The sequence below is a fragment of the Sphingomonas trueperi genome (assembly GCF_011927635.1).
Classification (GTDB): Bacteria; Pseudomonadota; Alphaproteobacteria; order Sphingomonadales; family Sphingomonadaceae; genus Sphingomonas; species Sphingomonas trueperi.
The window spans coordinates 56,557-111,462 of sequence record NZ_JAATJB010000004.1 but is presented as its reverse complement, the minus strand read 5'-3'; the positions used below and the strand labels follow the sequence as shown (position 1 = coordinate 111,462).

Here is a 54,906-nt window from a genome sequence, read left to right as displayed (position 1 = left end):
GATCGCCAGTTCCTGGTTGCGCATGGCGTAGCGGTCCAGCAGGCAGGGGGCGAGCGGCGGCTTGCAGGCGCGCATCTCCTGCAAGGCAGCGCGCTGGGCGGCAAGCTGGCTGGAGGGGCCGCTGCCGAGCGCACTTTCCTTGGCGATCCCGAACAGCTGCGCCATTTCGCGATCGAGCGCGCCGAGCTTCGGATCGGCGCAGATCGCCTTCTCCGTCGGCGTCGCGGCCGTCGCGCAGGCGAAGCTGGGGCCGGTCTGCGCCGGAACGGGAGCCGCCGCGAGCACGAGCGGGGCCAGGGCATACAGGATCACGATCTTCTCCGTTGGAGCGCAGGACGCCTGCGCCTCTAAACCGCTGCGTGCGGACATGCGAGGGATGACGCTGCGCCCGAACCCCGCTACAGCGCGCGCGTGACCGACATCCGCGAAACGGGCGCCACGCTCGACCCGAAATATGACGCCAACGGCCTGATCACCGCCGTTGCCACCCATGCCACCACCGGCGAGGTGCTGATGCTCGCGCATATGAATGCCGAGGCGCTGGCGGTGACGCTGGCGACCGGCAAGGCCACCTTCTGGTCGCGCAGCCGCGGCCGGCTCTGGACCAAGGGCGAGACGTCGGGGCATTTTCTCCACGTCGTCGAGGCGCGGATCGATTGCGACCAGGACGCGCTGTGGCTGCGCGTCGAGCCGCACGGCCCCGCCTGCCACACGGGGGCACCCAGTTGCTTCTATCGCCGGATCGAGAACGGAGCGCTGGTGCGCGACGCATGAAGCGGGCGGGGCTGGCGTTGCTGCTCGGGCTCGCCGCGTGCGGTGGGCCTGCCCCTGCGCCGTCTTCGGGCACCGCGGTCGATCTGGAGAATGCCGCGATCCAGCGCGGTCTCGTACGCGATCCCAAGGACGTGAGCATCGCCGGCGCCTATGCGCGCGGGCCCGATCGGCTCTGCATCGTGCCGGCCGGCACGGCGCACCGGATCGGCATCGTCATCGATTATGGCGAGGGCAATGGCTGCCGCGCGACCGGATCGATCCGCCGCGACGGGGAGGGGCTGGTGCTGGCCCTCGGACCTGACGGCGGCTGCCGCTTTACCGCGCGCTTTGACGGCGATCACCTCGCGTTACCGGGTGCGTTGCCCAAGGCGTGCGCGCAGTGGTGCACCGGGCGAGCGGCCCTTGCGGGTGCCCAGTTCGCGCGGCTGGGCGAATCGGCGCCCGAGGCGCAGGCGATGCGCGACACCGAAGGCCATGCGCTCTGCGGGGAGTAGACGCGGCGTTTGCATATGATACCCTCCCCAAGGGCTGCCGAGGCCGACCGGCAGCCATGGGAGAGAGCCGATGCGTGTTCTGGTCCTTGCGAGCGCCGCCTGCCTGGTAGCTGCCTTCCCTGCCTCCGCCCAGATCTGGGGCGGCCCGGTACCCTCCAGCGTCGGCGGCAGTTTCGCCGGACGCGGGATCCATGTCCCGGCGCAGGCGCGGTCGGCGCGCAGCGAGATCCGCGCCGGCGCGCGTAGCGGCCAGCTGACCCGTGGCGAAGCGCGTCGGCTCGGGCGCGCGGATGTCGTCAACGGCAACATCGCCGAGCGGCTCGCCCGTGGCGGGCTCACCCAGAGCGAGGTCGCCGAGCTCGAGACCCGCGCCATCCTGCTCCACGAGGACATCGTCCGCGCCCGCTTCGACGGCGATGCCAAGCCGCCCAACAACTAGCGCGCGCCGCTTGACGTTCACGTAAGGGTAAACTACAAAGGCGGCATGACCGCTGCTGCCGCTCCGATCGAGGCCCTGGCGCCGATCGAACCGCGTCCCGACCGCGACGCCTTTTCCATTTCCGACCTGTGCGCCGAGTTCGGGGTGACCCCCCGCGCGCTGCGCTTCTACGAGGACGAGGGGCTGATCGCGCCCGAGCGGCGCGGCACCCAGCGTATCTACACGCACCGCGACCGCGCCCGGCTCGCCTGGATCCTGCGCGGCAAGCGCGTCGGCTTCAGCCTGGGCGAGATCAAGGAGATGATCGATCTCTACGATCTCGGCGACGGCCGGCGGGTCCAGCGCCAGGTGACGCTGGAGCGGTGCATGGACCGCATCCGCCATCTCGAAGCGCAGAAGCGCGACATCGACGCGCATATCGCCGAGCTGGCGCAGTTCGTCGACCTGATCAGAAGCAAAGACAACGAACATTAAGAACAACGAGCACTGAGGAACCTGAAATGCCGCAGTTTACCCCGCCCGTGCGCGACACGCGCTTCGTCCTCGATCGGGTCATCGGGCTCGATCGCTACACCAACCTGCCGCACTTCCAGGCGGCGACCCCCGACGTGGTCGATGCGGTGCTGGAGGAAGGCGGCAAGTTCGTCGCCGAGGTGCTGTTCCCGATCAACCATAGCGGCGACCAGCAGGGCTGCACCCGCCACCCCGACGGGAGCGTGACCACGCCCGAAGGCTTCAAGGAAGCGTACCAGCAGTTCGTCGAGAGCGGCTGGGGCACGCTGAGCGCGCCGGCGGAGTTCGGTGGCCAGGCGATGCCGCATGTCGTCGCGACCGCGTTCGAGGAATATATGATCGCCTCGAACATGGCCTTCGCCATGTATCCCGGCCTCACCCATGGTGCGATCGCCGCGCTGCTGGTCAAGGGATCGGAGGAGCAGAAGGCCAAGTACGTCCCCAAGATGGTCTCGGGCGAATGGGGCGGCACGATGAACCTGACCGAGCCGCAGTGCGGCACCGATCTCGGTCTCATCAAGACCAAGGCCGAGCCCAACCCGGACGGCTCCTACAGCATCACCGGCACCAAGATCTTCATCTCGTCGGGCGAGCACGACCTGACCAGCAACATCATCCACCTGGTGCTGGCCAAGACGCCCGGCGCGCCGGACAGCACCAAAGGCATTTCGCTGTTCGTGGTGCCGAAGTTCCTGGTCAACGACGACGGGTCGCTGGGCGCGCGCAACGCGGTGACCTGCGGCTCGATCGAGCACAAGATGGGCATCCACGCCAACTCGACCTGCGTGATGAACTATGACGGCGCCACCGGCTGGCTGGTCGGCGAGGAGATGAAGGGTCTCGCCGCGATGTTCATCATGATGAACGCGGCGCGTCTGGGCGTGGGCCTGCAGGGCCTCGGCATCGCCGAAGTCGCGATGCAGAACGCGGTCCAGTACGCCGGCGACCGTCGCCAGGGCCGCGCGCTCACCGGTCCGAAGGAGCCGGCGGAAAAGGCCGACACGCTGTTCGTCCACCCCGACGTGCGCCGCATGCTGATGGAGGCCAAGGCGCAGATCGAGGGCCTGCGCGCGCTGTGCCTGTGGGGCGCGCTCCAGGTCGACATGGAGCATGCCGCCGCCACCGAGGAAGAGCGCCAGCTCGCCGGCGACCTGATCGGGCTGCTGACCCCGGTGATCAAGGGCGTCGGCACCGATATCGGCTACAAGGTCGCGACCGATTGCCAGCAGGTCTATGGCGGCCATGGCTATATCGCCGAATGGGGCATGGAGCAGTATGTCCGCGATGCCCGCATCGCGATGATCTACGAAGGCACCAACGGCGTGCAGGCGATGGACCTGGTCGGCCGCAAGCTGGCGCTGAACGGCGGCCGCGCCGTGCAGGCCTTCTTCCGCGTCGTCGGCGAGGAAGTCGCCGCGGCCAAGGGCGACGCGAAGCTCGCGGGCTTTGCCGAGGCGCTGGAGAAGGCGCTGGGCCATCTCCAAGGGGCGACGATGTGGCTGGCGCAGAACGGGTTCAAGAACCCGAACGAAGTCGGCGCGGGCGCCTATCCGTACATGCAGCTGACCGGCCTGGTCGCACTCGGCCTGATGTGGCTGCGCATGGCCAAGGCGGCGAGCGAGGCGCTGGCGCAGGGGGCCGAGGACGTCGCCTTCCTCGAAGCCAAGCTGGTCACCGCGCGCTTCTATGCCGAGCGCTTCCTCCCCGATGCGAGCGGCCTGCGCCGCAAGATCGAGGCGGGCAGCGAGAGCGTGATGGCGCTCGATCCGGAGATGTTCAAGGCAGCCTAATCGCTGCTGGGGACCGACGAGGCCGGCGTAGCGGGAGCCGCTGCGCCGGCCTTGTTCTGTGCGGGCGCGGCCTTGCGGCGGATGCCGTCGAGCGGCGCCGCATCGCCGGACGTCGAGACAGCCGTGGCGGTTGGGCTGGGTGTTGGCTGGGGCTGGGGCTTGAGTGGCAGCGGGCGCCGCATGCATTGCGTGCCGTCCCATTTGCGGAACTGGTCGCAATTCCACAGCGCTTTCACGTAACGCACCTTCTCGTCGCGCAGATAGCTGAAAGACATTGCCGCCGCCTGTTCGCCGCTGGGCGGCAGGCGCGGCGGCTTCTTTGTCGCATCCACCCAGCCCATGAACTTGCAATAGGGCCGGTCGCCGCAGGCGCGGAGCGCGACGGCGGGAAACAGGTCCGGCAGCAAGTCTTCGGGCAGGATCACGAGGAACACGTTGGGATCGCCCGGGGTCGGCGCGGGGATCGCGCTGGCGGGCAGCGACATTGCCGCCTTGCGCGGATCGAACAGTAGGCCGGTTGCACCGGGGTCACCGATCGGGCTGGCGGGATCGATCACGTCCGGGGCGATGAAACCCTGGTGGGCAGGCGAGAGCCGGCCGAGCAGTGCGATCTTGGGCTCGTCGGCAACATAGGCGCGGTTGAAGGCAGGCGGCGTGCCCCACCAGCCGGCCCAGCGGAAGAACAGATGCGTGTGCAGTTCGACGATCTTGTCGAGGCTCGCGCTCCAATAGGGCACCACCCAGTCGGTATGGTAATGGGTGGCATGGCCCACCGGGCGGAACACCGTGCCGTGGAGCGCCATCTTCGCGATCTCGCGGGCGCGGGCCCAGGCGGCGGGCGTCGGCGACCAGCGCAGCATCGCGCCGTCGCAGCTGAAGGTGAACTGGCAGCCGGTGCTGCGCTCCGATCCCTGGAACACCACGCCGCACACCGTCTTGGGGAAGGCGGGGTGGCGGACGCGGTTGAGGATCACCTGCGCCACCGCGCGCTCGCCCAGCGCATCGTCACCCGCTTCATAGACCTCGGCGGCGGCGAGGCAGTCGACCGCGCGCTCTTGGCTGTCGGCCGCGCCGACGAGGTGGAAGGGCCGCGCCGCGGGGTTGGGGCCGGTGGCAAAGGGAATGGATGCGTTGAACGCACGGGCATCCTCGGGGTCGAGATCGGCGATCGCGACCGGCTCGACCGGCGGCAGCTCTTCCTTCGGCACCACGCGATTGGGGAGTGCTACCGGCGGCGCGCGACGGGCGCCGTGCGACACCTTGGGCGCGTTGAGCACCAGCAGCGTCGGCACGACCAGCGCGGCAAGCGCGACGATGCCGAGGACGAGGCGCAGCCACAAGGGAGGAGAAGCAGTGGGAAGGGCAGGCGTCACAGGCGGGGGCGATGTTCCGAAATCAGGGAGGCCGCCTGTATCCGAATGCGCCTGAACTGGGAACAACACAGTTCCGATCGCCAGCGAAACGGAACCGATACGGCGGTGCAACCGTATTGGGTTGGGGCGCGCAACGACTTTGCGCAAGAAAGAAGGTATGTTCTCCCGATGCATCAACCCGCGCTCGTCATCGCGCTGATCGGTGCGCTCGGCATCGGTGCGCAGTGGATTGCCTGGCGCACCGGCTGGCCGGCGATCGCACTGATGCTGGTTGCCGGCGTACTCGCCGGGCCGGTGGCGGGCGCGATCGAGCCGCACGCAGTATTCGGCGAGCTGCTCGAACCGATCGTGTCGATCGCCGTCGCGCTGATCCTGTTCGAGGGCGGGCTGAGCCTCAATTTCCGCGAGCTGCGGCGCACCGACGGCGCGGTGACGCGACTGGTGCTGCTCGGCGTGCCGATCGGCTGGGGGCTGGGGGCGCTGGCGCTTTATTATGCCGCTGGGCTGGTATGGCCTGTGGCCACGCTGTTCGCCGGCATCCTCGTCGTAACCGGGCCTACGGTGGTGCTGCCGCTGCTCCGCCAGAGCAATGTCGCGCAGCGCCCGCGCGCGATCCTGAAATGGGAAGCGATCGTCAACGACCCGATCGGCGCGCTGTGCGGACTGGTGACCTATGAATATCTCCGCCGCGCCGGGGATGGCGGTACGCTGCTCAGCGTGTTGGGGTCGCTGCTCGCGGCGAGCCTGGTCGCGGGGCTGATCGGTTATGTCGTCGCCAAGGCGATCGGCTGGGCGTTCCAGCGCGGGCATGTGCCCGAATATCTCAAGGCGCCGGTGCTGCTCGTCGCCGTCATCGGCGTGTTCGTCGGCTCGAACCTGATCCAGCAGGAAACCGGGCTGATCACCGTCACGGTGATGGGCGTGGCGCTCGCCAACATGCGGCTGGACTCGCTGCGCGACATCCACCCGTTCAAGGAGAACGTCACCGTCCTCCTGATCTCGGGGGTGTTCGTGCTGCTCTCCGCCTCGCTCGATTTCGAGGTGCTGCGGCACTTCGAGTGGCGCTTCCTCGCCTTCCTCGCCGCGCTGCTGTTCCTGGTGCGGCCGATCACGGTGCTGCTGAGCCTCGCCTTCACCAAGGTGCCGTGGAACGAGCGGCTGCTGGTCGCCTGGATCGCACCGCGCGGTATCGTGGCGGTGGCGATCTCCGGGCTGTTCGCGCTGCGGCTGGACAAATTGGGGTACAGCGACGGATCGATCCTGGTGACGCTGTCCTTTGCCGTGGTGGTGGCGACGATCCTCGCGCACGGCTTCTCGATCGGCCCCGTCGCGCGGCTGCTCAAGGTGACCGGCGCCACCGAGCGCGGGCTGCTGATCGTCGGCGGCACGCCGTGGAGCCTGGCGCTCGCCGACCAGCTCCGCCAGCTCGAGGTGCCGGTGACGATCTGCGACACCAGCTGGCAGCGGCTGCGGCCTGCGCGCTCGGCGGGCATCGCCACCTATCATGGCGAGATCCTCGCCGAGGCGACCGAGGACCGGCTGGACATGTCGCAATTCCAGGTGCTCGCCGCGACGAGCGACAACGAGGCGTATAACGCGCTGGTCTGCAACGAATTCGCCCATGAGATGGGGCGCGACAATGTCTACCAGCTCGGCAGCGGCGGCGATGACGAGGATGCGCGGGCGTTGCCGGAGTCGCTGCGCGGCCGCGCGCTGTTCACCAGCGGGCACGGCGTCGACGAGATCGTCGAGCGCGAGCAGGGCGGCTGGACCTTCCGCAAGACCCGGCTGACCGAACAGTTCGACTTCGACGCCGCCAAGGCCGACCTGCCCGACGCGGCGGACATGCTGCTGCTGGTGCGCAAGGGCGGGCTGCTCCGCTTCTTCTCGCACGCCAGCCGGCCGACGCCGCAGCCCGGCGACACGATCATCTCGTACGTGCCCCCCGTGCCGGCGGCGCGACGACTGCAGGAGGAGGTTGCATGAGCAGATGGGCGATGCTGGCGCTCATGGTGGTACTGGCGGGCTGCAATGTGCGGGAGCCCGCGCGCGACAATGCGGCGGCTGAGAACCGGAGCATCCTCGCCGAGGACGACGGGCTCGCGAACAACAGTGCGGCCGAGGCTCCCAAGTCGATCCTGCGGCCGGAAGTGGTGCCGGACGAGCCGGAGAAGCCGGAGCTCAAGCCCGTAGATCTCGTGGTGCCGTTCGGCGCCTCTGGCCTCAAGCTGGACGATGCCGGCAGGAAGCTCCTCGACGAGATGCTCGCCAACGCGACCATGGCAGCCGGTGGAGCGATCACCATCAGCGGCCATACCGACACGCGCGGCAACGATCGCGACAACCTCGTCGCCTCGCGCAAGCGGGCCGAGGCTGTCCGTGACTATCTGCTGACGAAGGGCGTGCCGGCCGGCAGAATGACCGTGATCGCGTTCGGCGAGACCCGCGCGCTGGTACCGAATGCCAAGGCGGACGGCAGCGATGATCCCGAGGCGCGGGCCAAGAACCGGCGGGTCGAAGTCCATGTGGCGCTTCCCGCAGGTACGGAGCCGGCGGCAGCCGTTCCGGACAACGGAGCGGTCGAGGACTCGATCGTCGATTCCAAGTCGCAATAGAAAACAACGCGCTGTCATCCCGGCGAAAGCCGGGATCCATTGCCCTGAGCGTTACGGCTCTTGCTGCAACCGAGTGGCAAATGAATCCCGGCTTTCGCCGGGATGACGGGTGGAGGGGCCGCGCCCTCGACCTCCGATCAGCTCTCGGGCAGGAAGTCCGGCACGCTCAGATAGCGCTCGCCGGTGTCGTAGTTGAAGCCGAGGACGCGGACGCCGTCGGGCAGGTCGGGCAGCTTCTGCAGGATCGCCGCGAGCGTGCCGCCCGAGGAGATGCCGACCAGCATGCCCTCTTCGGCGGCAGAGCGGCGCGCCATGTCCTTGGCGAGGGCGGCATCGACCTTGATCACCCCGTCGATCGCGTCCGTGTGCAGGTTCTTCGGCACGAAGCCCGCGCCGATGCCCTGGATCGGGTGCGGACCCGGCTGGCCGCCCGAGATCACCGGCGACAGTTCCGGCTCCACCGCGAACACCTTCAGGTTCGGCCATTCCTTCTTCAGCGCTTCCGCCACGCCGGTGATATGGCCGCCGGTGCCGACGCCGGTGATGATCACGTCGATCGGCGTGTCGCGGAAGTCGTTCAGGATTTCCTGTGCGGTGGTACGCACATGTACGTCGATGTTCGCAGCGTTTTCGAACTGCTGCGGCATCCAGGCGCCGGGCGTGCTCTCGACGATCTCGAGCGCGCGCTCGATCGCGCCCTTCATGCCCTTCTCGCGCGGAGTAAGATCGAAGCTCGCGCCATAGGCGAGCATCAGCCGGCGCCGCTCGAGCGACATGCTCTCCGGCATCACCAGGATCAGCTTGTATCCCTTCACTGCCGCGACCATCGCCAGGCCGACGCCGGTGTTGCCGCTGGTCGGCTCGACGATCGTGCCGCCGGGCTGGAGGCTGCCGTCCTTCTCGGCCGCCTCGACCATCGCCAGCGCGATGCGGTCCTTGATCGAGCCGCCGGGGTTGGCGCGCTCGGACTTGATCCACACTTCGGCGCCGGGGAACAGCTTGTTGATACGGACGTGCGGCGTGTTGCCGATCGTCTCGAGGATCGTGTTGGCCTTCATGTCGTCATCTCCTTGGGAGGAACTTCGAGGGTGGCCGGAGGATCGAAGGTTCGAGCCCGCTTGAGCTCAGGGAATAGCTTCGACCACAGGACCGTGACAAGGATCGCGCCGACGCCGCCGCCGATCACCGCGGCGACCGGCCCGATCAGCGCGGCGAGGAAGCCGCTTTCGGCTTCGCCCAGCTCGTTCGAGCCGGAAATGAACAGCGTGGAGACTGCGCCGACCCGGCCGCGCATCTCGTCCGGCGTGTAGAGCTGGATCAGCGACTGGCGGACATACACCGAGACCATGTCGGCCGCGCCCAGCACGAACAGCGCCGCCAGCGAGATCAGCACCGCGGGCGAAAGGTCGGTGCCGACCGCCTTGGGACCGAGCACCGGAACCAGCAGCGGTGCGGCGGCGCCGAACACCACCGTCGCCAGGCCGAACAAGGCGACCGCGACCAGCATCTTCACGCCCACATTGGTCTTGAGCGGGCGCCACGAGAAGAACAGGGCCGTCACCACCGCACCCAACGCGGGGGCCGCGCGAAGGTGCCCGAGCCCCTCGGACCCGACCTGCAGGATATCGCGCGCATAGACCGGCAGCATCGCCGTCGCGCCGCCGAGCAGCACCGCGAACAGGTCGAGCGAGATGGCGCCGAGCACCAGCCGGTTGCGGCGGACATAATGGAGGCCGTCGACCATCTGCGACCAGGGGCTGCCGGTGAACTTGCGATTGGCGACCGGCACCGGTCCGATCAGGAACAGCATCAGCAGCGAGACGAGGAACAACCCGCCCGACACGGCATAGGCGAGCCAGGAGGCGGCGGCGTAAAGGTACCCGCCCATCGCCGGGCCGATCACGGTGCCGCTCTGCCAGGCGAGCGAGCTGAGCGCGATCGCGGTCGGCAGCACGGACTTGGGTACCAGGTTCGGGGCGAGCGCTCCCAGCGCCGGGCTTGCGAAAGCGCGGGCGACGCCGAGCAGCGCGGCAATGCTGAACAAGGCGGGCAGGGTGATCGTCTGCTGCCAGGTCAGCCAGGCGAGTGCCAGCGCGCAGAACGCCTCCAGCGCTACCGCCGCGCGCGCGATCCAGCGCCGGTCGATCCGGTCCGCCACCCACCCCGCGAACAGCGACAGGAACAGCAGCGGCAGGAACTGCGCGACGCCGATCATGCCGAGCTGGAAGGCGGCTTCCTTGATGCTCATCGTCCGGCGGGCGATGTCGTAGACCTGCCAGCCGATCACGATCACCATCGCCATCTGCCCCAGAGTGGCGGCGAGGCGGGCGACGAAATAGGCGCGGAAATTGCCGATGGCGAACGGATGCGGTGACATGGTCTCGCTCTTGGCGCGGTGCCCTGCCCTGCGCAATGCTTCCGTGGTTTGAGCGGCTAAAGCTTTACCCCATCTGCGCGGGCTGGGCCTGGTCCGCCTCGACCTTGGCCGGGTTGCGGACCGAGGGGCGCAGGCGGGCGAGGCTGCAGATCCCGGCAATCAGCGCCAGGCCCGCCGCGACCAGCGCAGGCGTCGTGCCGGCGCCAACGCCCATCGCCAGCAGGGCCGCGACCAGCGTCGCGCCGGTGGTCTGGCCGACCATCCGCGTCGTCGAGATCAGCCCGCCCGCCGCCGCCGCGCGCTCGACCGGGGCCGAGCCGATGATCAGCCGCGCATTGGGCGAAAGGAACATGCCGAACCCTGCACCGGTCAGCGACATCCTCCAGGCAATGTCGAAATAGCTCGGGTCGTGCGGCAGGAAGGCGAGGGCGACCAGCCCGGCGATGGCGATGCCCATGCCGATCCCGCCCAGCGCGCCGGCCGGATATTTGTCGGACAGCGTGCCGGCGAGCGGCGCGACGAACATGGTGGTCAGCGGCCAGGGTGCAATCGCCGCGCCGACCTCGGACGGGGCGAAGCCATAGCCGTGCTGGAGCCGGAAGGGGAGCGAGAGCAGCAGCGTCATCGTCGCGATGAAGGCGGTGAATGCGCCCATCGTCGAGAGCGCGAGAACCGGGCGGGCGAGCAGGTCCACCGGCAGGATCGGTTCGGCCTCGCCCTGCTCGCGGCGGACGAAGATCACGCCGATCGCGATGCCAGCCAGTACGACCGCAGCGGAGACGACCGGGCTGTCGCCATGGACGCCACTTTCCGCGCCGCCGATCACCAGCCCGAACATCGTCGCGCAGAGCACGGCGCCGAGCACGTCGAACGGCGCCTTGGAGCGCGGAATGTCGGGCAGCGAGCGACCGAGCAACAGGCTCGCAACCGCGAAGGGGACCGCGGACGCGAACACCCAGGGCCAGGGTCCGATCGCGAGCACGAGGCCGCCCAGCGTCGGCGCGATCGCCGCCGAGACCGAGACGACCACCGAGTTGACGCCCAGCCCGCGCCCGAGCTGCTTGGCGGGGTAGATCTGGCGCACCAGCGCCGAGGAGACGCTGAGCGCCGCCGCCGCACCCGCCGCCTGCGCGGCGCGGACGATCAGCAGGAAGGGCAGGCTCTTGGCGAAGAAGCAGAGGATGGTCGCGACCGTGAAGACGATCTGGCCCCATTGGTACAGCCGCTTGAGGCCCACCCGGTTGCCGAGTCCGGAAAAGGGCAGGAGCAGCATGACCAGCACCAGCTGATACACCGTCACGACGGCCACGGCGGACGAAGAGTCGACGTGCAGGTCCTGCGCGATGGTGGGGAGCGCCACGGTGGCGATGGCGCCGTCGATCACCACCAGCGCCGTGCCGAACGACACGGCGGCGATGGCGGTGAGGCGACGGGGCATGGGAAGGCCGTCGGTTTGCATCGCCAGCTTAGTGCACCAGCGCGCGCTCGGTTCCCACCCCGGAACAAGGGGCCAAACCATGGTTTAGTCGAACGCGAAACGACGCTTCCAGGAGATTGAAATGGGCAAGGGCATCCTATTGTGGCTGTTGGGGATTCCGCTTCCCATCATCATCCTGCTGCTGATCTTCTGGCATTGAGGACATAGGGTCCGGCGGCGATCGCCGGACCCAGCCCGCCGTCGCTCAGCGGCGGCTCGGCACCAGCGCGAGCCGCGCGGCCGGCCCCGGTAGATGCAGGTGCAGCCGGTCCTTCACCGCAAGCTTGTGCTTCTTGAGCTGCGCCAGGCGGAACGCGTCCGGCAGGTGGCGGCGCAATTCGCTGCGGATCTCGCGCTCGAGCATCCGGTGGGTGGCGATCAGGCGTTCAACAATCGTCATCGTCATGGCTCCAAATCGATGATTGCATCGATCGAGCGGCCCGATGGAGAGGGTGGTGCGAGGGAGTGGGAGAACACCGCCGATCCTGCACCGAGCACGCTCGATGCGGTCCGACATCACGGGGCTTCAGGTGAAGCCGCCGCCAGAGGGGCCCGGTCCCGCAGGTTCAACATAGGCATGGGTCGTCGAAGGACAAGGGGCTTCGCGACGGAAATGTGCGAAGCCCCGGAGCGCGCCTCAGCGGCAGCGCACGTCCTGGTTGTTCATCTGGTTGTTCCGATCGACCGAGTTGCCGATCGCGCCACCGGCGATCGCGCCCAGCAGCGTGCCAACGGTGCTGGAACCACGACCGGAAATGACGTTGCCGAACAGGCCGCCTGCCGCCGCGCCGACGATCAGGCCGGTGGTGCCGTCCGGGCGCTTGCAGTAATAGCGCCCGTCGTCGCCGCGATACACGCGGTCGTCGCGGCTCAGCACGCGCTCGCTGCCGCCGGGACGGTAGTAGCGCGACGGCTCCCAATCGCCTTCATCGCGAATGTCGACCCGCGGCGGTGGGGGCGGGGCGTGGGCGAGCCAGTCGCTGTAATTGGCGTAGCGCTCGGAGGCCTGCTGGAACAGGCGATATTCACGGTCGAACCGATCGCGCGCAGCTTCGAAGCGGGCGCGCTCCTGGTCCGGCGAGGCATATTGCTGCGCCGAGGCCGGCGCGGCGACCGAAAGGCCTGCGGTCGCGAGGGCAACCAGGGCCAGGACATGCTTCATGCGAGTCTCCTTCATTCACCCCGGCCGGCGCAGTGGCCGGGTCGGCGGTTCCATCCGCCCTTGCGCGTGAAGCGCGGCTGAACGAAGCTATGCGCGAAACAAGGCTGGGAGGGGAGTGTCCGATGGTATATGCGGTTTGCGCTTGCTGCCCTGCAGCATTGGTATCATATTTGTCTCATGAACGTTAGCGCCGCCGTGACCGAAGCTCCCGTCAACAATACGCCTTTCGTGCTGGAAGGCATCGTCCGCCTGCGGTGCCTGCAGGTGACCTATAATCGCACGCGGATGATCGTCGCGCCGTACATCCTCTACACGCGCAACGAGTCGCTCTACACCGATGCGCAGATCGTCTCGCGCGAAGGTATGCTGCCGCGCGAGCCCAAGATCGCCACCTTCAAGGTCGACGGCCTCAAGGAAGTCTCGGTGCTCGATCGTGCGTTCGAGATCGGCGAGATGTTCGATCCCGAGCTCGACAAATATGTCGGCAACACGCTGATGAAGGTCGAGCCCGAAGCCTGACCTCGTTGGTCACTCGGGCACGCTGACGAAGCTGTCCATCACCCGCTTGCGCCCGGCCTGCTCGAAATCGATCTCGAGCTTGTTGCCTTCGATCTCGGCGATCGTGCCATAGCCGAACTTCTGGTGAAACACGCGCATGCCGAGCGACAGGTCGCCGCGCGGCTTGGCGCCGAAGCTGACCGCCGAAGCACGACTTTCCAGCACGCGCGGCTGGTCGCGGGTGAAGGTGCGGGGCGTGAAGCCGCCGCCCGGGTTCTTCGTGTCGACCCCCGCCGCGCGCTGCCAGCCCGGACCCCGGCCCGCGCCGCGCGAGACGTCGGCGAAGGGATCGCTCCGCTCGCTCCAGTTCGCCCGCCACAGGCTCTCGCCGCCGGTCATCGTGCTTTCCGACTCGACATGCTCGGGCGGCAGCTCGCCGACGAAGCGGCTCGGCAGGCTCGACGTCCATTGCCCGTAGATGCGGCGATTGGCGGCGTGGAGGATGATCGCCCGCCGCCGCGCCCGCGTGATCGCGACATAGGCGAGCCGGCGCTCCTCCTCGAGGCTCGCCAGCCCGCCCTCGTCGAGTGCGCGCTGCGACGGGAAAATGCCTTCCTCCCAGCCGGCGAGGAAGACCGTGTCGAACTCCAGCCCCTTGGCGGCGTGGATCGTCATGATCGTCACCTTGGGCTCCTCGGCGGAGGCCTCGTTGTCCATCACCAGGCTGACATGTTCCAGGAAGGCCGAGAGGCTCTCATACTCCTCCATCGCCCGGACGAGTTCGTTGAGGTTCTCCAGCCGCCCCGCCGCCTCGGCGGTGCGGTCGGCCTGCCACATCGCGGTATAGCCGCTTTCGTCGAGGATGATGCGGGCAAGATCCGGGTGCTGGAGGTCGTCGCCCATGCTCCGCCAGCGCGCCATGTCGCCGATCAGGTTGCCGAGCGATCGCCGCGCCTGCGGGGTCAGTTCGTCGGTATCGAGGATGCGCGCCGCGGCCGTGGCCAGCGGCAGTCCTTGCGCGCGCGCGAACTGGTGGACCTTGGCCAGCGCCTTGTCGCCGAGGCCGCGCTTGGGAACGTTGACGATGCGCTCGAAGGCGAGGTCATCCGCGGGCTGCGCGACGACGCGGAGATAGGCGAGCGCGTCGCGGATTTCCTGGCGCTCGTAGAAGCGGAAGCCGCCGATAATGCGATAGGGCAAGCCGATCGCGATGAACCGGTCTTCGAACTCGCGGGTCTGGTGCTGGGCGCGGACGAGGATCGCGGTGGCGTCGAGGCTGAGCCCGCCGCGCTGCAGCCCCTCGATCTCCTCGCCGACTCGGCGGGCTTCCTCGGGCCCGTCCCACACGCCGAGCACCTTGACCTTCTCGCCGACGTCGACCTCGGTCCACAGCGTCTTGCCGAGCCGCCCGCCATTGTTGGCGATCACGCCCGAAGCGGCGCCGAGGATATGCGGGGTGGAGCGGTAATTCTGCTCCAACTTGATCACAACGGCACCGGGGAAGTCCTTCTCGAACTTCAGGATATTTTCCACCTGCGCGCCGCGCCAGCTGTAGATCGACTGGTCGTCGTCGCCGACGCAGCAGATGTTCTTGCGCTCCTGCGCGAGCAGCCGCAGCCACAGATACTGGACCGAGTTGGTATCCTGATACTCGTCCACCATGATATAGCGGAAGCGCTTCTGATACTGGTCCAGCACTTCACGATTTGTCTTAAGAATGGTGAACATGTGGAGGAGAAGGTCGCCGAAGTCGCAGGCGTTGAGCAGCCGCAGCCGCTCCTGATACTGGGCGTAGAGCGACTGGCCGCGACCATTGGCGTAGCTCTCGGACTCGCCGGCGTCGAGGTCGGCGGGGATCATCCCGCGGTTCTTCCAGCCGTCGATCAGCCCGGCGAGCTGGCGCGCGGGCCAGCGCTTCTCGTCGAGATCGTTGGCGATGATCAGCTGCTTGAGCAGGCGGAGCTGGTCATCGGTATCGAGGATGGTGAAATTGCTCTGCAGCCCGACCAGCTCGGCATGGCGGCGGAGCATCTTCGCGCCGATCGCGTGGAAGGTGCCGAGCCAGGGCATGCCTTCCACCGCTTCGCCAACCAACCGGCCGACGCGCTCGCGCATCTCGCGCGCCGCCTTGTTGGTGAAGGTGACGGCGAGGATCTCCGACGGATAGGCCTTTCGCGTCCACAGCAGGTGCGCCAGCCGGGCGGTGAGCGCTGCGGTCTTGCCCGTGCCCGCGCCGGCCAGCACCAGCACCGGGCCTTCGGTGGTCAGCACGGCCTCGCGCTGGGGTTCGTTCAGGCCCTGCAGATAGGGCGCGTCCTGGGGAGTAGGGGCAAGCGACATCCGTGAACAACTAGGGAACGTCGCCGGCGGGGGCAAGCGCCGGAAGGGTGGAGAGCCTCCGTAGCGCTACGGAAGCGGCGCTCTGCATATCTGCTCTACAATGAAATTGGCCCCCCGGCCGTGGAGACAGCATGCGCCGGCCGTCCAAAAAGACTCGCCACCACGTCATCCGGCCGATCGAGGCCGTGGTGATGCTGGGCAGCGCGGCCCTGGCCGCGACGTTTTTCGATCGGACGGACATGTTCGAGCAACTGCTCGCCTTCATGGCCGCGCATGAGGCGTGGCAGCTCGATGAATATTTCATCACCATCGCGCTGTCGGGCATCGGCTTCATCGTGCTCGCGGTACGCCGTGCCGCGGACCTTGCCCGCGAGATCGACCAGCGCGAGGCGGCGGAAGCCCGGGCCAACCAGCTCGCGCGGCACGATCCGCTGACCGGACTCGCCAATCGCCGGGTGCTGCAGGACGAGCTGCCGCTGCTGATCGAGCGCGCCGCCGATGAGGGCGCGCAGTGCAGCCTGTTCTGCATCGATCTCGATCACTTCAAGCCGGTCAACGACGTCCATGGCCATGAAACCGGCGATGCCGTGCTGGTGCAGGTCGCGGAACGGCTCGCCACGCTGGCGCGCGGCGGCCTGCTCGCGCGGGTGGGCGGCGACGAGTTCGTGCTCGCGCTGGTCCATGGCGACGGCAGCGATACCGCCAAAAGGCTGGCGACACGCATCATCCGCGGGGTCAGCGCGCCCTATCAGGTCGGCGATCGGCGGATCGAGATCGGCGCGACGATCGGCATCGCGCGCAGCCCGAACGACGCGCTCCAGGCCGACGAACTGCTCCGCGCCGCCGATGTCGCGATGTACGAGGCCAAGCGGGCCGGGCGGGGCACCTGCCGCTTCTTCCAGACCGAGATGGATTCGCGGCTCCGCGCCCGGGCGGCGCTGGAGGCCGATCTGCGCGGCGCGATCGAGCGGGGCGAGGTGATGCCCTATTACCAGCCGGTGATGGCGCTCGCCGATGGCAGGGTCGTCGGCTACGAGGCACTCGCGCGCTGGCAGCATCCCACGCGCGGGATGATCGCGCCCGACGAATTCATCCCGATCGCCGAGGATCTCGGCCTGATTGACATGCTGTCGGTGCGGATCCTCCACCAGGCCTGCATCGCCGCGCGCGACTGGCCGCCCGATGCGACGCTGTCGATCAACATCTCGCCGATCCAGCTCAAGGACCCCTGGCTGTCGGCGCGGCTGCTCGCGGTGCTCAGCGAGACCGGGTTCGCGCCGGGGCGACTGATCGTCGAGGTGACGGAAAATGCGATCATCGAGGATATCGACGCGGTGAGCGAGCTGTTCCGCTCGCTGCAGCGCACCGGCATCCGCATCGCGCTCGACGATTTCGGCAAGGGCTATTCGAGCCTGTCGCATCTGCGCCAGCTGCGCTTCAACCATCTCAAGATCGACAGCTCCTTCGTCCGCACGATGGACTCGGCGGAGAGCCGCAAGATCGTTCGGGCGGTGGCGGGGCTGGGGCGGGCGCTCGGCATGCCGGTGACCGCCGAGGGCGTGGAGACACCCGCTGCGGCAGAGGCGCTGCGCGAAATGGGCTGCGAGCAGGCGCAAGGCTTCTTCTATGGTCGCCCCAGGCCGGTCGCCGATCCGGCGCCCCGCGCTGCCGAGCAGCGCAGCGACGGGCCGACCGAGGTCGATCGCGCATGATGTGGCGGGGGTGGGGGTGGGCGATCGCCGCGCTCGCCCTGCCGGCTGCCGCGCATGCCCAGAGTGGGCCCGAGCAGATCGAGCAGCTCGAACCCGGGGCGGGCGAATGGCAGCTGCAATATTCAGGTGCCTATGGCGGTGCCGACGGCCATGAGCTCGAGATCGGCCGCGGCGTCGGCCGCCACTGGGCTCTCGGCGTGGGGGCCGAGGTGGAAGCTGTGGACGGCCATCTGCAACTGGACGGCCTTTCCGCGGTCGCGCTGCTTCGCCTGATCGAGCCGGACGATCGGCCGGTCGGGCTGGGAATGATGGGGCAGGTCTCGGTCGATCGTGCGGGGCGCTATGCCGGATCCGAGCTCCGCGGCATCGCCGAGTCGCGCAGCACGCGCTGGTGGCTTCAGGCCAACGTCATGCTCCGCCACCGGCGCGAGGAGGGCGAGGCGGGGACGAGCCTCGACTATGTCGCGTCGATCCAGCACGGGCCTGCGCCGCTCTGGTACGGCATCGAGGTCTCCGGCCGCGCCGTTCGACTTGCCGGGGATGACGATGTGGCGCCCGCCGGGCAGCATTACATCGGGCCCAGCCTGACCTATCGCAGCGCGCATTCGGGCCTGGAGCTGGGGCTTGCCTGGATGGCACGGGTCGCTGGCGGCGGTGCGCCTTCCGGCCCCCGGGTATTTGCCCAACTCGATTTCTGAGCACCGCGCGGGTCGCTTACTGCCGTAACCCGAATTTCCGAGCGGTGCATCGTGCGGCGGATTGCCCTGGCGCGACGCGGCGCCTATGGGCGGCGTCAGATTAACCCATGGCAAACTGGTTTTCCTCGCGCCGGACGAAGGTCCGGCTAGCAGCGGTGCTGACGCTCGCCATCGTCGCAGCGGTGGTTGCTTGGCGTGCGCCGCCGACGAAAGATCCCGCCTGCGTGCCTGGGCGGCAGGAAGAACGGGATTCCAGCGGTAAGCTTGTGCGTATCCGGCACACCGAATGCCTGCGCTGAGCCCTGTGGCCGCCATGCTTTGTCATCACCCCGTCACAAGCCATCCCCAAAGGCGCTAACATCATGGCGACGCTAGCAATGGACCAGGCTCCGTCGGCAGAATTGCCGCGAAGTCCCCGATTCACCGACAAGACTCACCCCATAGCCAAGCTCCTCTTCGTCGCGATCCTGGTCGGCGGCCTGGCCTTTGCCGGGTGGAGCATCGTCGTCGACACTCGCCAGGCGGGCGAGCAGCTTGCATTGGGCGTGTTCGCGTTCCTCGGGCTTGCGCTGCTGATCGCGCTGGGGTTCGAGTTCGTCAACGGCTTCCACGACACCGCCAATGCGGTGGCGACCGTGATCTACACCAACTCGATGCCGGCACAGTTCGCCGTGGTCTGGTCGGGTTTCTTCAATTTCCTGGGCGTGATGACGTCGAGCGGCGCGGTCGCCTATGCGATCGTCACTCTGTTGCCGGTGGACCTGATCCTCAACGTCGGGTCCTCGGCCGGCTTCGCGATGATCTTCGCGCTGCTGAGCGCCGCCGTGCTGTGGAACCTGGCGACCTGGTATGTCGGGCTGCCCAATTCCTCGAGCCATGCGCTGATCGGATCGGTGCTGGGCGTCGGCTTCGCCAACCAGCTGATCCTCGGCGGATCGCGCGGGGGCACCGCCGGCGTCGATTGGGGCCAGGCGACCAAGGTATTCTCCGCGCTGTTCTGGAGCCCGCTGATGGGCTTCGCCTGCGCGCTGCTGCTCCTCCTGGTGATGCGGGTGGTGTTCGCCAAGCGGAAGACGTTGTTCCGGGCGCCGGAAGGCAATGCGCCGCCGCCGCGCGGGATTCGCGCGCTGCTGATCGCTACCTGCACCGCGGTCTCGTTCTTCCACGGCTCGAACGACGGCCAGAAGGGCATGGGGCTGATCATGCTGATCCTGATCGGCTGCGCTCCCACCGCCTATGCGCTCAACCGCACGCTGCCGACGAGCGCCACCGCGGCCTTCGTCCAGACCTCGCACGCGGCCACCGCCGTGTTCGACTCACGCAGCGGCGCCACGACACTGACGCCGGCCCAGGCGCGTACCACCCTCACCGACGCCCTGCAGCATCGCAAGGCCGAGGGGGCGAAGGTCTATGCCGCTCTCGGGGCGCTGTCGCAGTCCTTGACCGAGCAGGTGGCCAGCTATGGTTCGCTGAGCAAGGTGCCGGCGCGCGCGAGCTCGAACATCCGCAACGACATGTATCTCGTGCTGGATACCAGCAAGCTCGCGACCAAGAAGCCGGAGGGGTTCAAGCCGGAAGAGCTGAAGGCGCTGAAGGCCTATCAGGACAGCCTGGAGAGCGGCACGCGCTTCATTCCGCTGTGGGTGAAGATCGTCGTCGCGCTGGCGCTGGGCCTGGGCACGATGATCGGCTGGAAGCGGATCGTCGTCACCGTCGGCGAGAAGATCGGCAAGCAGCACATGACCTATGGCATGGGTGCCGCCGCCGAGATCGTCGCCGCCGCGACGATCATGGGCGCCGATCATCTCGGCGTGCCGGTGTCGACCACCCACATCCTGTCGTCGGGCGTGGCAGGCGCCTCGGTCGGCAGCGGTTCCGGGCTGCAGGCGCGGACGATCCGCAACATGGCGCTGGCCTGGCTGATGACGCTGCCCGCGGCGATGCTGCTCTCGGGCGGGCTCTACTGGCTGATGCTCACCGGCATCCGCCTCTTCGGCATCCACTGATCGGAAGGGCGGGACGCACGTCCCGCCCTTTTCGCATCAGCCGCGCAGCAGATCGTGCGCGGCGAGGTGCAGGCCGGCCCGGACCCCGCTGGTATCGGCGCGGAGATCCGCCTTCACATGCTCGACGGGGTTGTAAGCAGCGACCAGCACGCCCGCGAGCAGGCTGAAGACGGCCGCATAGACCAGACGCTTGATGGGCGATTCGCGCATATCCGACTCCCTTTTTCCGGTGCTGCGATTGCGGGGGTTCGATACCGCGGCGAAACTGACGCCCGGCTGAACGCGGCTTGACCCGCGCGATAACTGGCCCGAGGGAGGCGGCCGGAGGATCGCACATGGCCCATGCCGCCACGCCCGCCTCCCACCGCCGCATCCTGTTCGCGAGCCTGGTGGGGACGTCGGTCGAGTTCTACGATTTCTACATCTATGCCACCGCGACGGCGCTGGTGTTCGGCCCGCTGTTCTTCCCGGTGCAGGAGCCGTGGCTGCAGCAGGTCGCGGCCTATGCGAGCTTCAGCGTCGCCTTTTTCGCGCGACCGCTGGGCGGGCTGGTGTTCGGCCATTTCGGCGACCGGCTGGGGCGCAAGTCGACCTTGGTCGCCTCGCTGATGCTGATGGGTGCCTCCACCGTGCTGATCGGGTGCCTGCCCGGCCATGCGATGATCGGCTGGGTGGCGCCGCTGCTGCTCTGCCTGCTCCGCTTCGGACAGGGGCTGGGGCTGGGCGGCGAATGGGGCGGGGCGAGCCTGCTGGCGGTGGAATATGCCCCCAAGGGCTGGGCGTACCGCTATGGCAGTTTCCCACCGCTCGGCGCGCCGGTGGGCTTCATCGCCGCCAACGGGCTGTTCCTGCTGCTCGGCGCCTTCCTCACCGAGGATGCGTTCCGCGACTGGGGCTGGCGCCTGCCGTTCCTCGCGAGCGCGGTGCTGGTCGGCCTCGGGCTATGGGTGCGCCTGCGCATCGCGGAAACGCCCGCCTTCGTCGAGGCGGCCGAACATGCCCCGCCACCGCAGGTGCCGCTGGGTGTTCTGCTCCGCAACCATCTCGGTGCGACGCTGGCGGGGACGCTCGGCACCGTTGCCTGTTTTGCGCTGTTCTACGTCGCCACGCTGTTTGCGATCGGCTTCGGTACAAAGACGCTCGGCTATCCGCGCGAAGCCTTTCTCGGCGCCGAGCTGGCCGCGATCCTGTTCATGGCGCTGGGCATCGGCGTCGCCGGCTGGCTGGCGGACAAGCGCGGCGCGACCCTGGTACTGGCGCTCGGCTGCATCGCGATGGTGCCGCTGGGGCTGGCGATGCCCGTGCTGCTGGTGCCGGGCTCGCTGCTCGCGGTGTTCGTCTGGCTCGCCGCGGGGCTGTTCGTGATGGGCTTCGTCTACGGGCCGCTCGGCGGCTGGCTGCCCAGCCTGTTCCCGGCGCAGGTCCGCTACACGGGTGTTTCAGTGACCTTCAACCTGGGCGGCATTCTCGGTGGCGGGCTCACCCCGCTGATCGCGCAGACCCTGGTCGAGCGCGGCGGGATCGGCATGGTCGGCTGGTATCTTGCAGGGGCCGCCGGGCTCAGCCTGATCGGGCTGCTGCTCACCCGGCGGCGCTGATCCTTCAGGCGGGGCGAAGCAGGGTCAGCTTCGCCTTGCCATAGACGCGGTCGGCATCGACCACAAAGCCGGCAAGCTCGACATCCTCGGTCTTGCCCGTCTCGATGCTGATCCAGGTGCCCGGGCCGGTCCAGCCGAGCCGCGCCAGCTTGTCGAGCGCGACGATGCCGGCGCCGGTGCCATAGGGCGGGTCCATCAGGATCAGGTCTAGCGGCGCGCGGGCAGGGCCCAGCGCCATCACCGAGCCGGGGCGGACATCGGTGCCCTTGGCGCCCAACTTGGCGATGTTGGCCTTGAGCGCATCGAGCGCGGCGCGGTCCTGCTCGACAAACAGGCACGAGGCGGCACCGCGCGACAGTGCTTCCAGCCCGAGCGCGCCCGATCCGGCGAAGAAATCGCCCACTGCGAGCTCGTCGAAGCTGCCGAGCCGCGAGGCGAGCATCGAGAACAGCGCCTCGCGGGTGCGATCGGCGGTGGGGCGGGTGGTGTCGCCCTTGGGCGCGGCGAGCGGGCGGCCGCGCCAGTCTCCAGCGATGATCCGCATCAGCTGCGCCCCCTCGGCGGACGGCCGGGACCGCCGGGCCGTTGCGGGCGATTGCCCCCGCCGCTGCCGCCGGGCCGCGGCGTGCGCGGACGTTCGGACGTGGTACCACCGCCGGGACGCGGTGTGCGAGGGCCGCGCGGGCGCTCGCCCTCGTCGCCGCCGAACCGCGACGGGCGTGGTGCTCGGTTGCGGTCGGCTCCGTCGCCGCGCGGCTCTGCGCCCCGCGGCCCACGCGGCCGTTCGCCGTCATTTCCGCCGAACCGAGCGGGCCGCGGCCCGCGACTGCGTTCGGCCGAGTCGCTGTCAACTCGGGCTGTCCGCGGGCCTCGAGAACGATCCCCGTCGGCACCGCCGAAGCGCGACGGGCCGGCGGGACGACCGCTCTCGCCACTGCGCGACCAAGTCCGCTCGCCGTCCCGCGGCGTGCGCGGGCGCTCGGCACCCTGCTCGCCGCGCGCATCACGGCGGCCACGGGGCCGATCGACCAGATCGCCAGCGCGCGGCTCGCGGGTGTCGCGGAAGGACTTGGCGCGGGCGGCACGCGCGGGCTTGCCGACACCGCCCTCGCTGCCTTCGCGGACGCCGAGCCGCCCGCCGGTGCGCGGCCGTTCCTCGTCGTCCTTGGGCTTGGCCTTGGGGGTGGCGCGGGCGGTGAATACCGGTCCTTTTGCCACGGGGGCGGGCTTGGCGATGCGGCGACGCCCTTGGGGTTCGACCTTGGCAGGCTTCTCGACCGGCTCGATCGCGCGCTGGCGGGTGGCGAACTGCAGGTTGGACGCCGCCTTGCCGCCGCCGGCTTTGCCCAGCACGGTGCGGAAGGTGATCAGATCGGCCTGGCGGATCTCGTCGACATCGCCCGTGGGAAGATCGTTCAAGTAGAAGGGGCCATAGCGGGTGCGGATCAGCCGGCTGACCTGGAGCCCGAGGAATTCGAGGACGTTGCGGACTTCGCGGTTCTTGCCCTCGGTCAGCGTCATCTCGATCCAGAGATTGGCGCCGGTCCGCCGCTCGATATTGGCGTTGATCGGCCCGTAGCGGACGCCCTCGATCTCGATGCCGAGCATCAAGTCCTCGAGCTGCTCCTGGCTCACCTGGCCATAGGCACGGGCGCGATAGGTGCGCTCGACGCCGCTCGCCGGCAGCTCCATCTCGCGCTTGAGCTCGCCGTCGGTGGTGAGCAGCAGCAGGCCTTCGGTGTTGAGGTCGAGTCGGCCGACCGGCATCACCCGCGGCAGCCCCTCGGGCATCCGATCGTAGATGGTCGGGCGGCCGGTGAAGTCGCGCTCGGCAGTGAGCAGGCCGGCGGCCTTGTGGTAGCGGAACAGCCGCGCAGGAGTCGCCGCGGCGACGGGATTGCCGTCGACGGTGACGCCGTGGAGCGAGGTGAGGATGGTCGCGGGGGTATCGAGGGTGGTGCCGTTGAGCGCGATGCGCCCCTCGGCGATCATCCGCTCGATCTCGCGCCGCGAGGCGATGCCGGCACGGGCGAGGAGCTTGGCGATACGCTGCGGCGTACCGGCGGTTTTGATAGGCTTGGAGTCAGACACCGCAGCGCTATAGCGATTTCGACGGTGCTGGCAAAAATATATACGGTGCCAGTTTGTGACTTGCGCGTTACGGGCTTTGCCAAGCGGTTGATTCGGGGGCGCAACTAGGATGCTGTTCGGAAGGAAGAAGCGGCGGATCGAACATCTGCTCGTCGTCGAGGACGAGCCGCTGGTGGCGTTCGATACCGAGCATTTCCTCCGCGAGTCGGGTTTCACCATCGTCGCGACCGTCGACTCGGTGGCGGATGCGACCCGGATCGTCGATACCCATGAGGTGCTGGATCTGGTGCTGGCCGACATCAACCTGGCAGATGGGAGCGGGATCGAGGTGGCGCGCAATGCTTTCGCGCGCGGGGTGCCGGTGCTGTTCGTGACCGGCGCCTGCCCGGCGGATGCGCGGGCGCTCGCGGCGGGATGCCTCGCCAAACCCTATGCGCAGCGCGATCTGGTGCTGGCGATCAATGCGATCGAGGCGGTGCTGGAAGGCGGCAAGATACCGCGCCGCCTGCCCAGCAGTTTCAACCTGTTCCTGGGCGGCTGACGCCGATCAGTGGACGAACAGCGTCACGACCACCCCGGCCCAGGCGAACACCGAGGCGAGCACCGCGAGGTTCGCGACCATTTCCTGCGGCGAGGCCTGCTTGGCGGATGCGGCGGCGCGGGTGCGGGTACGGGACATAGCGAACTCCTTTGTCGATCCCGGCGTTATAGCACCCCTTCCTGAACAGAAGCCTGACCGAAGGGGCGAGTCGCACCGATCACCGGCATGTTGTCGCACGAAACCCACGCATCGACCGCATCGTGGAAAACGCGGACCCCCTGTTCGAGCTGGCCGAGCGTCACCTGCTCGATCGCGCCCGCTTCGAGGCCCTGCTGGGCGAGCGCGCAAGCCCGGAAATCCTCGGATGCGAACACCCCGCCGTCGAGCAACTGCCAGCTGCGCTCCCAATGGTCGCGGGCCTTGTCGGTGGCGGGGGCCTCGGGGATCAGCATGAAGTCCTCGACCCAGACCTCGTCCACCGCGCGCGGCATCAGCACCATCAGGTTGATGTAATCGGGGCTTACGGCGAGCACGGCGCCGGGAAACATCTGGTAGGTATAGGTGATCGCACCGCGCAGGGTGGGCCAGTCCTCCGACTCGAGTGCGGCGATGCTCGCGGCACGTCCCACCGCCGAGCGCTGGTGCGGCCCGATGCGGTCGGCGGCGGAGACGCCGTCCTGGAAGAAGGGGGCGATGCTGCCGGCGTGGAGGCGCTGGATATGGTAGCTCTCCAGGAAGGCGTCCATCACCAGCTTCCAATTGGCCGGCACGCGGTGGGTGCGCCGGCGGAAGCAATGCTGGCCCGCAAGATCGAACGCGGCGAAATCCTCCGCCAGCGTGCCGGCATGGGTGAAATCGGCGGCTTCGTCGAAGGCGAACCAGATCAGCCCGCCGGCCTCGTGGGTGGGCAGGCGGCGCAGCGCGAACGCGGCCCTGTCGAGGCCGGGAAACGCCTCGGCCCGGGGTATCCCGGCGAGGCGGCCGTCGAGCGTGTAGCTCCAGGCGTGATAGGGGCAGACGAGGCGGGGGGCGGTGACCGCGTCGCACCCTTCCACCAGCCGCGTGCCGCGATGGCGGCAGACGTTGAGGAAGACATGCGCCGCGCCCTGCTTGTCGCGCGTGATCAGCAGCGGCTTGCCGAAACCGTCGTGCGGGACGGCCATACCGGGCTCGGGCAGCAAGGCTGAGGGCGCGAGGACGAGCGGCGCGCGATCGAAGATACGCGCGCGCTCGGCGGCGAAGCGTTCGGAGCTGGTATAAACGCTCGCGTCGATGTGCCTTATCGGGCCCGCACCGACGTCGCCGCCTTGCGCCAGCATCGCCGCCAGCGCGCGCTGGCCCTGGGTCGGTGCGTTCATGGCTATCCTCTCCCGAATTTTCGGCTAGTTTCGCGCCTCTATGCCGAACCAACAAGCCCCCATCGCGGCGAACGACCGCGCCAGCACCTTCTATGTCCTCGCCCAGGCGGCGCTTGTCGCAGGGCTCTTGCTGCTGGCGGTGCCTTGGGTGCGCATCGGCGGCGCGGTACTGCCGGGCTATGGCTTCGCGGCGGGCTGGAGCGACGGCGCCGCCAAGCTCGCGCCGTCGATGACCTTCCTGCTCGGCCTGCTCGCGCTGGGCGCAACGCTGGTGCTGAGCATCGCCTGGCGCCGTCGGGGCGGGGCGAGCCTGCTCGTCGCCGGAAGCCTCGTCGGCGCGGCGCTGCTGGCGCTCGCGGTGCTGTTCACGCTGTTCTCGCCGCCCAAGTCGCTGGCGGGGGCGCCGCTCTCGCTCGACTGGGGCGGCGGCGCTGCGCTCGCGGCGTTCGTCGCGGCATTCCTCCTCGCCAAAACGGCGGCGCCGGCGGACTGGCGCGCGGACCTGCCCGAGGGTGTGCGGCCCTATTTCGCAAAGGGGCCGCTCGCCTCCTTCGCGCTCGGCGTCTCGTCGGGCTTCCCGTTCGCGATGATCGGAGCGACCCTCACCACGCGGCTTGCGCAGACCGGCATCGACAAGTCGACCGTCACCGCGTTCACGCTCGCCATCCTCGTCTACAACTTCAAGTTCCTCTGGGCGTGGATCGTCGACAGCGTGCCGATCCCGGTCCTCGGGCGACTGGGCCAGCGCGTCTCGTGGCTCATCGTGGCCGGCCTGCTGGTGGTCGCGGCGACCATCAACCTCGCGCTGGTCGTGCCCGATCCGGCGAACATCTGGCCGACGGTCACCGCGGCGGTGCTGATGGGCGCGGCGGGCGCCACCTATGACATCGTCATCGACGGCTACCGCATCGAAGTGCTCCAGCCGCACGAGCTCGGCTATGGCTCGGGCATGTCGCAATATGGCTGGCGGATCGGCTCGGTTGCGGCGGGTGCGATCGCGCTGGTCGTGGCGGGGCAGGCGGGCTGGACCGCAGGTTATGCCGCCTGCGCCGTGTTCGCGCTGCCCGCGATCCTCACCGGCCTGATCGTCGGCGAGCCCGCGCGGCACCGCGCGCCTGCCGAGCGGCGCAGCATCGCGACGGTGGCGCGAGGCATCTGGGGACCGTTCGTCCAGTTCTTCGCTCGCGAGGGCGCGCTGATCGTGCTGCTGTTCATTCTGGTCCACAAGATCGGCGACACGCTGGCCAACCTCACCTTCCGGCTGCTGTTCAACGATCTCGGCTTTTCCAATGACGAGATCGCCTTCTACGACGTGTCGCTGGGCTTCCTCGCGTACATGCTCGGCATCTTCCTCGGCGGCGTGCTGTATGCGCGGATGGGGATGAAGCGATCGGTGATGCTGAGCCTGATCCTGATGGCCGTCTCCAACCTCAGCTTCGCGGCGCTCGCGGCGGCGGGGCATTCCAACCTCGGAATGGCGGGCGCGATCGGCTTCGAGAACATCGCCAGCGGCGTCGGCGGGGTGGTGGTGATCGCCTATTTCTCGGCGCTGACCGACCTGCGCTTCACCGCGGCGCAATATGCGCTGATCTCGGCGGGCGCGAGCATCGTCGGCCGGTTCATCACCGGCACGACGGCGGGCAGCCTGATCGAGGCGATGGGCTATGCGAATTTCTACCTGTTCACCACCGTCATCGCGCTGCCGGGCGTCGCGCTCTACTGGTGGATGATGCGCAGCGGGCTGGTCGACCGCTCGATCGGCAGCGCGGGCCAGGCGCGCTAGGCGCTCACGGCTCCAGCGGCAGCGCCAGGTCGGCGAAGCTCTGCGCCAGCGCGTGCGCGGTCGGCAGCAGGCCGGTGGCGTCGCGCACGCCGATCAGGTCGGCGAGCAGCAGCGCGGCGGCGTGCGGGTTGGTGCGGACCTTGCCCAGCGCGCCGATCAGCGCCGCCTCGGACGCGGTCATGCGCGGGCAGCACCAAGGGGCGATCTGCACCGGGCCCGTGGCCATGGCCGACATCTCGTGCATCAGCGCGCGGAGCAGCATCAGCGGGCGACGAAAACCCTTGCCGAACGCGACGAGGAAGGCGTGCGCGGTGCTGGCGTCGTGCAGTCCGTTGCCGCCGGTCTGGCGGACGCCGAACAGCAGCAGCCGCACGCCCGGATCCTCGGGCTGGAGCTGGGGCAGGGCGGTGACGAGGGTCTGGACGGACGGCTGCATGTGATTCTCCGATGGGCGTCGGAGCAATCATCGCATTCTGTTATTAATAGTCAATCGCAATAAGGCGGGTTGCGGCGTCAGTCGGGCAATTCGCCGTTCGCCTCCAGCACCACGCCCGCCAGATAGAGCGAGCCGAGGATGAGGACCGCGCTCGGCGGGGCTCCTGCGATGCGGTGTGCAACGACGTGGAGCGCGTCGGGGACGTGCTCGGCGGTACCGGTAACGGGCACCCCGAGCCGCGCGACCAGCGCCGCAAGCTCGGCAGGCGCATGATGGGCATGGCCGGGGATGGGCACCGTGGTCACGCTCGCCAGCCGGGCGGCGAGGGGCGCGATCAGGCCTTCCGGGTCCTTGTTGGCGAGCATGCCCAGCACGAGGTGGCAGGGGCGGTCGGCAGCAACCGCGGCCACCGTTCCCGCGATCGCAGCGCCCGCGGCGGCGTTGTGGCCACCGTCGAGCCAGACCGGCGTGCCGGCGGGCAGCGGCGCGGTCAGCGGGCCGTCGCCGAGCCGCTGCATGCGCGCCGGCCAGCGGGCGCCGGTCGCCGCAGCGGCGAGGGCGGTATCTGGGATGGCCAGCGCGTCCTGGTGGCGCAGCATCGCGATGGCGAGCGCGAGATTGCCGGGCTGGTGGGGGCCGGACAGCGTCGGCAGCGGGGTTTCCACCGTTCCCTTCGCGTCGCGGTAGATCAGGCGATCGCCTTCCACTCCATAGTCCCAGTCCGCGCCCTCCGCGAGGACCGGCACGCCTGCCCCCGCAATCACCTCGGCGATTTCGGGAGCATAGCGCATCGTCACCAGCGGCACGCCGGGTTTGGCGATGCCGGCCTTCTCGCGCGCGATCTGCGGCAGCGTGTCGCCGAGAAACGCCTGATGGTCGATGCCGAGTTGCGCGATGCCGGTGGCGATCGGCGCGGGGACGACGTTGGTGGCGTCCAGCCGCCCGCCCAGGCCGACCTCGATCACGCAGGCATCGGCGGGGGTGCGCGCGAAGGCGAGGAAGGCGGCGGCGGTGGTGACCTCGAAGAAGCTCGCGCCGATATCGCCGCCGGCATCGAGCACCTCGGCGAGCAGCGGGGCGAGGGTGGCGTCGTCGATCAGCGTGCCGGCGAGGCGGATACGCTCGTTGAAGCGGACGAGGTGCGGGCTGGAATAGACATGGACGCGCAGACCCGCTGCTTCGAGTGCTGCGCGGAGAAAGGCGCAGGTCGAACCCTTGCCGTTGGTCCCGGCGACATGCAGCACCGGCGGCAGGCGGAGATGCGGGTTGCCGACGCGCTCCAGCAGACGGGTGATGCGGTCCAGGCCGAGAATGTCGGCGCCGGGGGAGAGCAGGGTCAGCCGGTCGAGCTGGGCTTGCACGGCGGGATCGGTGGAGCGAGCGAAATCGGGCATGTCGCTTATGAACTCAGCCCCTCCTCGTTTGAGGAGGGGTTGGGGTGGAGGGATTCCAGAACGAACATTAGTCTCGGTGAGACACGGCCCCACCCCAAACCCCTCCCCCGAGGGGGAGGGGCTTAGGCAGGATTACGCCGCCGCGCGGGCCTCGCAGAGCAGGCCGATCAGCTGGCCGAGCGTGTCGCGCAGGTCGCGGCGGTGCGTCACCATGTCGACCAGGCCGTGGTCGCGATAATATTCGCTGGTCTGGAAGTCGTCGGGCAGCTTCTCGCGGATCGTGTTCTCGATCACGCGGCGACCGGTGAAGGCGAGCGTCGCGCCCGGCTCGGCGATCTGGACGTCGCCCAGCATCGCATAGGCGGCCATCACGCCGCCCGAGGTCGGATCGGTCAGCACGACGATATAGGGCAGGCCCGCATCGTGGAGCATCTCGATCGCCACGGTGGTGCGCGGCATCTGCATCAGGCTGAGAATGCCCTCCTGCATGCGCGCGCCGCCCGAGGCGGTGAAGACGATATAGGGCGCCCGCGCGGCAATCGCGGTTTCGACGCCGGCGATGAACGCCTCGCCCACCGCCTGGCCCATCGATCCGCCCATGAAGGCGAAGTCCTGCACGCCGATCACCGCCTTGTGGCCGTGGATCGTGCCGCTGGCGTTCTGGAACGCGTCCTGCTCACCGGTGCTCGCCCGCGCTGCCTTGATCCGTGCCGTATAGGGCTTGGAGTCGCGGAACTTCAGCGGGTCCTCGGCGACCTTGGGGCTGGGCAGCAGGGTGAACTTGCCCTCGTCGAACAGCTGCTCGAACCGCTTGGTCGCGCCGATGCGATCGTGGAAATCGCAATGCGGGCAGACATTCTGGTTCTCCTCGAATTCCTTCATGAAGACCATCTGTCCGCATCCCTTGCACTTGTGCCAGAGATTGTCGGGGCTCTCCTCGCCACGGGTGGTGACATAGGCGAGCGCGTTGCGGACGCGCGTAATCCAGCTCATGCGACTTCCTTGCGTGCGGCGACCAGCGCCGTCTTCAGCGTAGCGATATAGGCACGGACGGGCTCCGCCGCATCCGCGCCGTGGCGGCCGACCAGCTCGACGATCGCGCTGCCCACGACGACCCCATCGGCAACGCGGCCGATGGCGGCGGCCTGTTCGGGAGTGCGGACGCCGAAGCCCACCGCGATCGGCAGGTCGGTCGCGGCCTTGAGGCGGGCGACCGCTGCTTCGATCGAGGCCGTGGCGGCCTGCTGCAGCCCGGTGATCCCGGCGACCGAGACATAATAGAGGAACCCCGAGGCGCCCTCCAGCACCGCCGGCAGCCGTACCGCATCGGTGGTGGGCGTGGCGAGGCGAACATTGCCGAGCCCGGCGGCGCGGAGCGCTTCGCCCAGGCTGTCGTCTTCCTCGGCGGGAATGTCGACGCAGATCGCACCGTCGACGCCGGCGTCGCGGGCGGCATTGGCGAACCATTCGGGCCCGCGGCGCGTCATCGGGTTGGCATAGCCCATCAGCACCAGCGGCACGTCCGGATGGCGCGCGCGGAACGCGGCGGCGACGGCGAGCACGTCCGCCGTGGTGGTGCCGGCGGCGAGGCTGCGCAGGTTCGCCGCCTGGATCGCCGGGCCGTCCGCCATCGGATCGGTGAACGGCATGCCGAGCTCGATCACGTCGGCGCCGCCCGCGACGAGCGCGTCGAGGATCGCCGCGGTCGCGCCCGGCGTCGGATCGCCGGCGGTGACGAAGGTCACCAGCGCGGCGCGACCCTGATCGGCGGCGCGGGCAAAGGCGTTGGCGAGCCGGGTCACATCTTCACTCCCAGGGCATCGGCCACCGTGAAGATGTCCTTGTCGCCGCGACCGCAGAGATTGGCGAGGATCACCTTGTCGCGCGGCATGGCGCGGGCGACCTTGGCCACTGCGGCGATGGCATGGCTCGGCTCGAGCGCGGGGATGATACCCTCGGTGCGGCAGAGCAGCTGGAAGGCGTCGAGCGCCTCGGTGTCGGTCACCGCCGTATAGTCGACGCGGCCGATGTCGCGCAGCCAGGCGTGCTCGGGGCCGATGCCCGGATAGTCGAGCCCCGCCGAGATCGAATGCGCCTCGGTGATCTGGCCGTCCTCGTCCTGCAGCAGATAGGTGCGGTTGCCGTGGAGGATGCCCGGCGCGCCGCCGGCGAGGCTGGCGGCGTGGCGCTTGTCGAGCCCTTCGCCCGCAGCCTCGACGCCGAGCATCTTCACGTCCGCATCGTCGAGAAACGGATGAAACAACCCGATCGCGTTCGACCCGCCGCCGATCGCGGCGACCAGCAGGTCGGGCAGCTTGCCGGTGCGTGCCAGCATCTGCGCGCGCGCCTCGCGGCCGATCACCGACTGGAAGTCGCGGACCAGCTCCGGATAGGGGTGCGGGCCGGCGGCGGTGCCGATGATGTAGAAGGTGTCCTCGACGTTCGCGACCCAGTCGCGCAGGCCCTCGTTCATCGCGTCCTTGAGAGTCGCCGCGCCCGAGGTGACCGGCACCACTTCGGCGCCGAGCAGCTTCATCCGGAACACGTTGGGCTGCTGCCGCGCCACGTCGGTCGCACCCATGTAGATGACGCAGGGAAGGCCGAAGCGCGCGCAGACGGTGGCGGTGGCCACGCCGTGCTGGCCGGCGCCGGTCTCGGCGATGATCCGCGTCTTGCCCATGCGACGGGCGAGGAGAATCTGGCCGATGCAATTGTTGATCTTGTGCGCGCCGGTGTGGTTCAGCTCGTCGCGCTTGAACCAGACCTCCGCGCCCATGCCGTCGGGCGCGCTCTCGCGCAGCGCCTCGGTCAGCCGCTCGGCATAATAAAGCGGGCTGGGGCGACCGACATAATGTTCGAGCAAATCGTCGAACTCGGCCTGGAAGGCGGGATCGGCCTTGGCGGCGGTATATTCGCGCTCCAGGTCGAGGATCAGCGGCATCAGCGTCTCGGCGACGAAGCGTCCGCCGAACTGGCCGAAATGCCCGCGGTCGTCGGGCTGGGCGCGGAAGGAGTTGGGTGCGGTCATGATCGGGCCACGGCTTTAAGGAATGCGGCGATCTTGTCCACATCCTTGATGCCCGGCGCGGCCTCGATGCCCGAAGAGACATCCACGACACGGGCACCGGTGACGCGGATCGCCTCGATTACATTGCCCGCGTCGAGCCCGCCGGAGAGGATCCAGGGCAGGGGATGGGTGAAGCCGTCGAGCAGGGTCCAGTCGAAGCGCAGGCCGGTGCCGCCGGGGACCTTGGCGCCTTCGGGGGCCTTGGCGTCGTAGAGCAGCCGGTCGGCGGCGCCGCGAAAGGCAGCGGCGGGGACGAGATCGGCGCGGGTCTTCACCGCGAGCGCGGCCCAGGTCTCGCGGCCGGTGCGCGCCTTCACGGCGGCGGCGCGCTCGGGGCTGACCTTGTGGAGCTGGATCACGTCCAGCCGCCCGGCGGCAATCGCCGCGTCGAGCAGCGCATCGTCGGGATCGACGAACACGCCGACGCGGGCGACATGCCCCGGCACGCGCGCGGCAAGGCCCTGCGCCTTGTCGAGGCTCAGGTGGCGCGGGCTGGGCGGGAAGAAGACGAAGCCGATATGACTGGCCCCATCGGCTACGGCGGCGTCGAGCGTCTCGAGCGTGGACAGGCCACAGATTTTCGCGGTTGCGGGCATCGCTGCCCTGTAGGCGCTAGACCAGCTTCTTGGCCAGCACCGTCATGAACAGCGGCGGATCCAGCGGGATCGGGAAGTCGCAGCGCGCGCCGGTTTCGGCATAGCCGCGGCGCACATAGTAATCGATCAGCTTGCGGCGTTGCTCGATCACCGTCATCTCCATCCGCGTGCAGTCAAGGACGGTGCGGGCATGCGCCTCGGCGGCGGCGATCAGCTGGCGGCCGAGCCCCGCGTCCTGGCGCAGCGGATCGATGCAGAGCAGGCCCAGATAGGCCGTCCCGCCGCCCCGGTTCGCGACGTTGACGCAGCCGATCGCAGTCTCACCTTCCCAGGCGCCGAGCAGCACCTGCGCCGGATCTTCGACGATGGCGTTGAGGGTCGGCAGATCGGTGCGCGGGCCCTCGATCAGGTCGGCCTCGTGCGTCCAGCCCTGGCGGGCGGTTTCGCCGCGATAGGCGCGCTCGATCACGGGGTGGATCGCCGGCAGGTCGGCAGTGGTGGCGGGGCGGATGGTAGGAGCCATGGTCCCCTTGGGGGAGGGAGGGGACCCGCTGCCGGAGGCAGTGGGGAGGGTGAGGGGGGCCTTGCGGCGAGTTACAAGGTCGCCGCGATCGCCCGCGCTGCTGCGTCCGGATCCTCGGCCTGGGTAATCGGCCGGCCGATCACCAGGATCGACGCCCCGGCATTGACCGCGCTGCGCGGCGTGACCACGCGCTTCTGGTCGCCGACATGCGCATCGGCCGGGCGCACGCCGGGGACGACGAAGAAGCCGTCCTTCCACGCCGCATGCGCCGCCTTCACCTCTTCGCCCGAGCAGACGATGCCGTCGACACCCGCCGAGCGGGCGAGCTCGGCCAGCCGCATCACCTGCTCGTGCGGATCGGGCTTGAGGCCGATCGACGTCATGTCGTTGCCGTCGAGGCTGGTCAGCATCGTAACCGCGACGACCTTGGTGCCCTCGGGCGCGGCCGCCTTGGCGTCCTCCAGCATCGCCCGGCCGCCGGCGGCATGCACCGTCAGGATCGCCGGATTGAGCGGCCGCAGCGCCTGGATCGCCTTGGCGACGGTGTTGGGAATGTCGTGAAACTTGAGGTCGAGGAAGATCGGCACGCCGATCTCGGCCATCTCGTGCACGCCGTGGCGGCCGTTCGCCATGAAGAATTCAAGGCCCAGCTTGATCCCGCCGACATGGTGGCGGACCTTCTGGGCGAGCGCCTTGGCCTTTTCCAGCTCGGGCGTGTCGAGCGCGACATAGATGCGGCTGCTCATGCGCGCGGCTCCTCGATGGCGACGGGCTCGGCAACCGGCTCGAAGCGCGGGGCGGGGGTGGCGGGGATGGCGCGCAGGTCGGCGAGCGCGCGCTCCAGCCCGGCGAAGCGCTGCCGCATCCGCCAGCGCAGCGTCTGATAGGCGATCAGCATCGGCAGGAAGCCGGCGAGGAACACGACGATCAGCAAGAGCGGCAGGCTGATATCGGCGACGAGACCGCCCCAGAGCTGGATGCTCACGCGCTGCTCGCCATTGTAGATCACGAACCCGGCGATCACGCCGCCGAGCAGGAGCCACAACAGCACCTTCAGAAACCGCATTCCGCTCCCTTCCTGGCAAACCCTGCGCGCCTTCTAGGCCCGAGGGGGCCCGCTTGCCAAGGCTCAGCCGATTTCGGCGCGCAGTTCGGCGATCAGCCCGGGGATTGCGGTGAGGGCGGGGGCCTCCTCGTCGAGGATCGCGTGGAAGGCGCGGCGCTTGAGGGTGGCGATCTGCTCGGCATCGGGGCGCGCTTCCCGGTCGAGCGTGGACAGCACGATGTCGATCAGCCGGTCGGCGCCGTTGAGGCGACCCCAGAGATAGTCGTTTTCGCGGTACGCGCGGCTGAAGAACGCGCCGAAATTGTTGAACTGGTTGCCCTTGAGCATCGCCGCGACGCCGCCGGTGCGGATCGCCTTGGCGTCCTCGGGTGAGATCCGGTCGACGCGGATCGGGTCGAACTCGTCCATGCCTTCGCCCTGGAGCAGCGGCAGCGTCGCGATGTCGAAGAAGGGGAAGCCGAGATAGGCGAGCAGCATCGGCCGCCGCAGCTCCTTCGACAGCGCGCTGAACCCGGCGGAGAGCACCTCATCAGTCTGCCGGTCGAGCGCGCGGAGCTGCATGCGCTCGGCAAGCGTGTCGAGCACCATGGCGGGATCGCCCGCCAGCTTGTCCTGGAGATCGGCGAAGGTGTCCGAGCGCTTGAGCTCGAGATAGGCGGCGAGCGCGCCGTAGATCGCGTCCCGCATCGGCCGCATCGCGCCCCGCGGGGCGGACTGCTCGAGTTCGGCGAGTCGCCGGGCGAGCAGTCGCAGGCGGCGGATGCGGAAGCCGAGGTCGTGGCCGCGCAGGAAGTCGAGTGCTTCGGGCGAGGCGCCGCCGGGCAGCGACGCGCCGAAGCGGTCGGCCCCGCGCGTCCGCACCGTTTCGCGCAGCCGGCGTCCGAGCGAGCGGAGCCGCGATCCGTCCTGCTGTCCGGCAAGCGCCTGGAGCAGGCGCGCGGTCCGGTCGATCGCGCCGTCGACCTTGAGCAGCGCATAGGCGGTATGGCCGTAGCCCGCCTTCGCCGCGGCAGCGACCTGCGCGCGCTTGCGCCACGCAGCGAGCCGCTTGGGCGTCGGGTAATCGAGCCACAGCGTATAGCCGAACAGCGACTCGACCTGCGCCTCCACCTCGGCGCGGATCTCGGAGACGATCGCGAGCATCCGCTCGATCCGGTCCGAGCGGGCGGCGATCACATCGAGATTGTCACGGATCGGCTGCTTGCGCGGCAGTTCCGACAGCGCGCCGATCAGCGTCGAGAAGAAGCCCGGGCGCTCGCGGCGTGGCCCGTAGAAGTCGAACCGCATGTCGGGCGTGGGATCGAGGAAGACGAAGCGCCGGTCGACCTGGCGGCGGGCAGGGCGCTCGCGCAGCGCGTCCATCGCCGGCCCGAACGGCGCGTTGGCCAGCACCGATCCGTCGATCAGCACGGCTTTCTCGGCGCGGCTCTCCGCCCATTGCTCGGGCAGCGCGCGCTGCAGGAAAGCGTCGCGTCCCGCCCAGGCCTCGCCGCGATCGGCGAGCACCTTGTCGAGCTCCTCCACCATCAGCGGCGGGAAGGCACCGGGGAAGCTGGAGGTCGCGCGGGCGGCAAAGCCCAGCGCGGCGGGATGGGCGATGCCGGTACCGCGGCCGTGATCGGTGAAGCTGAAGACGAGGCGATGCTCGGTCTCCACCACTTCCGGGGGCGTGTTGAGCCGCAGCGTCTCGGCATGGCCGCGAAAATCGGTGGCGGTGACGAACAGGTCGAGCGGCTGGCCTTCGGGCAGCAGCCGGCGCTCGGCGGGGCCCCGGGCCATCTTGTCAAAGGCGGCGAGCAGCGTCTTGAGCAATTGCTCGCCGCCGAAGGGCGGCTCGAACCAGCGCGAGCGAACGAAGCGTTCGAGCTTTTCGCGCACCTCAGCGCGTGCCCCGGCCTCCACCGTTTCCTCGACGCCATGCTCGCGGTTGGAGAGCATCCAGGCGATCGGCTTGGCCCAGATCTTGGCGAAGCGGTGCGACGGCCCCTGGCTCGGCGCCAGCAGCGCGTCGACATCGGCATGGTCGAGCCACATCGCCGTCAGCGGGTCGAGCGACTGGCCGGTGGCGATCGCCTGCGCGAGGAACACCGCGTTGATCCCGCCGGCACTGGCACCCGACAGGATGTCGACCAGCACGCGCAGGTTGAGCCCGCTGCGCTCGCGAATGTCCTCGATGAGCGCGCGATAGACGCTGTGGAGCGGCGTCCCCTCGCGCTCGGCGCAGCTCGCGCGGGCGAGGTGCCACACCTCCTTGGTGATGCCGTGCATGTACACCGCCAGGCTGATCCCGCCATAGCAGACCAGCGCCAGCCGCAGTTCCTTTTCCTGCGTCTCCTGCATCAGCGGTGCCGCACCTCCGCCCAGACGGGGAGGTGGTCGGAGGCGGTGCGCGCCGCCAGGCTGTGGTGCACGCCGGCATCGCCGAACGCCAGTTCGGGCGAGGCCATGATCCGGTCGAGTCGCGCCATCGGGCGGCGCGCGTGGAAGCTCTTGCCGGTGGCGGCGAAGGCGAAATGCTGGGCGAAATCGCGCAGGCAGCCGCGCTCGGCGCTCCATTCGTTGAGATCGCCCATCATCACCGTCGGCATCGGCGGGAGGTCCGCCAGCTGGGTGAGGATCGCATGCGCCTGGCGCCGGCGCCACAGGCCGGACAGATCGAGGTGCATGCCGAGGACGCGCAGCTTCTGTCCCTGGATGCGGAGGTCGGCCATCACCGCGCCGCGCGGCTCCAGCGTCGGCAGATGGAGTGCCGCGCAGCCGAGGATCTCGGCTTCCTTGCGGACCAGCAGCGCGTTGCCGTGCCAGCCCATCGATCGCGCGCGCATGCCGAATTGCACCGGCTTCCAAGGGCTGTGCTCGGCGAGCAGGCTTTGGGTGAGCACCGCCTCGCGCGCGCCGAAGCGGCGATCGGCCTCCTGCAAGGCGATCACGTCGGCGTCGACCTCGAGCAGAACCTCGAGCGTCCTCTCCGGTCGGCGTCGTCGGTCGGTGCCGATCGACTTCCGCATGTTATAGCTGGCGACCTTGATCATCCGCGCCCCTTATCGGCGCGGGCACTATGGCAGCACAAGTCTCAATAACCCGTTTCGCCCCGTTCGCGCTGGCCTGCCGCCGCTTCGGCCGCGGCGAGCAGGCTGCGGCCGGTGGCCTCGGCGGCCTCGGGGGTCATCGCGACGGCGACGCCGTTGGGGCCGTCGAGCAGCACGAGCCCGAGTTCGGCGGTGGCGATCCCGCCTTCTTCCTCCGGCGTGAGCGCCGAGTCCTTGGCCATGTCGGTCATTTCCCCTTGTTCGGTATGAACGAGGATGAACGCGGGATGACGGCCAAATATCCGCGGCGTGTCAGTCGCGGAGCCAGTCGGCGAGCGTTTTGGCGTAGAGTTTGTGCTCCTCCGCCAGAACGCGCGCGGCAAGGCTGTCCGCGGTGTCGCCCGGGAGGATTGGGACCCGCGCCTGGCCGAGCACCTCGCCACCGTCGAGTTCCTCGGTGACGATATGGACCGAAGCGCCCGCCTCGGCGTCGCCGGCCGCGATCGCGCGGGCGTGGGTATCGAGGCCCTTGTACTTGGGCAGCAGCGAGGGGTGAATGTTGACGATCCGCCCGCGCCAGCGCGCGACGAAATCGTCGGACAGCAGCCGCATATAGCCGGCAAGCGCGATCGCCTCGACGCCTGCCGCGCGCAGTGCGGCGTCGATCTTCGCCTCGTACTCGGCCTTGGGCATGCCCTTGGGGCTCTGCGCGAAGGTCGGCACGCCGCGCTCGGCGGCCCAGGCGAGCCCGGCCGCTTCCGGCTTGTCGCTGGCGACCAGCGCGACGGTGTAGGGGCAGTCCGGCGCCGCGGCGGCCTCGACCAGCGAGGCCATGTTCGATCCGCGGCCCGAGATCAGGATGCCGAGTCGCTTCTTCGGACTTGAGGCGCCGGCAGACGCCTCACCCATGGTGCGTGGCGCTCCATGGCGCACGCGCGCTCCAGGTCTCGTCGCCGCCGACCACGGTGCAGCCGCGCTCGCCGGCTTCGATCGTCCCGATGGTGAACACGGTCTCGCCCGCCGCGGTCAGCGCCGCCGACACCGCCTCGGCCTGGTCGGCAGCGACCACCGCGACCATGCCGATGCCGCAGTTGAAGGTACGCGCCATCTCTTCGGGCTCGATATTCCCCTGCGCCTGCAGGAACGCCATCAGCCGCGGCAGCGGCCAGGCATCGGCGTCGATCCGGGCATGGGTGCCCTCGGGCAGCACGCGGGGGACATTCTCGAGCAGGCCGCCGCCGGTGATGTGGGCGAGGCCGTGGATCGTGCCCTTGCGGAGTTCCGGCAGCAGGCTGGCGACATAGATGCGAGTCGGCGCCATCAGCGCGTCGATCAGCAGCCGCTCCTGGTCAAACAGCGCCGGGCGATCGAGCTTCCAGCCCTTGTCCGCCGCGAGTCGCCGCACCAGCGAGAAGCCGTTCGAATGCACGCCGTTCGAGGCGAGGCCGAGCAGCACGTCGCCGGGCGCGATCTTCTTGCCGTCGAGCAGCCGGTCGCGCTCGACCGCGCCGACGCAGAAGCCCGCCAGGTCATAGTCGCCGTCGGCGTACATGCCCGGCATCTCGGCGGTCTCGCCGCCGATCAGCGCGCAGCCGGCCTGGCGGCAGCCTTCGGCGATCGACGCGATCACCCGCTCGGCAACCGCATTGTCGAGCTTGCCGCTTGCATAATAGTCGAGGAAAAACAGCGGCTCGGCGCCCTGGACGATCAGATCGTTGGCGCACATCGCGACAAGGTCGATGCCGACGCCGTCATGATGGTTGTGCTCGATCGCCAGCTTCAGCTTGGTGCCGACGCCGTCGTTCGCGGCGACCAGCAGCGGATCGGTAAAGCCCGCCGCCTTCAGGTCGAAGATGCCGCCGAAGCCGCCCAGATCGGCGTCCGCGCCGGCGCGCCGGGTGGAACGGGCAAGCGGGCCGATCGCGCGCACCAGCGCATTGCCCGCCGCAATCGAAACGCCCGCCTGGGCATAGGTGTAGGGGCCATGGCCCGCCTTGGTCTCGCTCATGGGAGAGCGCCCTAGCCACAACGCGCTTGGATTTCCACGCCCGGTTCGCCAAAAGGGCGCCCGCATGCAGTTTCGCCGTCCCAAAACCGTCCTTGGCGCCCTTTCGGTGCTCGCGCTCGCCGGTGCGGGCATCATGGCGGCACGCGGGCAGGGCGGGGCGCCCGCCGGGCCGGTGGGGGCCGCCGGCAGCTTCGAAGTGAGCGGCGTGAAGGTCGACGTCTCGGGCAAGAGTGCCGAGATCGCGCGCCAGGGCGGCTGGCGGATCGCGCAGCGCAAGGGCTGGTCGATGCTGTCGCAGCAGCTCACCGGCACGCCGGGATCGCTCTCCGATTCGGCCCTGGACGCGATCGTCACCGGCATCGTCGTCGAGCGCGAGCAGATCGGGCCCAATCGCTACATCGCCAGCCTGGGCGTGCAGTTCGATCGCGCCAAGGCGGGCTCGATCCTGGGCGTGTCGATCGCGGTCACCCATTCGCCGCCGATGCTGCTGGTGCCGCTGCAATATTCGGGCGGCGTCGGGCAGGTGTTCGAGCGCGACACCGCCTGGGCGCGCGCCTGGAACCGGCTGCGCGCCGCGGGCAGCACGATCGACTATGTCCGCCTGCGCGGCACCGGCGCGGACAAGCTGCTGGTCGATACCGGGCAGACGCTCCGCCATGGCCGCAACTGGTGGCGGACGATCCTCGACCAATATGGCGCGGTCGACATGCTCGTCGCCGAGGTGCAGCTGCGCCGCGACTATCCGGGCGGGCCGATCGTCGGCATCTTCTCGGCGACGCACGGCCCGGACAAGGATCCGATTACCAGTTTCGCGCTGCGGATCGACAATGGCGACGCGATCGACGCGCTGTTCGACACCGCCGTCGCGCGCATCGACAAGGCCTATCAGGCGGCGCTGGCCGCCGGCCGGCTCCATACGGACGCAGTGCTCGCCGCGCGGCCCCCGGTCGCCCAGCCGGCCGCGCCGGCACCCGAGGAAGTGCCGCTGCCGACGCCGCTGCCGAGCGTGGAGGCCACGCCGGGCGCCACCGCCGCGACCACGTCGCTGTCGGTCCAGGTCGAGACGCCCAATGCCGCTGCGGTCAACGCGTCCGAAAGCGCCGTGCGCGGCGTGCCGGGTGTGCGCAGTGCCACCACCACCAGCCTCGCGCTGGGCGGCATCTCGGTGATGCGCGTCGCGTTCGACGGATCGCAGGCTGCGCTGCGCGCCGCGCTCGAGTCGCGCGGCTGGAGCGTGCAGGAAGGGCCGGGCGTGCTCCGCATCCGTCGCGGGGCCGCGCCGCAGGCATCGCCGACCCCCAAGGCGCAATGAGCCAGCTTCGCCTGCCGCTGGGGCTGCCCGAGGCGAGCGAGACGGACTTCCTGGTCAGCGACTCGAACGCCCGCGCCGTCCAACAGCTCGAACATTGGGCGACCTGGCCCGTCATGGCCGCGCTGCTGGTGGGCCCGCGAAAGTCCGGCCGCAGCCTGCTCGCGCGGATCTTTGCCGCCAAGAACGGCGCGACGATCATCGACGATGCCGAGCGCGCCGACGAGGCCGACATCTTCCATGCCTGGAACGACGCCCAGGGCGCGCGTCGCCCGCTGCTGATCGTCGCCGACGCCGCGCCGCCGCTCTGGGAGGTGACGCTGCCCGATTTGCGCTCGCGCCTCGCCGCCTCGCCGTTGCTCGAGATCGGCCCGCCCGACGACGCGCTGATCCCGCTGCTGCTCGAACGCGCCTTCACCCGGCACCTGCTCCACGCGACCCCGGCCGTGATCGCCTGGATCGCCAGGCGGATCGAGCGCAGCCATGTCGCCATCCTGCGCGTTGCCGACGTGCTGGAGATGGAGACCGACGGCCGTTTGTCGATCCCGGTGGTGAAGACTACACTCCAGGCTGCAAGCCTTTTGACGCATTCCGACGATAGCGAGAGCGAATGACCGAATCCGCCGCACCTGCGACCATCGCCCCCGCCGATCCCACCGAAGCACGCTATTTCAACCGCGAGCTCTCCTGGCTGGCCTTCAACCGCCGCGTGATGGAAGAGGCGTGCAACCCCGCGCATCCGCTGCTGGAGCGGCTGCGCTTCCTCTCCATCTCGGGGAGCAATTTCGACGAATTCTTCATGGTCCGCGTGGCGGGCCTGATGGGCCAGCAGCTGCAGAATATCGACACCCGCTCGGCCGACGGGCTCACCCCGGCGCAGCAGCTGGAGGCGATCTCGGCCGAAGCCGCGACGCTTGCCGACGAGCAGCAGGCAGTGTGGGTGGACATTCGCGCACAGCTTGCGGTGGCGAACATCTTCGTGCTCGAAGCCGATGCGATCGAGGGCGAGACCGAACAATGGCTCGCCAATCACTTCCGCGAGCAGATCTTCCCGATCCTGACCCCGCAGGCGCTCGATCCCGCCCACCCGTTCCCGTTCATCCCCAATCAGGGATCGAGCGTGATCTTCAACCTGCTGCGCAAGTCCGATCGCGAGCCGATCCAGGAACTGGTGATGTTGCCGACGACGCTCAAGCGCTTCGTCCGCTTGCCAGGCAGCCCAGCGCGCTACGTCGCGATCGAGACGCTGATCAAGCATTTCTGGGGGCTGCTCTTCCCCGGCTACGAGATGCTCGCCGCCGCCACCTTCCGCGTGCTGCGCGACAGCGACATCGAAATCGAGGAGGAGGCCGAGGATCTGGTCCTTACCTTCCGCTCGGCGATCAAGCGGCGTCGCCGTGGCCGCGTGATCCGTCTGGAGATGGAGGAGGGCATCGCCCCCGATCTCGAAGCGGTGCTCAAGGAAGAGCTGGGCGGCAGCGATGCGCTGCTCACCGAGACGGGCGGCTTTCTCGGCGTCGGCGACCTTTCGATGCTGGTCGACGAGGACCGGCCGGACCTGAAATTCACCCCCTTCTCCGCGCGCTTCCCCGAACGGATCCGCGAATATGGCGGCGATTGCTTCGCGGCGATCCGCGCCAAGGATATCATCGTCCACCACCCGTACGAGACGTTCGACGTCGTGCTCAGCTTCCTCCAGCAGGCGGCGGCGGACCCGGACGTGGTGGCGATCAAGCAGACGCTCTATCGCGCCGGCAAGCAGCCCGCGGTCATCAACGCGCTGATCGCCGCCGCCGAAGCCGGCAAGTCGGTCACCGCGGTGGTCGAGCTCAAGGCCAGGTTCGACGAGGAGCAGAACCTCTATTGGGCGACCGCGCTGGAGCGGGCGGGCGTGCAGGTCGTCTATGGCTTCATCGACTGGAAGACCCACGCCAAGGTCTCCATGGTCGTGCGCCGCGAGGGCGATCGCTATCGCACCTACTGCCATTTCGGCACGGGCAACTACCACCCGATCACCGCGCGCATCTACACCGACCTCAGCTTCTTCACCGCCGATCCGCGGATGGGGCGCGATGCGGCGCAGATCTTCAACTACGTCACCGGCTATGTCGAACCGCAGCATCTGGAGCTGCTCGGCATCTCGCCGCGCGACCTCCGCAAGCGCCTCACCGCGCTGATCGAGGAGGAGATCGAGCATGTCCGCGCCGGGCGCCCGGGCACGATCTGGGCGAAGATGAACTCGCTGGTCGATCCGGCGATCATCGAGAAGCTCTATCAGGCCAGCGCTGCCGGCGTGCAGATCGAGCTGGTCGTGCGCGGCATCTGCTGCCTCCGCCCGGGCGTCGCGGGCATGAGCGAGAACATCCGGGTGAAGTCGATCGTCGGCCGCTTCCTTGAGCACAGCCGCATCTGGGCGTTCGGCAACGGCAAGGCGCTGCCCAATGACGGTGCAAAGCTGTATATCTCCTCCGCGGACTGGATGCAGCGCAACTTCGATCGCCGCGTAGAGTTCATGTTGCCGCTGCTCAACAAAACCGTGCACGATCAGGTGCTCGACCAGGTGATGGTCGCCAACCTGCTGGACAACGAACAGAGCTGGCTGCTCGCGCCCGACGGCCATTACGACCGGATCGTTCCGGGCGAAGACGGGGAATTCAACCTGCATCGCTATTTCATGACCAACCCCTCGCTTTCGGGCCGCGGCGCCGCCGTGGAGGCGCGCAAGCCCGTGCCCAAGCTGTCGCCGCGCAAGCGTCGCCTCGCGGCGAAGGGCGGCTGAGCGGGTGGCCACGGTCCTGTTCCGCAAGCCGCGCGCCCAGTCCGAAGGCGCCCGGCCGCGCACGGCGATCATCGATATCGGTTCCAATTCGATCCGCCTGGTCGTCTATGAAGGCCCGGCACGACTGCCCGCGATCCTGTTCAACGAGAAGGTGATGGCCGGGCTCGGCAAGGGCCTGGCCGAGACCGGCGCGATCCATGCCGGCGGCCTTGCCAGCGCACGCGCCGCGCTCGGTCGGTTCGCGCTGCTCGCCCGCGAGATGCAGGTGAGCGAGCTGCGTACCGTCGCCACCGCCGCGGTGCGCGATGCCTCCAATGGCGGCGAGCTGATGGCGATGGCCAAGGCGCTCGACCTGGAGGTCGAGCTGCTCTCGGGCGTCGAGGAAGCGACCGCCGCCGGTCTGGGGGTGCTGTCGGGCATCCCCGAAGCCGACGGGGTCGTCGGTGATCTCGGCGGGGGCAGCTTGGAACTGGTTCGCGTCGTCGCCGGCACGGTGACCGACCGCGTCTCCTTCCCGCTCGGCGTGCTCCGCCTCGGCGCGATCCGCGCGCGGGGCAAGGGCGTGCTGGAGCGCGAGGTCACCCGTATGATCGAGGCGGCGGGCTGGAAGGGGCGGGGGAAGGGCCTGCCCTTCTACATGGTCGGCGGCTCGTGGCGCTCGCTCGCCAAGCTCGACATGCACCTCAGCAACTATCCGCTGCCGATCGTCCATCATTACCCGCTGGCAATCGACCGGGTCGAGGAACTCGGCCGCCGCGTCGAGGGCGCGACCAAGGCCGATCTCAAGACCGTTCCCGATCTGTCGAGCGCGCGCATTCCCTCGCTGGCCGATGCCGCCGCGCTGCTGGTGGCGGTGACCCGGCAGCTCGGCAGCACCGGGACGATCGTCTCTGCGTACGGCCTGCGCGAAGGCCTGCTGTTCCAGCGCCTCTCTGCCGAGGAGCGGCAGCAGGATCCGCTGATCGTCGCCGCGCGCGAGGAGGGCCAGCGCTCGGGGCGCTTCCCCGAGCATGGCGATCTGCTCGATGCCTGGCTGGCACCGCTGTTCCGCGACGGGCCGGAATGGTCGCGGCTGCGGCATGCCGCCTGCCTGCTCGCCGATGTGGGCTGGCGGGCCAACCCGGAATTCCGCGCCGAACGCGGCATGGAGATCGGGCTGCACGGCAATTGGGTGGGTATCGACGCCGCAGGTCGCGCGATGGTCGCGCAGGCGCTGTACACTTCGCTGGGGGGCGCGATCGACAGCCCCGCGCCCCTCGAACGGCTCGCTACGACCGAAGCCTTGGCCGAAGCCAAGCGCTGGGGGCTGGCGATGCGACTCGGCCAGCGGCTGAGCGGCGGCGTCGCGCGGCCGCTCAAGCGGTCGCGGCTGCGGCTGGAAGGGTCGTCGCTGGTGCTCAGCCTCGCCGATGGCGACGAGCCGCTCTATGGCGAGGCGGTGGAGAAGCGCCACCGTGCGCTGGCGCTGGCGATGGCGAAGGAGCCGGTGCTGGAGACGTGAACCTGGGCTCTACGCCGTCATCCCGGCGAAAGCCGGGATCCATTGGCCTAGCGCTCCCGGCTCCATCTGGAACGTAGAGGCTTCTGGATCCCGACTTTCGTCGGGATGACGGCTTAGAAGGTGCCCCCCCTCAGGCCGCCAGCCAGTCCTTCAACGCCGCCCGCGCCCGATCGGTATACATCCGCTTGCGATCGGCCTTCTTGGTCCGCCCCTCGATCGGCGGGAACAGCCCGAAATTGACGTTCATCGGCTGATAGGTCTCGATTTCCGCCTCGCCGGTGATGTGCGACAGCAGCGCCCCCAGCGCCGTCTCGCGCGGCGGCGCGGGCAGGTCCACGCCGGCAATCTCCGCCGCGGCGAACCGTCCCGCCAGCATCCCGATCGCCGCGCTCTCGACATAGCCCTCGCAGCCGGTGATCTGCCCGGCAAAGCGGATATTGGGCGCACTCTTCAGCCGCAACGTGCCGTCGAGGAGTTCGGGCGAGCGCAGGAAGGTGTTGCGGTGCAGGCCACCCAACCGCGCGAACTCGGCATTCTCCAGCCCCGGGATGGTGCGGAACAGCCGTACCTGCTCGGCATATTTGAGCTTGGTCTGGAAGCCGACCATGTTCCACAAAGTGCCGCTGGCATTGTCCTGCCGCAGCTGCACCACCGCATAGGGCCAGCGCCCGGTGCGCGGATCGTCGAGGCCGACGCCCTTCATCGGGCCGTAGCGCAGCGTGTCGACGCCGCGCTCTGCCATCACCTCGATCGGCATGCAGCCTTCGAAATAGGGGACGTTTTCCCACTCGCGGAACTCGGTCTTCTCGCCCGCCATCAGCGCGGCGTGGAATTCGAGATACTGCTCCTTGGACATCGGGCAGTTGATATAGTCCTTGCCCGAGCCCTTGTTCCACCGGCTCTGGAACCAGGCGGTCTCCATGTCGATCGACTCGCGGTGGACGATCGGGGCGATCGCATCGAAAAAGGCGAGGCTGTCCTTGCCGGTCGCGCGGCCGATGCTCTCCGCCAGCATCGGCGCGGTCAGCGGACCCGTCGCGATGATGGTGCGGCCCTCGGCGGGCAGCGAGTCGACCCGCTCGCGGACGATGGTGACGTTGGGGTGCGCCTCCAGCGCTGCGGTCACCCCGTCGGCGAAGCCGTCGCGGTCCACCGCCAGCGCCGAGCCGGCGGGCACCTTGTGGATGTCGCCCTGGGTGAGGATCAGCGAGCCGAGCGCGCGCATCTCCTGATGGAGCAGCCCGACCGCGTTGCTGTCGGCATCGTCCGAGCGGAAGCTGTTCGAGCAGACGAGCTCGGCCAGCCGGTCGCTCTGGTGCGCGGGGGTCATCTCGCCCGAACCGCGCATTTCGGAAAGGCGGACCTTATATCCCGCCTGAGCGAGCTGCCACGCGGCCTCCGAGCCGGCAAGCCCGCCGCCGATGATATGGATGTCGTGAGTCACGCAGCCGCCCATAGCGGCATGACGGCACGATGACAAAGGAGCGAGGATGCGAATCTACACGATCGGCTATGAAGCCACGACGATGGCCGAGTTCCTCGCTGCGCTGACCAGGGCGGGGGTGCAGCGGGTGATCGACGTCCGCGCGCTGCCGCTGTCGCGCCGCCCGGGCTTCTCCAAGTCGAGCCTTGCCGCGAGCCTGCGCGAGGCGGGGATCGACTATGTCCATCTCAAGCAGCTCGGCACCCCCAAGCGCGGACGCGACGCCGCGAAGAAGGGCGACGTGGCGACGCTGCGCGAAGTCTATGACGTCCAGCTCGGGCTGCCCGAGGCACAGGCGCAGGTCGCGCAGATGCGGGCGCTGGCGGCGGAGAAGCCGAGCGCCTTGCTCTGCTACGAACGCGATCCGTGCCATTGCCACCGGACGCTGCTGCTGGAAGCCGAAGGCGAGGGGGCGGAGGTGATCGACCTCTACGCCTGATCTCCCAAAAAGGCCGGGGCAGCCCCGTGGGACTGCCCCGTTTAGTTCGGGGAGAGTCGACGCGAGGGGGAACGAAACGCGTCGACAGGCAGTGATCTGCACGGCCCGTGTTGCAGCCGCGTGTCGCTTCGTTGCGATGCGGCCGAAAAATTGTCGCGGGCGCCGACAAAGCCTTCGTTAACCATGATCTCTTAAGATAATTTCCGCGGCGTTTACCGCCTCGCAACGCCTGCGCGTGCAAAGCGGAGCCCAACGCACGCCAGTGGAGCGCTTATGGGTATCGCGGCACGACTGTATCAGGACGGACGCTGGGCCGAGCGGCACAGTGTCGAGCTCGAAGCGACGCTCCGCGACTCGGACTGGGCGCCGGTCGACGTGACGATCGAAGATCTGTCCAACGGCGGCTTCCGCGTCGTCGCGGGCGCCGAGCTCAAGGTGGGTGACGCGATCGCGCTCGGCATCGCCGGCATCGGCACGCGCGAAGCATCGGTCGTATGGGGCACCGCCGGCATTTATGGCTGCGAGTTCGTGACCCCGCTCAGCGATGCGGACCTCCGCACCGCCGTGTCCGGTCCTGCTGCCACCCCGATCGCCTTCCCCAAGACGCCGCTGCCGACGCCCCAGCCCACCCCGCCGGTGGTCGAGGGGTGGAACGCATCTGCCAGGGAAGTGAAATTCTCGGTCCGCACCCGGCTGGCGATCATCGTCGGCAGCGCGGTGCTCGCCTGGATGCTGGTCTTCGCGATCGGCTATGGCCTGTGGGCGCTGGCGGGCGCGCTGCTCCGCTGAGCAACGCGCCGCCGGACGTCAGGCCGCGGCCTTGCGGCGCTCGGCCATTTCGTCGTTGAGCATCTCGGCGAGCAGGAACGCCAGTTCCAGGCTCTGACCCGCGTTGAGGCGCGGGTCGCAATGCGTGTGGTAGCGATCGGCCAGGCCCTGTTCGGTGATCGCGATCGCGCCGCCGGTGCATTCCGTTACATTCTGCCCGGTCATCTCGGCATGAATGCCGCCGGCGAAGGTGCCCTCGGCGCGGTGGACGGCGAAGAAGCCGCGCACCTCGGCGAGGATCCGGTCGAACGGCCGCGTCTTGTAGCCGTTCGCCGCCTTGACCACGTTGCCGTGCATCGGGTCGCAGCTCCACACCACCGGATGGCCCTCGCGCTTCACCGCGCGGACCAGCTTGGGCAGCCCCGCCTCGATCTTGTCATGGCCGTAGCGGGTGATCAGCGTCATCCGCCCCGGCACCCGGCCGGGGTTGAGCGTGTCGAGCAGCCGCAGCAGCGCGTCCGGCTCCAGGCTCGGCCCGCACTTCATCCCGATCGGGTTGCCGATGCCGCGCAGGAACTCGACATGCGCCGAGCCCTCGAAGCGGGTGCGGTCGCCGATCCACAGGAAGTGTGCCGAGGTATCGTACCAGTCGCCGGTGAGGCTGTCCTGCCGGGTCAGCGCCTGCTCATAGGGGAGCAGCAGCGCCTCGTGGCTGGTGTAGAAATCGGTGCCCTTGAGCTGCGGCACGGTATCGGGGTTGATCCCGCACGCTTCCATGAAGTCGAGCGCCTCGCCGATCCGGTCGGCGACATCGGCGAACTTGGCCGACCAGGGGCTCTTGCCCATGAAGTCGAGCGTCCACTTGTGCACCTGGTGCAAATTGGCATAGCCGCCATTTGCAAAGGCGCGCAGCAGGTTGAGCGTCGCCGCAGACTGGCTGTAGCCCTGCACCATCCGCTGCGGATCGGGAATCCGCGCCTCGGGCGTGAAGGCGATGTCGTTGACATTGTCGCCGCGGTAGCTGGGCAGCTCGACGCCGTCGATCACCTCGGTATCGGCCGAGCGCGGCTTGGCGAACTGGCCCGCCATGCGGCCGAGCTTCACCGTCGGCAGCTTGGAGGCGAAGGTGAGCACCACCGCCATCTGCAGGATCACCCGGAAGGTGTCGCGGATGTTGTTCGGGTGGAACTCGGCGAAGCTCTCGGCGCAGTCGCCGCCCTGGAGCAGGAACGCCTCGCCGCGCGCGACCTTGCCCAGCTCGGCGGTAAGTTCGCGCGCCTCGCCGGCGAAGACCAAAGGCGGATAGCTGCTCAGCTGCCGGGTGGCGGCGTCGAGCGCGCCCTTGTCCGGATATTGCGGCATCTGGCGCGCTTCGGCGCGCGTCCAGCTATCGGGGGTCCAGCTTGCCATTGCACTCTCCACGTCGCGGACGGCGACGTGCCAGTCCGCATGCTCGGCGATTCCCATCGCCGCGATCTGGTTCATCACCTTGGTGTTGGCGCGTTTGCCGTCGGTCTCCCACCCTTGCACGGTGGAGCCCGGCGTATCGAACCAGGCACCGAAGGCGGCGCGGGTGAGGGAGCGTTCCTCGCGAAACTGGCGGATCTTGGAACCGGCTAACGTCGTCATGTCGGCCCCTTACCCGGCTGGGGTAAATGGAGGCAAGCGTTTTCTTACCCCAGCGGGGTAAAGATGGGCGGATCGATTGCACGCGAGCGCCGCCGGGTGTAGCCGCGCCGCAATGCACGCATTTGAAGCACAGGCGCGCGACCTTGCCGATCTCGCTGCGCGCGGGCGCGGGCGCAGGCTGATCGACCGCGAGGGCGCGGACTTCGCGTCCAACGATTATCTCGGCCTTTCCGATTCGCCGGCGCTGCGCGACGCAGTGGCGGCGGCGCTGGCACGAGGCGTGCCGGTCGGCTCGGGCGGCTCGCGGCTGCTGCGCGGCAACCATGCCGAGCATGAAGCGCTGGAGGCCGAGGCGGCGGCGTTCTTCGGGCGCGAGTCGGCGCTGTATTTCTCCAGCGGCTATGCGGCCAACGCGGCGCTGCTCGCCACCTTGCCCCAGCGCGGCGACCTCGTGTTGTTCGACACACTTATCCACGCCAGCGCGCATGAGGGCATGCGACTTGGGCGCGCAGAGACCCGACAGGCGGCGCATAACGACGTCGCTGCCTTCGCCGAGGCGATCGCCGGCTGGCGGCGCGAGGGCGGGGCAGGGCGCGTTTGGATCGCGGTCGAGAGCTTGTACAGCATGGACGGCGATGTCGCGCCGATCGCCGCGCTGTCCGCGCTGGCCGAGGCAGAGGGTGCCATTCTGCTCGTCGACGAGGCGCACGCGACTGGCGTCTACGGCCCGCAGGGGCAGGGGCTGGCTTATGGCCTGCCGACCGCCAACCTGATCACGCTGCACACTTGCGGCAAGGCGCTGGGCTGCGAGGGGGCGCTGGTCACCGGCCCGGCGATCGTCCGCGACTTCCTCGTCAACCGTGGTCGGGCCTTCATCTTCTCGACCGCGCCGTCGCCGCTGATGGCAGCCGCCGTGCGCGCGGCAGTGAAGATCGTCGCGGAAGGGCACGATCTCCGATCCGAGCTGGCCGAGCGGATCGCTACCGCCCGCACTGCGCTCGCGCCGCTCGGTGTGCCAGTGGGCGACACCCAGATCCTGCCGCTGATCCTCGGCGACGACGTGCGGACCATGGCGGTCGCCGGTACGCTCCAGGAAAGCGGCTTTGACGTCCGCGGCATCCGCCCGCCGACCGTTCCCGCGGGCACCGCGCGCCTGCGCATCTCGATCACCAACAATGTGTCGCCCGGCCAGATCGCCGCGCTCGCGGAGCGGCTGGCGACGCTTCTCCCCGCAGCCGAGCCTATCGCAGCATGACTCAGACCTTCATCGTCACCGGTACCGATACCGGCATCGGCAAGACCGTGTTCGCCGCCGCGCTCGCCGGTGCACTGGGCGCGCGCTACTGGAAACCCGTTCAGGCCGGGCTCGACGACGGCAGCGACAGCGAACGTACGGCAGCGCTCTCGGGCCTGCCGATCGGGCACATCCTCCCGGAAGCCTACCGCCTGGTCACGCCCTGCTCGCCGCATCTGGCCGCCGAGATCGACGGCGTGACGATCGACCTCGATCGCCTCGCCCTGCCGCAGGTTGACGGTCCGCTGGTGGTGGAAGGCGCAGGCGGCGCGCTGGTGCCGGTGACGCGCGATATCCTCTATGCCGATGTCTTCGCCCGCTGGGGCAAGCCGGTGGTGCTCGTCGCGCGCACCGCGCTGGGCACGATCAACCACAGCCTGCTCTCGATCGAGGCGCTGCGCGCGCGGGGCGTGGCGATCCATGGCATCGCGTTCGTTGGCGATCCGGTCGAGGACAGCGAGGCGACCATCGCCGCGATCGGCAAGGTAAAGCGGCTCGGCCGCCTGCCGATGCTGCCCGAGCTCACGTCGGCCGCACTCGCCCAGGCCTTTGCCGACGCGTTCGACCTGGCGGACTTCGCCTGATGTCGTCGGTCTGGCACCCCTTCACCCAGCATGGGCTGGGCGAGCCGATCCCGATGGTAAGCCACGCGCGCGACGCGGTGATCCACACCGCCGACGGTCGCAGCTTCATCGACGCGATCTCGTCCTGGTGGGTGACGACCCACGGCCATTGCAACCCGCGCATCATGGCGGCGATCGCCGAACAGGCGGGCAAGCTCGACCAGATCATCTTCGCCGGCTGGACCCACGAGCCCGCCGAGACGCTCGCCGCCGGGCTGCGGGGCATCCTGCCGCGCGCGCTCGAACATGTGTTCTTCAGCGACAGCGGCTCCACCGCGGTCGAAGTCGCGCTCAAGATGGCGCTCGGCTATTGGCACAATCGCGGCGAGGACCGCAGCCGCATCCTGGTGCTCGAGCACAGCTATCACGGCGACACGATCGGCGGCATGTCGGTCGGCGCGCGCGGCGTGTTCAACCGGCCCTATCAGCCGCTGCTGTTCGATGTCGGCACCATTCCATTCCCGAGCGCCGGTGCCGAACAGGCGACGCTCGACGCGCTGGAGGCCGAATGCCGCGCGGGTGCCGCCGCCTTCATCGTCGAGCCGCTGGTGCTGGGGGCAGGGGGGATGCTCTTCTACACCCCCGCGCTGCTCGCCGAGATGCGCGCCATCTGCACGCGTCACGACGTCCTCTTCATCGCCGACGAAGTGATGACCGGCTGGGGCCGCACCGGCACGCTGACGGCGTGCGAACAGGCGGGCGTGGTGCCCGACATCCTCTGTCTCTCGAAGGGCATCACCGGCGGCGCGATCCCGCTGGCGGCGACGCTGGCGACGGCACCGATCTTCCAGGCGCATGTGTCCGAGGATCGCGCGCGGATGTTCTTCCATTCCTCCAGCTATACCGCCAACCCGATCGCCTGCGCCGCCGCCGTGGCGAACCTCGCCATCTGGCGCGACGAGCCGGTGCTGGCGCGGATCGCCCGGCTGGGCGAATGGCAGCAGGCGGCGCTCGACCGGCTCGCCGGCGTGCCCGGCCTGATCGGCCATCGCCGCATGGGCACGATCGCGGCGCTGGAGATCGAACAACCGGAAAATACCTATCTCTCGGCGATTGCGCCGCGGCTGATGGCCTTCGCGCGCGACCGTGGCGTGCTGCTCCGGCCGCTCGGCAACACCGTGTACGTGATGCCGCCCTACAGCATCACGCGCGCACAGCTCGACCAGGTCTGGGGGCTGGTGCCCGACTTCCTCGCGGCCTGATCAGCGGCGCGGATAGCGCTGGGCGAACTCGGTATCGCTCATCAGCAGATAGCGGATCGCATCGACGAACGCCCAGACGCCGGTGACCAACGCGCCGACGATGGTGCAGGTAAGCAGCAGCATCACGACGCCCGATCCGGTACGGCCGAGATAGAAACGGTGAATGCCGAGCGTGCCCAGGAACAGCGCGAGTACCGCGGCGACGATCTTGCTCCGCGGCTCGCCAACCGGCGCCGGTACGTCGCCACCCTCGAGCAGGCGGAAGATGCGGCGGGCGCGCTTGCCGTCGACGTCGAAATCGACCTTGGCGCCGACCGCGGGGTGGCGGCTGTCGCTCCAGTCTTCCTGGGTGAAGACATAGCGGCTGCCGTCTTCCCCGGAAATCTGGCCTTCGCCGCTGGACCGATCCACCCCCAACACTTGCCCGCGCATTGCTTCCCCCGAAAATTCGTCGCGTTTTGTGGGGGAGGTAAAGGCGGGAAGGCAAGCAAATTCCTCCCCGTGCCGGAGAGGAGCTTTTCGTTATAGCGCCGGCTTCCAGTCCCAGCCGAGCGGATCGCCGTCCATCACCTCGATCCCCGCCGCGACCAGATCGTCGCGGATCCGGTCGGAGCGCTGGAAGTCCTTCACCACCCGCGCTTCCTTGCGCTCGACCAGCAGGTCGCTGATCGCTTCGGGCGTGATCGTCGCGCCCTTCGGCTGCACGCGCAGTTCCTCGCGGGTCAGCTCGGCGAGCCGCAGGCCCAGCACCTTGTCGAACTCGGCGAGCGCGGCCAGCCGGTCCGCCGGCGACGTCCGCTTGTCGGCCAGCATCTCGTCGAGCACCGGCAGCGCCTTGGGCGTGTTGAGATCGTCCGACACCGCGGCGTCGAGCTTCTCCAGCCACGCCGCCGGCGCGGTGCCTTCGCCCTCGGCGCGGGCGCGGAGCGCGGTCACCGTCATCACCAGCCGCTTCAGCCGGGTGAGCGCCGCCGCGAGGTTCTCGGCCGAGAATTCCAGCTCGCTGCGATACTGCGCCTGGAGGCACAGCAGGCGATAGGCGAGGGGGTGCACGCCCGCGTCGATCAGCGACTGGAGCGTGGTGAACCCGCCCTTGGACTTGGACATCTTGCCCTGGCGGTCGACCAGGAAGTTGTTGTGCATCCAGAAATGCGCGCCGGTATCGCCGCAGCCGCAATAGGCCTGGTTCTGCGCGATCTCGTTGGGGTGGTGGATCTCGCGATGGTCGATGCCGCCGGTGTGGATGTCGAACGGCGCGCCGAGATACTGGATGCTCATCACCGAGCATTCGAGATGCCAGCCCGGCGCGCCCTTGCCCCAGGGGGAATCCCATTCCATCTGGCGCTGCTCGCCCGGCGGCGACTTGCGCCAGATCGCGAAGTCCTGCGGGTGGCGCTTGCCGTCGACGGGATCGATCCGGCTTTCCGCCGCGTCATCGGCAGCGCCGGCCAGGCGGCCATAGTCGGGCACGGTCGTCACGTCGAAATACAGGCCTGAGTCGAGCTCGTAGCAATGCTCGGGCGCGATCTTCTCGGCGAAGGCGATCATCTGCTGGATGTGATCGGTCGCCACCGACCATTTGCTGGGTTCGGTGATGTTGAGGTCGGCGATGTTCTGCTTGAACGCGGCGGTATAGTGCGCCGCGATGTCCCAGATGCTCATCGCCTGGGCGCGCGCGGCCGCTTCCATCTTGTCGTCGCCGGCATCGGCGTCCGAGGTGAGGTGGCCGACATCGGTGATGTTGATGATGTGGGTGAGCGGATAGCCCTTCCAGCGCAGCACCCGGCTCAGCGTGTCGGTGAACACATAGGCGCGCAGATTGCCGAGATGGGCGTAGTTGTAGACCGTCGGCCCGCACGAATAGACGCGCACGCCCTTGGCGGGGTCGAGCGGCTGGAACGGCTCGAGCGAACGGGAAAGCGAATTGTAGAGCGTCAGCGGTGCGTCGTGCATGGCGTGCGCATAGCGAACAAAATGCTCGCGACAAACCCGGCTTAGTCGGCCGGTGCGGAGGCCTCGGCGATTGCGGCGTTGACCATCGCGCTCCAGATCCGCGCGGGATCGTCGCCGGCGGCGCGGCCGGCCTCGATCATCGTCGCGGTCGGCTCGCGCAGCGTGCGC

Annotated in this window: 56 protein-coding genes (2 of these 56 cut by a window edge); 24 read left to right on the top strand and 32 right to left on the bottom strand. The window is 68.9% G+C overall.

Going from position 1 to position 54,906, the window contains the following annotated elements:
- Positions 1-312: the 5' portion of a lysozyme inhibitor LprI family protein gene (locus tag GGR89_RS08330; protein WP_125977089.1), read on the bottom strand. The gene continues 789 nt to the left of window position 1, outside the view; the window shows 312 of its 1,101 coding nt (coding positions 1-312); its start codon is at positions 310-312; the stop codon falls past the left edge of the window.
- A 99-nt stretch (positions 313-411) separates the two neighbouring features.
- Between GGR89_RS08330 and hisI the strand changes: the two genes are divergently transcribed.
- From hisI to GGR89_RS08305, 5 genes are all read left to right on the top strand, one after another.
- Positions 412-774 (top strand): phosphoribosyl-AMP cyclohydrolase, encoded by a 363-nt coding sequence (gene hisI, locus GGR89_RS08325; RefSeq protein WP_125977088.1) that lies wholly within the window; start codon positions 412-414, stop codon positions 772-774.
- Entirely contained in the window at positions 771-1,268 is a 498-nt protein-coding gene (locus tag GGR89_RS08320; protein WP_125977087.1) for a hypothetical protein, read from the top strand. Before hisI ends, GGR89_RS08320 begins: the two co-directional genes overlap by 4 nt.
- A 70-nt stretch (positions 1,269-1,338) precedes the next feature.
- Entirely contained in the window at positions 1,339-1,707 is a 369-nt protein-coding gene (locus GGR89_RS08315) for a hypothetical protein (protein WP_125977086.1), read from the top strand.
- 45 nt (positions 1,708-1,752) lie between these two features.
- Positions 1,753-2,181, top strand: a complete 429-nt coding sequence (locus GGR89_RS08310) for a MerR family transcriptional regulator (RefSeq protein WP_125977085.1) — start codon at positions 1,753-1,755, stop codon at positions 2,179-2,181.
- Between the two features lie 26 nt (positions 2,182-2,207).
- The gene (locus tag GGR89_RS08305) at positions 2,208-4,010 is read left to right on the top strand and encodes an acyl-CoA dehydrogenase C-terminal domain-containing protein (RefSeq protein ID WP_125977084.1); all 1,803 of its coding nucleotides are present in this window, start codon (positions 2,208-2,210) and stop codon (positions 4,008-4,010) included.
- Here the strand turns inward: GGR89_RS08305 and GGR89_RS08300 are convergent.
- The gene (locus GGR89_RS08300; protein WP_125977083.1) at positions 4,007-5,383 is read right to left on the bottom strand and encodes a cell wall hydrolase; all 1,377 of its coding nucleotides are present in this window, start codon (positions 5,381-5,383) and stop codon (positions 4,007-4,009) included. The genes GGR89_RS08305 and GGR89_RS08300 overlap by 4 nt on opposite strands.
- 168 nt (positions 5,384-5,551) lie before the next feature.
- Here GGR89_RS08300 and GGR89_RS08295 point away from each other — a divergent pair, with 168 nt between their 5' ends.
- A complete protein-coding gene (locus GGR89_RS08295) occupies positions 5,552-7,369 on the top strand; it encodes a cation:proton antiporter (protein WP_125977082.1) in 1,818 nt (605 codons plus the stop codon).
- A complete protein-coding gene (locus GGR89_RS08290; protein ID WP_125977081.1) occupies positions 7,366-7,998 on the top strand; it encodes an OmpA family protein in 633 nt (210 codons plus the stop codon). The genes GGR89_RS08295 and GGR89_RS08290 overlap by 4 nt, the downstream gene beginning before the upstream one ends.
- A 137-nt stretch (positions 7,999-8,135) precedes the next feature.
- On the opposite strand, the gene cysK is transcribed toward GGR89_RS08290, so the two are convergent.
- The 5 genes from cysK to GGR89_RS08265 all read right to left on the bottom strand — a co-directional run bounded on the left by cysK (position 8,136) and on the right by GGR89_RS08265 (position 13,014).
- Positions 8,136-9,056, bottom strand: coding sequence for a cysteine synthase A (gene cysK, locus GGR89_RS08285; RefSeq protein WP_125977080.1), 921 nt, complete (start codon positions 9,054-9,056; stop codon positions 8,136-8,138).
- Positions 9,053-10,375, bottom strand: coding sequence for an MFS transporter (locus GGR89_RS08280; RefSeq protein WP_125977079.1), 1,323 nt, complete (start codon positions 10,373-10,375; stop codon positions 9,053-9,055). Before GGR89_RS08280 ends, cysK begins: the two co-directional genes overlap by 4 nt.
- Positions 10,376-10,439: 64 nt before the next feature.
- Entirely contained in the window at positions 10,440-11,834 is a 1,395-nt protein-coding gene (locus GGR89_RS08275) for an MFS transporter (protein WP_125977078.1), read from the bottom strand.
- Positions 11,835-12,057: 223 nt separating this feature from the next.
- Positions 12,058-12,252, bottom strand: a complete 195-nt coding sequence (locus tag GGR89_RS08270) for an HP1242/YdcH family protein (protein WP_241213595.1) — start codon at positions 12,250-12,252, stop codon at positions 12,058-12,060.
- Between the two features lie 237 nt (positions 12,253-12,489).
- Positions 12,490-13,014, bottom strand: coding sequence for a glycine zipper 2TM domain-containing protein (locus tag GGR89_RS08265; RefSeq protein WP_125977076.1), 525 nt, complete (start codon positions 13,012-13,014; stop codon positions 12,490-12,492).
- A gap of 177 nt (positions 13,015-13,191) precedes the next feature.
- Here GGR89_RS08265 and GGR89_RS08260 point away from each other — a divergent pair, with 177 nt between their 5' ends.
- Positions 13,192-13,533, top strand: a complete 342-nt coding sequence (locus tag GGR89_RS08260; protein ID WP_125977075.1) for a WYL domain-containing protein — start codon at positions 13,192-13,194, stop codon at positions 13,531-13,533.
- Positions 13,534-13,542: 9 nt separating this feature from the next.
- On the opposite strand, the gene GGR89_RS08255 is transcribed toward GGR89_RS08260, so the two are convergent.
- Positions 13,543-15,852 carry an ATP-dependent helicase gene (locus GGR89_RS08255; RefSeq protein ID WP_125977074.1) on the bottom strand — a complete coding sequence of 770 codons (2,310 nt, stop codon included), beginning with the start codon at positions 15,850-15,852 and terminating at the stop codon, positions 13,543-13,545.
- Between the two features lie 131 nt (positions 15,853-15,983).
- On the opposite strand from GGR89_RS08255, the gene GGR89_RS08250 reads away from it, so the two are divergent.
- The 4 genes from GGR89_RS08250 to GGR89_RS08235 all read left to right on the top strand — a co-directional run bounded on the left by GGR89_RS08250 (position 15,984) and on the right by GGR89_RS08235 (position 20,268).
- Positions 15,984-17,564, top strand: coding sequence for a putative bifunctional diguanylate cyclase/phosphodiesterase (locus GGR89_RS08250; RefSeq protein WP_125977073.1), 1,581 nt, complete (start codon positions 15,984-15,986; stop codon positions 17,562-17,564).
- Positions 17,561-18,262 carry a hypothetical protein gene (locus GGR89_RS08245; RefSeq protein ID WP_125977072.1) on the top strand — a complete coding sequence of 234 codons (702 nt, stop codon included), beginning with the start codon at positions 17,561-17,563 and terminating at the stop codon, positions 18,260-18,262. The genes GGR89_RS08250 and GGR89_RS08245 overlap by 4 nt, the downstream gene beginning before the upstream one ends.
- Positions 18,263-18,417: 155 nt before the next feature.
- Positions 18,418-18,561, top strand: a complete 144-nt coding sequence (locus GGR89_RS08240; protein ID WP_164521884.1) for a hypothetical protein — start codon at positions 18,418-18,420, stop codon at positions 18,559-18,561.
- Positions 18,562-18,624: 63 nt separating this feature from the next.
- Entirely contained in the window at positions 18,625-20,268 is a 1,644-nt protein-coding gene (locus tag GGR89_RS08235) for an inorganic phosphate transporter (RefSeq protein WP_209092186.1), read from the top strand.
- Between the two features lie 36 nt (positions 20,269-20,304).
- On the opposite strand, the gene GGR89_RS08230 is transcribed toward GGR89_RS08235, so the two are convergent.
- Positions 20,305-20,478, bottom strand: a complete 174-nt coding sequence (locus tag GGR89_RS08230) for a hypothetical protein (RefSeq protein ID WP_164521852.1) — start codon at positions 20,476-20,478, stop codon at positions 20,305-20,307.
- A gap of 125 nt (positions 20,479-20,603) precedes the next feature.
- On the opposite strand from GGR89_RS08230, the gene GGR89_RS08225 reads away from it, so the two are divergent.
- Positions 20,604-21,866, top strand: a complete 1,263-nt coding sequence (locus GGR89_RS08225) for an MFS transporter (protein ID WP_125977070.1) — start codon at positions 20,604-20,606, stop codon at positions 21,864-21,866.
- Positions 21,867-21,870: 4 nt separating this feature from the next.
- Here GGR89_RS08225 and rsmD read toward each other — a convergent pair whose 3' ends face one another.
- Complete coding sequence (gene rsmD, locus GGR89_RS08220) at positions 21,871-22,410, bottom strand: 16S rRNA (guanine(966)-N(2))-methyltransferase RsmD (protein ID WP_084583171.1); 540 nt, start codon at positions 22,408-22,410, stop codon at positions 21,871-21,873.
- Complete coding sequence (locus tag GGR89_RS08215) at positions 22,410-23,957, bottom strand: pseudouridine synthase (protein WP_125977069.1); 1,548 nt, start codon at positions 23,955-23,957, stop codon at positions 22,410-22,412. The genes rsmD and GGR89_RS08215 overlap by 1 nt, the downstream gene beginning before the upstream one ends.
- Before the next feature lie 109 nt (positions 23,958-24,066).
- Here GGR89_RS08215 and GGR89_RS08210 point away from each other — a divergent pair, with 109 nt between their 5' ends.
- On the top strand, positions 24,067-24,498 hold the full coding sequence (locus tag GGR89_RS08210; RefSeq protein WP_125977068.1) for a response regulator: 432 nt from the start codon (positions 24,067-24,069) through the stop codon (positions 24,496-24,498).
- A gap of 6 nt (positions 24,499-24,504) precedes the next feature.
- Here GGR89_RS08210 and GGR89_RS22645 read toward each other — a convergent pair whose 3' ends face one another.
- Complete coding sequence (locus GGR89_RS22645) at positions 24,505-24,636, bottom strand: hypothetical protein (protein WP_277600116.1); 132 nt, start codon at positions 24,634-24,636, stop codon at positions 24,505-24,507.
- Between the two features lie 26 nt (positions 24,637-24,662).
- Positions 24,663-25,856 carry an aromatic ring-hydroxylating oxygenase subunit alpha gene (locus tag GGR89_RS08205; protein WP_125977067.1) on the bottom strand — a complete coding sequence of 398 codons (1,194 nt, stop codon included), beginning with the start codon at positions 25,854-25,856 and terminating at the stop codon, positions 24,663-24,665.
- Positions 25,857-26,358: 502 nt separating this feature from the next.
- Here GGR89_RS08205 and GGR89_RS08200 point away from each other — a divergent pair.
- Positions 26,359-27,639: an MFS transporter gene (locus GGR89_RS08200; RefSeq protein ID WP_241218039.1), complete on the top strand. Its 1,281-nt coding sequence runs from the start codon at positions 26,359-26,361 to the stop codon at positions 27,637-27,639.
- Positions 27,640-27,643: 4 nt separating this feature from the next.
- On the opposite strand, the gene GGR89_RS08195 is transcribed toward GGR89_RS08200, so the two are convergent.
- From GGR89_RS08195 to purM, 14 genes are all read right to left on the bottom strand, one after another.
- The gene (locus tag GGR89_RS08195) at positions 27,644-28,075 is read right to left on the bottom strand and encodes a DUF6628 family protein (protein WP_125977066.1); all 432 of its coding nucleotides are present in this window, start codon (positions 28,073-28,075) and stop codon (positions 27,644-27,646) included.
- 77 nt (positions 28,076-28,152) lie between these two features.
- Positions 28,153-29,469, bottom strand: a complete 1,317-nt coding sequence (locus tag GGR89_RS08190) for a bifunctional folylpolyglutamate synthase/dihydrofolate synthase (RefSeq protein ID WP_125977065.1) — start codon at positions 29,467-29,469, stop codon at positions 28,153-28,155.
- A 132-nt stretch (positions 29,470-29,601) separates the two neighbouring features.
- Positions 29,602-30,462: an acetyl-CoA carboxylase, carboxyltransferase subunit beta gene (accD, locus tag GGR89_RS08185; protein WP_125977064.1), complete on the bottom strand. Its 861-nt coding sequence runs from the start codon at positions 30,460-30,462 to the stop codon at positions 29,602-29,604.
- Complete coding sequence (trpA, locus tag GGR89_RS08180) at positions 30,459-31,271, bottom strand: tryptophan synthase subunit alpha (protein ID WP_125977063.1); 813 nt, start codon at positions 31,269-31,271, stop codon at positions 30,459-30,461. The genes accD and trpA overlap by 4 nt, the downstream gene beginning before the upstream one ends.
- Entirely contained in the window at positions 31,268-32,497 is a 1,230-nt protein-coding gene (gene trpB, locus GGR89_RS08175; RefSeq protein ID WP_125977062.1) for a tryptophan synthase subunit beta, read from the bottom strand. Before trpB ends, trpA begins: the two co-directional genes overlap by 4 nt.
- Complete coding sequence (locus GGR89_RS08170; RefSeq protein WP_125977061.1) at positions 32,494-33,132, bottom strand: phosphoribosylanthranilate isomerase; 639 nt, start codon at positions 33,130-33,132, stop codon at positions 32,494-32,496. Before GGR89_RS08170 ends, trpB begins: the two co-directional genes overlap by 4 nt.
- A gap of 16 nt (positions 33,133-33,148) precedes the next feature.
- A complete protein-coding gene (locus GGR89_RS08165; protein ID WP_125977060.1) occupies positions 33,149-33,655 on the bottom strand; it encodes a GNAT family N-acetyltransferase in 507 nt (168 codons plus the stop codon).
- Between the two features lie 71 nt (positions 33,656-33,726).
- Positions 33,727-34,401: an orotidine-5'-phosphate decarboxylase gene (gene pyrF, locus GGR89_RS08160; protein WP_125973568.1), complete on the bottom strand. Its 675-nt coding sequence runs from the start codon at positions 34,399-34,401 to the stop codon at positions 33,727-33,729.
- Positions 34,398-34,721, bottom strand: coding sequence for a LapA family protein (locus GGR89_RS08155; RefSeq protein WP_125973570.1), 324 nt, complete (start codon positions 34,719-34,721; stop codon positions 34,398-34,400). Before GGR89_RS08155 ends, pyrF begins: the two co-directional genes overlap by 4 nt.
- Positions 34,722-34,784: 63 nt before the next feature.
- The gene (locus GGR89_RS08150) at positions 34,785-37,061 is read right to left on the bottom strand and encodes a patatin-like protein (protein WP_125973572.1); all 2,277 of its coding nucleotides are present in this window, start codon (positions 37,059-37,061) and stop codon (positions 34,785-34,787) included.
- Positions 37,061-37,753: an endonuclease/exonuclease/phosphatase family protein gene (locus tag GGR89_RS08145; protein WP_125973574.1), complete on the bottom strand. Its 693-nt coding sequence runs from the start codon at positions 37,751-37,753 to the stop codon at positions 37,061-37,063. The genes GGR89_RS08150 and GGR89_RS08145 overlap by 1 nt, the downstream gene beginning before the upstream one ends.
- A gap of 41 nt (positions 37,754-37,794) precedes the next feature.
- Positions 37,795-37,992, bottom strand: coding sequence for a hypothetical protein (locus GGR89_RS08140; protein WP_125973576.1), 198 nt, complete (start codon positions 37,990-37,992; stop codon positions 37,795-37,797).
- A gap of 70 nt (positions 37,993-38,062) precedes the next feature.
- Positions 38,063-38,659, bottom strand: coding sequence for a phosphoribosylglycinamide formyltransferase (gene purN / locus GGR89_RS08135; RefSeq protein WP_125973578.1), 597 nt, complete (start codon positions 38,657-38,659; stop codon positions 38,063-38,065).
- Positions 38,652-39,758 carry a phosphoribosylformylglycinamidine cyclo-ligase gene (gene purM, locus GGR89_RS08130; RefSeq protein WP_125973579.1) on the bottom strand — a complete coding sequence of 369 codons (1,107 nt, stop codon included), beginning with the start codon at positions 39,756-39,758 and terminating at the stop codon, positions 38,652-38,654. Before purM ends, purN begins: the two co-directional genes overlap by 8 nt.
- Before the next feature lie 64 nt (positions 39,759-39,822).
- On the opposite strand from purM, the gene GGR89_RS08125 reads away from it, so the two are divergent.
- Genes GGR89_RS08125 through GGR89_RS08110 form a run of 4 tightly spaced genes read left to right on the top strand, consistent with a single transcriptional unit; the run spans position 39,823 to position 45,347 of the window.
- Positions 39,823-41,070, top strand: a complete 1,248-nt coding sequence (locus GGR89_RS08125) for a heavy-metal-associated domain-containing protein (RefSeq protein WP_167712866.1) — start codon at positions 39,823-39,825, stop codon at positions 41,068-41,070.
- Complete coding sequence (locus tag GGR89_RS08120) at positions 41,067-41,681, top strand: P-loop NTPase family protein (protein ID WP_125973583.1); 615 nt, start codon at positions 41,067-41,069, stop codon at positions 41,679-41,681. The genes GGR89_RS08125 and GGR89_RS08120 overlap by 4 nt, the downstream gene beginning before the upstream one ends.
- The gene (locus tag GGR89_RS08115) at positions 41,678-43,846 is read left to right on the top strand and encodes an RNA degradosome polyphosphate kinase (protein WP_125973585.1); all 2,169 of its coding nucleotides are present in this window, start codon (positions 41,678-41,680) and stop codon (positions 43,844-43,846) included. The genes GGR89_RS08120 and GGR89_RS08115 overlap by 4 nt, the downstream gene beginning before the upstream one ends.
- A gap of 4 nt (positions 43,847-43,850) precedes the next feature.
- Positions 43,851-45,347, top strand: a complete 1,497-nt coding sequence (locus GGR89_RS08110) for a Ppx/GppA phosphatase family protein (RefSeq protein WP_125973587.1) — start codon at positions 43,851-43,853, stop codon at positions 45,345-45,347.
- 130 nt (positions 45,348-45,477) lie between these two features.
- Here the strand turns inward: GGR89_RS08110 and trmFO are convergent, their stop codons facing one another.
- The gene (gene trmFO / locus GGR89_RS08105) at positions 45,478-46,791 is read right to left on the bottom strand and encodes a methylenetetrahydrofolate--tRNA-(uracil(54)-C(5))-methyltransferase (FADH(2)-oxidizing) TrmFO (protein WP_125973589.1); all 1,314 of its coding nucleotides are present in this window, start codon (positions 46,789-46,791) and stop codon (positions 45,478-45,480) included.
- A gap of 46 nt (positions 46,792-46,837) precedes the next feature.
- Between trmFO and GGR89_RS08100 the strand changes: the two genes are divergently transcribed.
- Together GGR89_RS08100 and GGR89_RS08095 are read left to right on the top strand one after the other, a co-directional pair.
- Positions 46,838-47,269 carry a DUF488 domain-containing protein gene (locus GGR89_RS08100; RefSeq protein ID WP_125973591.1) on the top strand — a complete coding sequence of 144 codons (432 nt, stop codon included), beginning with the start codon at positions 46,838-46,840 and terminating at the stop codon, positions 47,267-47,269.
- A gap of 273 nt (positions 47,270-47,542) precedes the next feature.
- Positions 47,543-48,058: a PilZ domain-containing protein gene (locus tag GGR89_RS08095; RefSeq protein ID WP_125973593.1), complete on the top strand. Its 516-nt coding sequence runs from the start codon at positions 47,543-47,545 to the stop codon at positions 48,056-48,058.
- Positions 48,059-48,076: 18 nt separating this feature from the next.
- On the opposite strand, the gene GGR89_RS08090 is transcribed toward GGR89_RS08095, so the two are convergent.
- A complete protein-coding gene (locus GGR89_RS08090; protein WP_206431223.1) occupies positions 48,077-49,447 on the bottom strand; it encodes a class II 3-deoxy-7-phosphoheptulonate synthase in 1,371 nt (456 codons plus the stop codon).
- Positions 49,448-49,778: 331 nt separating this feature from the next.
- Between GGR89_RS08090 and GGR89_RS08085 the strand changes: the two genes are divergently transcribed.
- From GGR89_RS08085 to GGR89_RS08075, 3 genes are read left to right on the top strand one after another with little or no spacing between them, the layout of a single operon-like run.
- Positions 49,779-50,921 (top strand): 8-amino-7-oxononanoate synthase, encoded by a 1,143-nt coding sequence (locus GGR89_RS08085; protein ID WP_125973597.1) that lies wholly within the window; start codon positions 49,779-49,781, stop codon positions 50,919-50,921.
- A complete protein-coding gene (gene bioD / locus GGR89_RS08080) occupies positions 50,918-51,544 on the top strand; it encodes a dethiobiotin synthase (RefSeq protein WP_125973599.1) in 627 nt (208 codons plus the stop codon). Before GGR89_RS08085 ends, bioD begins: the two co-directional genes overlap by 4 nt.
- Positions 51,544-52,785, top strand: coding sequence for an adenosylmethionine--8-amino-7-oxononanoate transaminase (locus tag GGR89_RS08075; protein WP_125973601.1), 1,242 nt, complete (start codon positions 51,544-51,546; stop codon positions 52,783-52,785). Before bioD ends, GGR89_RS08075 begins: the two co-directional genes overlap by 1 nt.
- Here the strand turns inward: GGR89_RS08075 and GGR89_RS08070 are convergent, their stop codons facing one another.
- The 3 genes from GGR89_RS08070 to GGR89_RS08060 form a co-directional block, all read right to left on the bottom strand.
- On the bottom strand, positions 52,786-53,196 hold the full coding sequence (locus tag GGR89_RS08070; RefSeq protein WP_241217836.1) for a TM2 domain-containing protein: 411 nt from the start codon (positions 53,194-53,196) through the stop codon (positions 52,786-52,788).
- A 111-nt stretch (positions 53,197-53,307) separates the two neighbouring features.
- Positions 53,308-54,738, bottom strand: coding sequence for a cysteine--tRNA ligase (cysS, locus tag GGR89_RS08065; RefSeq protein ID WP_125973605.1), 1,431 nt, complete (start codon positions 54,736-54,738; stop codon positions 53,308-53,310).
- Positions 54,739-54,779: 41 nt separating this feature from the next.
- Positions 54,780-54,906: the 3' end of a hypothetical protein gene (locus GGR89_RS08060; protein WP_125973607.1), read on the bottom strand. It continues 164 nt past the right edge of the window; the window shows 127 of its 291 coding nt (coding positions 165-291); its start codon lies beyond the right edge, outside the window — the gene reads right to left on this strand; the stop codon is at positions 54,780-54,782.

Bases quoted from the DNA above. Each gene is read 5' to 3' on its own strand.
- GGR89_RS22645 (WP_277600116.1), bottom strand. From the start codon at position 24,636: ATGTCCCGTACCCGCACCCGCGCCGCCGCATCCGCCAAGCAGGCCTCG.
- accD (WP_125977064.1), bottom strand. From the start codon at position 30,462: ATGAGCTGGATTACGCGCGTCCGCAACGCGCTCGCCTATGTCACCACC.
- GGR89_RS08230 (WP_164521852.1), bottom strand. From the start codon at position 20,478: ATGCGCGAATCGCCCATCAAGCGTCTGGTCTATGCGGCCGTCTTCAGC.
- GGR89_RS08195 (WP_125977066.1), bottom strand. From the start codon at position 28,075: ATGCAGCCGTCCGTCCAGACCCTCGTCACCGCCCTGCCCCAGCTCCAG.
- GGR89_RS08190 (WP_125977065.1), bottom strand. From the start codon at position 29,469: ATGCCCGATTTCGCTCGCTCCACCGATCCCGCCGTGCAAGCCCAGCTC.
- GGR89_RS08100 (WP_125973591.1), top strand. From the start codon at position 46,838: ATGCGAATCTACACGATCGGCTATGAAGCCACGACGATGGCCGAGTTC.
- trpB (WP_125977062.1), bottom strand. From the start codon at position 32,497: ATGACCGCACCCAACTCCTTCCGCGCCCAGCCCGACGACCGCGGGCAT.
- GGR89_RS08310 (WP_125977085.1), top strand. From the start codon at position 1,753: ATGACCGCTGCTGCCGCTCCGATCGAGGCCCTGGCGCCGATCGAACCG.
- GGR89_RS08155 (WP_125973570.1), bottom strand. From the start codon at position 34,721: ATGCGGTTTCTGAAGGTGCTGTTGTGGCTCCTGCTCGGCGGCGTGATC.
- GGR89_RS08150 (WP_125973572.1), bottom strand. From the start codon at position 37,061: ATGCAGGAGACGCAGGAAAAGGAACTGCGGCTGGCGCTGGTCTGCTAT.
- GGR89_RS08145 (WP_125973574.1), bottom strand. From the start codon at position 37,753: ATGATCAAGGTCGCCAGCTATAACATGCGGAAGTCGATCGGCACCGAC.
- GGR89_RS08280 (WP_125977079.1), bottom strand. From the start codon at position 10,375: ATGTCACCGCATCCGTTCGCCATCGGCAATTTCCGCGCCTATTTCGTC.
- GGR89_RS08095 (WP_125973593.1), top strand. From the start codon at position 47,543: ATGGGTATCGCGGCACGACTGTATCAGGACGGACGCTGGGCCGAGCGG.
- pyrF (WP_125973568.1), bottom strand. From the start codon at position 34,401: ATGAGCAGCCGCATCTATGTCGCGCTCGACACGCCCGAGCTGGAAAAG.
- GGR89_RS08120 (WP_125973583.1), top strand. From the start codon at position 41,067: ATGAGCCAGCTTCGCCTGCCGCTGGGGCTGCCCGAGGCGAGCGAGACG.
- GGR89_RS08255 (WP_125977074.1), bottom strand. From the start codon at position 15,852: ATGTCGCTTGCCCCTACTCCCCAGGACGCGCCCTATCTGCAGGGCCTG.
- GGR89_RS08125 (WP_167712866.1), top strand. From the start codon at position 39,823: ATGCAGTTTCGCCGTCCCAAAACCGTCCTTGGCGCCCTTTCGGTGCTC.
- GGR89_RS08115 (WP_125973585.1), top strand. From the start codon at position 41,678: ATGACCGAATCCGCCGCACCTGCGACCATCGCCCCCGCCGATCCCACC.
- GGR89_RS08075 (WP_125973601.1), top strand. From the start codon at position 51,544: ATGTCGTCGGTCTGGCACCCCTTCACCCAGCATGGGCTGGGCGAGCCG.
- rsmD (WP_084583171.1), bottom strand. From the start codon at position 22,410: ATGCGGATCATCGCTGGAGACTGGCGCGGCCGCCCGCTCGCCGCGCCC.
- cysK (WP_125977080.1), bottom strand. From the start codon at position 9,056: ATGAAGGCCAACACGATCCTCGAGACGATCGGCAACACGCCGCACGTC.
- GGR89_RS08140 (WP_125973576.1), bottom strand. From the start codon at position 37,992: ATGGCCAAGGACTCGGCGCTCACGCCGGAGGAAGAAGGCGGGATCGCC.
- GGR89_RS08265 (WP_125977076.1), bottom strand. From the start codon at position 13,014: ATGAAGCATGTCCTGGCCCTGGTTGCCCTCGCGACCGCAGGCCTTTCG.
- GGR89_RS08260 (WP_125977075.1), top strand. From the start codon at position 13,192: ATGAACGTTAGCGCCGCCGTGACCGAAGCTCCCGTCAACAATACGCCT.
- GGR89_RS08315 (WP_125977086.1), top strand. From the start codon at position 1,339: ATGCGTGTTCTGGTCCTTGCGAGCGCCGCCTGCCTGGTAGCTGCCTTC.
- GGR89_RS08210 (WP_125977068.1), top strand. From the start codon at position 24,067: ATGCTGTTCGGAAGGAAGAAGCGGCGGATCGAACATCTGCTCGTCGTC.
- purN (WP_125973578.1), bottom strand. From the start codon at position 38,659: ATGGGTGAGGCGTCTGCCGGCGCCTCAAGTCCGAAGAAGCGACTCGGC.
- cysS (WP_125973605.1), bottom strand. From the start codon at position 54,738: ATGCACGACGCACCGCTGACGCTCTACAATTCGCTTTCCCGTTCGCTC.
- bioD (WP_125973599.1), top strand. From the start codon at position 50,918: ATGACTCAGACCTTCATCGTCACCGGTACCGATACCGGCATCGGCAAG.
- GGR89_RS08250 (WP_125977073.1), top strand. From the start codon at position 15,984: ATGCGCCGGCCGTCCAAAAAGACTCGCCACCACGTCATCCGGCCGATC.
- GGR89_RS08170 (WP_125977061.1), bottom strand. From the start codon at position 33,132: ATGCCCGCAACCGCGAAAATCTGTGGCCTGTCCACGCTCGAGACGCTC.
- GGR89_RS08320 (WP_125977087.1), top strand. From the start codon at position 771: ATGAAGCGGGCGGGGCTGGCGTTGCTGCTCGGGCTCGCCGCGTGCGGT.
- purM (WP_125973579.1), bottom strand. From the start codon at position 39,758: ATGAGCGAGACCAAGGCGGGCCATGGCCCCTACACCTATGCCCAGGCG.
- GGR89_RS08245 (WP_125977072.1), top strand. From the start codon at position 17,561: ATGATGTGGCGGGGGTGGGGGTGGGCGATCGCCGCGCTCGCCCTGCCG.
- GGR89_RS08270 (WP_241213595.1), bottom strand. From the start codon at position 12,252: ATGACGATTGTTGAACGCCTGATCGCCACCCACCGGATGCTCGAGCGC.
- GGR89_RS08305 (WP_125977084.1), top strand. From the start codon at position 2,208: ATGCCGCAGTTTACCCCGCCCGTGCGCGACACGCGCTTCGTCCTCGAT.
- GGR89_RS08295 (WP_125977082.1), top strand. From the start codon at position 5,552: ATGCATCAACCCGCGCTCGTCATCGCGCTGATCGGTGCGCTCGGCATC.
- GGR89_RS08090 (WP_206431223.1), bottom strand. From the start codon at position 49,447: ATGGCAAGCTGGACCCCCGATAGCTGGACGCGCGCCGAAGCGCGCCAG.
- GGR89_RS08290 (WP_125977081.1), top strand. From the start codon at position 7,366: ATGAGCAGATGGGCGATGCTGGCGCTCATGGTGGTACTGGCGGGCTGC.
- GGR89_RS08275 (WP_125977078.1), bottom strand. From the start codon at position 11,834: ATGCAAACCGACGGCCTTCCCATGCCCCGTCGCCTCACCGCCATCGCC.
- GGR89_RS08225 (WP_125977070.1), top strand. From the start codon at position 20,604: ATGGCCCATGCCGCCACGCCCGCCTCCCACCGCCGCATCCTGTTCGCG.
- GGR89_RS08085 (WP_125973597.1), top strand. From the start codon at position 49,779: ATGCACGCATTTGAAGCACAGGCGCGCGACCTTGCCGATCTCGCTGCG.
- GGR89_RS08205 (WP_125977067.1), bottom strand. From the start codon at position 25,856: ATGAACGCACCGACCCAGGGCCAGCGCGCGCTGGCGGCGATGCTGGCG.
- GGR89_RS08235 (WP_209092186.1), top strand. From the start codon at position 18,625: ATGGCGACGCTAGCAATGGACCAGGCTCCGTCGGCAGAATTGCCGCGA.
- GGR89_RS08165 (WP_125977060.1), bottom strand. From the start codon at position 33,655: ATGGCTCCTACCATCCGCCCCGCCACCACTGCCGACCTGCCGGCGATC.